The organism is Paludisphaera soli (assembly GCF_011064595.1).
Lineage (GTDB): Bacteria > Planctomycetota > Planctomycetia > Isosphaerales > Isosphaeraceae > Paludisphaera > Paludisphaera soli.
Map to the genome: position 1 here is coordinate 1 of NZ_JAALJI010000012.1, position 57,400 is coordinate 57,400.

Below are 57,400 nucleotides of genomic sequence, written 5' to 3' on the forward strand. Positions count from 1 at the left end.
GCGGGGGAAGCTGGCCGAAGGCCGGAAGAGGGGGGGACGAGCAGGGAGACCGTCGGAGCTTGCTCAAGTCGATCCGCCGGGGACTCGCCGGCCGTAAGCGAGGATCGCCTCGATCACTGCTCCAAGATCCTGGACGACGTCGTCGTTTGAGATCCGCACGACCTGTAAATGCTGAGATTCCAGCCAGGCCTGCCGAATCCGGTCGTCATTCGCCCGACCGACGTGGCTGTCGCCGTCGAGTTCGATCACGAGCCGACGCGCCGGCTCGGAAAAAATCGACCACCTATGATCCGAGCGGCACCTGGCGTCGGAACTTCAGGCCGAGCCGACGGAGTTCGCGGAGTTCGCGCCAGAGAATTCGCTCAGGCATGGTCATGTCGCGGCGCAAGCGTCGGGCGCGATCCAGGGGGGCGTTGGACTCGTCGCGATCTCCTTGCATCAGGCACCTCGGTTCGGATCAGACCTGGAACTCCGACGGTTTCCGTGCTCGTCCCCCCCTCATCCGGCCCTGCGGGCCACCTTCCCCCGCCAGGGGGGAAGGATTTCAGACATAAAGACAGCCTCATTCGTCCTCGACGGTCATCTTCAGGGTGAGGACGACCTTGCGGGGATCCTTGCCGTCCTGCCTGGGCTCCTCGGTCTCGTGGCGGAGCAGGACGACCTCCTCGCCGGGCCTGGGGGCGGCGGGCTTTTCGAGGCGGGTCGTGGAGCCGGAGAAGGACGGCCAGCCCCACCAGAGGGCGTCGGCGGGGAGGGCGACGCCCGCGCCGCCGCGCGACGCTCCGGAATTGATGCGGAGCTGCAGGTCGCCGCGACGCAGGAAGAAGAGGACCTTGCCGCGCCTCGCCTCGGGGCCCTTGTTCGACTCTTCGACCTGCATCACCCGCTTCTGGCTCACGGTCTTCTGGCCCGCTTCTTCGACCTCCAGCCAGCACCGGGGGCGGCCCCCCTCGTACTCGAAGACCCAGGAGCCCACGCCCAGGAAGTCGGCCAGCTCCTCGGCCGTCAGCTCGCCGTTGCGGATCGCGGAGCCGGGCTTGCCCTCCTCGGCGCGGCCGGGAGAGGTGGAGAAGCCGATCGCGCCGGCCAGCAGCAGGAACAAGGCTCGATCGAGGCGGTTCATGGGAGGCCCTCGGGGGAAAGATCGGAGGCCGGATCGTCGGGATTCTCGGCCACGGGGACGAGTTCGTTGCGGCCCCGCAGGAGGCCGACCAGGCCGTCGAACCGCCAGCGGCCGTCCTCCTCGACGAGCCGGTGGACCAGCCCGACTCGGTTCGCGGGGCAGATCCAGACGGCCCCGTCCTCGCGCCAGGCCTGGAAGTTCTTGCTGATCGAGCGCGGGAGGCCCACGATCCCCCCCTCGGCGGCCGGACGGATCGGGCGGGAGGCGAGGTATCGCGAGGAGAAGTAAGGCCGCGCGGCCTCGATCCGCGCCTCGTCCGAGAGGCCCGGCCGGTTGGCGACCGCGATCAGCTCGGCGTAGGCACGCACCGCCTGGCGCACGGGGCGGGTGGAGACGACCTCGAAGGCCAGGGCCCCGGCCAGCACCGCGACGCCCGCCGCGGCGATCAGGATGTTCCGGGTCTTCGGGCTCATGGCTTCATCTGCGACTTCAGCTCGTCGCGCAGGCGGTCGACGATCGAGTCGTCCTTGGCCTGGGCCAGGAGCTGCTGGACGACGGTCTTCACGCCGCGAGGGCCCCACTGCCCCCCTTGCCTTAGGTACGTCCCGGCGGCGTGGCCGATGACGTAGGAGGCCGAAGCCGAGGCCGCCGCCTGCGTCAGCCCGATCGCGCCGTAGCCCAGCGCCGTGAGCGGCGCGGCGAGGCCGCCGGACATGACGGTGAGGCCGGCCATCGACGCCTTCACGCCGCTGCCGATCAGCCGGGTGGCCACCTGGACCAGCCCGGTCGCCCCCAGGGCCAGGGTCATGTCGCGGACCAGCCGGACGGCGGCCGGCCGCGTGAGGGGGATGTCGTAGACCTTGCTGAGGGCCAGGATCATCGCCACGTCGACCGCCAGCCCCCCCGCCAGGTCGGCCACGGGGATCGGATTGAGCGCGACGGCCGCCCCCTTGGCGAGCGAGTAATTCCAGATCAGGCGGCCGGCGGCCTCCTCGCGGATCCGGACCTTGCGGTCGAGGATCTCGGCGTGGACGTCGCCGGCGGACAGGAGGGCGTTGAGCGCCACGAGGGCCTTGCCCTCGCGCTCCAGCACGTCGAGGATCCGGACCGTGAGCGGCTCGATCACGGGAGCGGGCCGCTCCCACTCGATCCGGGTCGTCCCGTCCGGGTCGCGGACCTTCACGGCGACGGGGTCGGGCCGCGCGGCGCAGAGGACGACGTCCTCGGGCCGGACGAAGCCCTTCACGCGCTCGTCCTCGATCATGGCGTGGATCGCGTCGCGGTCGGCCTCGGGGTAGCGGTCGACCTGGTTAAACACCAGGATCATCGGCTTCCTGTGGCGGCGAAGCTCCGCCAGGGCCTCGGTCTCGATCCGCTGCATGTCGCCCGAGACGACGAACAGGATCAGATCGGCGCGGCGGGCGGCCTCGCGGGCCTGGGCCTCGCGGACCTCGCCGCCGACCTCGTCGATCCCCGGCGTGTCGACCAGGATCAGCCGGGCCCCGGCGAACCCGGCCCGGCCCCCCTCGTCCGCCCACTCCTGCGACGAGCGCCGGACCGTGGTGCCGTGCGTCGCGCCGACCTCGAACAGCTCGCGCCCGAGCAGCGCGTTGAGGACCGACGACTTGCCCCGGCTGACCATCCCGAAGGCGACGATCTCGACGGTCGTCTCGTCGAGCTTGCGGGCCAGCTCGCGGAGCCGGGCCAGCTCCGGGGCCATCGCCCGCTCCTCCTCGGGCGTGAGCTTGAGGGCGTCGAGCGTGGCCTTGAGGCTGTCGCGGGCGCGCTCCATGGCGTCGGGGTCGGCGTTCGGGGCCGCCGCGTCGGCGGCGCGCTCCAGGTCGTCGAGCAGCGGGCCGAGGGCCGCCGCGGCGTCCCGCTCGGGCTTGTCGTCGTCAGGCGTGGGGTTCATCGCTTCTCGCCCTTCTCAGGTGGATCGGCTTTCCGGGGCGGCGGGCCGGGACCAGACGCGGGAGAGCACCCGGTCGAACGCCTGGCGGGCGAAGTCCTGGAGGAAGTCCGCGCGGGAGTTGGCCTCGAACCGGCGCAGCACCGCTCCCTCGACGCCGCCGGGGCCCCAGGATTCGCCCTCGCGGAAGTACTCCGCGAGGGCCTCGCCGGCGATCCGCGCGAGGTAGGCCATCGTCACGGCCTGCACCGCGCCCGCCGCGACGAACGTCATGGGCGTCCGCTTGAAGACCCCCGCGACGACCGACGACGCGGCCTCCGCCAATCCCGCCTTGAGCATCGCCTGCACCAGCTTCGCGGCCAGCGCCCGGAGCTGCACGGGGCTCGGGTTCAGGTCGTACACGCGCGCCAGGTCGGCGATCAGGTCGAGCTGCACGGCCGCTCCCTGGACGAGGTTGAGCGCCGGGACGGGGTTGGCGAAGACGGTCGTGGCGGTGACCCATTGGTAATGGTCGACCAGCTCCCGGCACTTCCGATCCCGCTCCCCGCCGAGCGCGGACTCGGCATCGCGACCCAGGTTCTTCGTCTTGAGGAGCAGATTGGCCAGTCGGAGCAGCGGGCCCTCGTCGGCGAGCACGGCGGCGATGCGGTCGCGGAGAGGCTGCACGTCGGGCTCCTGGATCTCGAACACCGTGCGCGAGGTGCCGTCGCCGAGCCGCTCGCGGACCTCCAGCGGCCGGGGCGCGGCGGCGACCGTCACGACGTCGTCGGCCGGGACCACGCCTTCCAGCCGTTCGCGGAGCTTGGCGCGGATCGCGGCGAGGTCGGCGTCGGGGAAGCGGTCCTTCTTGTTGAGGACCACGATCGATCGCTTGCCGAGACGGGCCAACTCCAGGAGCGCGGCGTACTCGCGGCGGATCAGGTCGTGGTCGACGACGAACAGGAGCAGGTCGGCCCGCTCGGCCAGCCTCCGGGCGTCTTGCTCGCGTTCCGCTCCGCCGGGACCGGCCTCGGCGAGCCCCGGGGTGTCGACGAGTCGGACGACCCCCTCGGCGGCTTCGAGGGTGTAGACGTGGTTCTCCCCCTCGCGGGTGGTCCCCATGACCGCGCCGGTGCGGCCGACCTCGCGACCGAGGAGGGCGTTGACCAGCGAGGTCTTGCCCGCCGAGACGGTGCCGAACACGACCACGTCCAGCTCGCCGGCGCCCGAGGTCGCCAGCCGGCCCTCGTCCAGCCGGGCGAGTTCGCCTTGAAGCTCCTGCCGGCGCGCGGCGTCGCGGATCTTCTCGATGTACTCCCGGGCCTTCGCGGATTGCTGCTCGGCGGCCTGGGCGAGCACGACGGGGTCGAGCCGCGGCGGCGCCTCGTCTTCCACCTCCGCCGGGCGACGGCCTCGGAGGAGCGCCCGGCCGAGCGCGGCGACGGCCAGGGAGAGAACGAGGCCGAGTCCGATCAGCAGCGCGGGCCGCCAGGCGCCGAGGCGGTCGCCGCTCGCCGCCACGGCCAGGAAGAAAAGCCCCGCGACTAGCGCGGCGGCGGATTCGGCGAGGGGTCGCGGTCGGTTTCGAGGGCTGGGCATTCCGGGTCGCTTCTCGGGAGAGAGGCCGACGCCCTCGCCGGACGACGGGCCGGTAAGGTTGGTCGAGACTCCTTCCGATTGTGACGACGGTCGGCCCCGGGTCGCCAGGGCCCAGGCCGGGAATCGACCCGTCGTCAACGCCGGCGAGGGCGGGATCTCGGGCGGTCGTCCCGGGATGGGACGTCGCTTCGAGGTCCCGCCCTCGCGTCGGCGATCCGGTCGCTCGGGAGGACTCAGCGTCGGCTGACGCCCCAGCCGAGGTTGTCCATCATCGCGGCCAACCGGTTGCGGCGCGGGGCCTGGCCGGCGGAGCCGTGGTTGTGGGCGTGGTCATGGCCGGTCTCCGGCGACGGCGAGGGTCCGCCGAGGCTCGGGGCCTCGTAGGCGTCGTCGACGCCCCCGTCCGGCATGGCGAGCAGCGGGCTGCCGGCCAGGGCGGCGTCGTCGTCGGTCAGCCGACGGCCGCGGCCGTTCCGGGACGCGGAGGGGACGGCCGGGGGCGCGAGTTCCGGGGGCTTGGGCCGGGGGGCGCTGGCCCTCGGGTTGATCTCGAACGGCGACCGATTGGGGTCTTCGGCCGGCGCCGCGGGCTCGTTGCGAGGGGCGGGTTCCGCGGCGGCCGGGGGGGTGGCCCCGGGCCGGGGCGCGTCCATCTCGAACGGGCTGCGCTCGTCCTCGTTGGGAGGGGTCGGCAGCTCCGGCCGGGCCCCCCCGGGGCGGGCGGGGGCGTCCGGTCCCGGGTCGGCGCCGGGCTCGTCGCCGTCGTTGTAGTCCTCGGGATACTGGAGCGGGATCTCCTTGAACGACGCCTTGGCGTCCGGGGCCTCGGGGCTGGGGGCGCCCCAGCCGCTGGGGAACCGCCGCCAGAGCGTCGGGTGATACCCGAAGTACTGGTCCTTATAGATCCGGTAGACCGGGTCTTCCTGGCTGCACGGGACCCGCTGCCGCTTGATCGGGTGCAGCGGGAAGAGGCCCGTCTGCTGCGCCTGGGCCGACTCCGTGAGCACCACGCTCGCCGCGACGGCGACGAGCAGCGGCCCGAGAAGCCCTCTCCACGATTTCGTGTGCATTCCTTGCCTCGTCCGATCGGGGTGCACGCTTCGCCTCCGGTACTCCTGGGGGAGGCCGACCCAGCTCGACTTCGCCTTCACGGCTCTTGGGCTCTTGGATCGGGTCCGCCCGGCCCCAGCCTCCAGATAAACTGGATAACAGGCGTAGAACCAGGGCTTTGCGCAAATAGCGAAGATCCGGAATCTACGAGAAGGAGGGGATGAGCGGAAGGTCGGGGTCAGTCGCGTGCGAATGATTGAAACGGCGGGCCGTGGAGGCCGATGAAGGGAGTGTCGGAGCTTGATCCCGGTCGCGTCTCTCGTCTTTCGAGGGTCCGGCGCGTCGGGCGTCCGTTCGGCCTCGGGCCGATCCTTCCAGACGAGGACGACTGATGAGCGAGGGAATCCGGCTGATGAGGCGACTCGCGGCGGCGATGGCCGTGGCGGCGGCGATCGGCGGCGGGGCGAGGGCGCAGACGGCGGCGTCTTCGGAGCCCATGGTGATGTTCGACCCGTCGATGCGGCCGATCCTGATCGACCCGCTGGCGGCGCAGATGATGACCGGCACGGGCATCCCGCTGACGCGAGGCGAGGCGGGGCTGGCGGCGGCGGCCTCGGCGCAGCGGCTGACGGGCATCGGCTCGGGCCGGGCCAGCGGCGTGCGGGGGGTCGCGCCGGGGCGCGGGGGTCCGGCGGCCCCGCGTCGGGCGACGCTGGGGGCCCCGGGCGGCCAGGCGTCGGTCTTCTTCAACCGCTACGGCGGCGGAACGGCGACGAACGTCTCGGCCCCGACGAGCCGGGCGACGACCCGGAATTTCTACAACCGCCCGGCCGGTTTCTTCCCCGAAGGTCGGCGATAACGCGGATTCGTCCCCTTTCCATTTGAGCGGGGGGCGGATCGTGCCGATTTTAAGTCGTGTCAAGGCCGAGCGCGGATTCCGCCGCTCGGCGTTCGGGGCGCAAGCCGCCGATATCAAGAGAAGTCGAGAGAGTTTGGGATCCGGCGAGCGGGATACGTCGCGAAGGATCGCGGCGGCCGCTCGATGCAGGAGAAGGGATCTCTGCCGAGCCGGTCTCGGAATGCCGGGAGGAGAAGGCATGGAACGCTCAGGGAGTATCCGCCGGGCCGGCTGGCTGGTCATGTTGCTGGCCGCCTGCGCCGCCTGCGGCTGTCAGACGGTCAAGACGCCGGAAGAAGCGATCGCCAACAGCAACATCCCGACCGAGTTCAAAAAGGTCTCGATGCCCGACTACGTGGTCGAGCCTCCCGACCTGATCCTCGTCGAGGTACTCGAAGCCCTGGAAGGCCGGCCGATCTCGGGCGAGCGACTGGTCCGCCCGGACGGCAAGATCACCCTGGGCTTCTACGGCGAGGTCTACGTCGCCGGGCTCACCATCCCCGAGGTGAAGGAGAAGATTGTCCTCCACCTGCGGAAGTACCTCAGCGACGAGCTGCTCGGGCTCTTCGAAGAGGACCCCAAGACGGGCAAGCCGATCCCGATCGACCCCAAGGATACCGACCGGGTCTTCGTGGACGTCACGGCCTACAACAGCAAGAACTACTACGTCCTGGGCGACGTCGGCGCCCCCGGCAAGCTCCCGATCACCGGGAACGAGACGGTGCTCGACGCCATCCAGTACGCGGGCGGCCTGCTGCCGACAGCCGCGCCGCAGAACATCCGCCTGGTCCGCCCCGCGCCGCCGGGTGCCTGCTGCGAGCAGCTCTTGCCCGTGAACATCGCGGCGATCACGAGCGGCGGCGACCCCGCCACCAACTACCAACTCATGCCCGGCGACCGCGTGGTGGTCTATCGCGACCCGATCGTCCGGACCACGATCTTCCTCGACCGCGTCGCGGCGCCGTTCCAGACCGTGCTCCAGTCGATCCTCCAGAGCGCCTTCACCATCCGGTCGGTGCAGTTCGCAGCCCAGGGAGCCGGAGGCCTCGGCGGCGTGGGCGGCGGGGCGGCCGCCACGCAGCCGTCCCTGCTGACCCAGCCGGGCGCCCGCTGACCGCCCGAACGGGCGAGACGGTCTCCAACTCGACTCACGGACCGATCCGGCCGCGGGCCCCCGCCCGACGCCGGATCGGTCCGCGTCGTTCGCGGCGGGCGAGAGCCATTGACCGGACCGCCCTGCCGACCCAAGATGGCGAACGACGGATTGGATTCCATCCACGAGGAGCCCGGGCTTGTTCCAACTTCGATCGGCGGCCTCGGCCCGCGAGGCGACGACCACGTCCTCGGACGCCCCCGCGACGGGACGAGCCCGCGGGCGACTGCGACGGGCGGCCCGAATCCTCGGACTGGGCGTCGCGACCGCCGTCGCGGCCTTCGCGCTCCGGCCCTATTACAGCCAGAATCTCGGCGTCGTCGCCCCCGGCCGCGCCTACCGCTCGGCCCAGCCGACCTCGGGGCTGGGGGAGCTTATCCGCGACCACGGCCTCGCGGCCATCCTCAACCTGCGGGGTGGAAATCCCGAAGACGCCTGGTACGTCCACGAGGTCCGCACCGCTCGGGAGGCCGGCGTCGACTTCTACGACCTCCCCCTTAGCGCCGTAAGGCGACCGACGCGCCGGGAGCTGCTGCTGCTCATCGACGTCATCACGAAGACGCCCGAGCCGCTCCTGATCCACTGCCGGGCCGGGGCCGACCGCACGGGACTGGCGACGGTGGTGTACAACCTGATGATCCTGGGCCAGCCCCCCGAGGCGGCGATCGAGGGCTTCACGCTCTACCACGGCCACGTCCCGCTGTTCGGCCCGCAGCGACTGCACGAGCCGATCAATGAGTACGCCGCCTGGCTGAAGTCCGCCGGGCTGGCGCACACGCCCGAGCGGTTCCGCTCCTGGGTCCGCGACGACTATCGCGCCGAAGATCCCCCGGCCGACCCACCGCCGTTCCCCGCCGGCCCCCGTTACGCGATCTGAACCCGCGAACGGCGGCGCGGCGAGCCTGGGAACCCGGTCATTCGGGATAGATGAGGTAGCGCTCGCGGACGGCTTCGAACTCGGCGAGCCCCTGGGTCCAGAGGGCCTCGATCTGATCGAGGCCCTTGAGGTCGAGGATCGCCTGGTAGGTGGCCTCGTTCGCGAGGAGCGTGGGCATGCGCTCGGGCTTCCACGCATCCTTGTAGTCCTTGCGGAGCGTCAGGGCCAGGGCCAGGCCCAGCTTGAGCGGGTCGAAGGCGGCGCGGTCGGTGATCTGGATCTGCACGCCGCCGCACTTCTCCCCCTTGTACTGACGCTCGGTCGGCGAGAACTCCAGGGGGGTGAAGCTGACCCCCGGCACGCCCTGGGCGTCGAGCGAGCGGGCCCAGTCGACCGGCCGGATCCAGGGCGCCCCCACGCGCTCGAAGGGGGTGTCGGTGCCGCGGCCGGTGGCCAGGTTGGTCCCTTCGAGCCAGCCCACGCCGGGGTACAGCAGGGCCTCGGTCAGGCTCCGCATGTTGGGCGAGGGGTTCACCCAGAGCAGGCCCGTGCGGTCGTAGGCGGCGGCTCGGTTCCAGCCCTCGCAGGGGACGACCTCCAGGTCGGCCTCGATCTTCCGCTCGGCGTTGTACATCTTCGCCAGCTCGCCCACGGTCATGCCGTGGCGGATGGGGATCCGGTGGTAGGCGACGAACGACTCGACCTTCTCATCCCGCAGCGGGCCGCCGACCGAGACGCCGTCGATCGCGTTGGGGCGGTCGAGGACGACCACCTTCTTGCCGTTGGCCTTGGCCGCCTCCAGCACCAGGCCCAGGGTAGCGATGTAGGTGTAGTAGCGGACGCCGATGTCCTGGATGTCGTAGACCAGGACGTCGAGGTCGGCGACGTCCTCGTCTTGCGGCTTGCGCTTCTTGCCCTCGTAGAGGCTGATCACGGGGAGCCTGGTCGCCTCGTCGACGGCGTCGGTGATCTTCTCCTGGTCGAGCGCGCCGCGGATCCCGTGCTCGGGGCTGAACAGCTTGACGAGCTGGACCTCGGGGGCGGCGAACAGGACGTCGATGGTGGATCGGCCGTCTGCCGAGCGGCCGGTGTGGTTCGTCACCAGGCCGACCTTCTTCCCCTTGAGCGAATCGAACCCCCGCGCCGCCAGCACGTCGATGCCGCAGACGACGGGCGAGGGCCGTTCTGGGCGAGATTCGGGCTCGGCGGCCGACTCGGATTCGGCCGGGGCCTGGTAGGCCGGCGGGTCGACCAGCGCCGCGGCGGCCAGGGTGGCGACCTCGCGACGGAGCGACGACGGCGAGGGGTTGGACTTCGGGTGCAGGCGGCTCGACAGGATGACGACGAACGTCTGGGTCTCCGGGTCGATCCAGATGCTGGTGCCGGTGAAGCCGGTGTGGCCGAAGCTCGAAGGGCCGAAGAGGTCCCCCTTGGGGCTGCTGAAGCCGGTCGCCACGTCCCATCCCAGGCCGCGACGCTGCCCCGCCGGGGTGGTCGCCGGGTCGCGCATCAGGCGGACCGTGAGCGGGGCGAGGACGCGCGATCCCGAGGGGGCTGCGCCGTCGTCCAGGAGCATCCGGGCGAAGGCGGCCACGTCGTCGGCGGTGGCGAAGAGGCCGGCATGGCCCGCCACGCCGCCGAGCGCCCGCGAGCGCGGGTCGTGGACGACGCCCCGGACGTAGGCGTCCCCTTCCTTCTCGGTCGGGGCCACGCGCTCCAGGGCCGGCCACTTCGAGGCGTCGCCGCCGACGGGCCGGAAGTGGGCGTCGACCATCCCGGCGGGGCCGAACACCCGCTCGCTCGCGAACTGGTCGAGCGGCAGGCCCGAGACCTTCTCCACGAGCTTGCCCAGGATAATGAAGCCGACGTCCGAATAGAGGAACTTCGTCCCCGGGCGGGCCACCGGCTGCAGCTCGGCGATCCGCTTCCAGGCCGCTTCGGGGCCGTCCTTGTAGTCGCCGATCGCGTTGTCCGGGATCAGCCCGGCGCGGTGACGCAGCAGGTGGTCGACGGTGATCCGCCCCTTGCCGTGGTTGTCCAGCTCGGGAAAGTACTTCACGATCGGGTCGGACGGCCGGACCTTCCCCTCCTCGATCAGGACCATGACCGAGCTGGCCGTGGCGATCGGCTTGGTGAGCGAGGCCATGTCGAAGATCGTGTCGCGGGTCATGGGCTCCGAGGTCGGTTCGACGGCCCGGCGGCCGAAGGTCTTCGCGTACGCCACCCCGCCGCCGCGACCGACCAGGACCACGGCCCCGGGGATCTGCTCCTCCGCGACCGCCTTCTCCACGACCGCGTCGATCCTCGCCAGGCGGTCGGCGTCGAAGCCGAGCTGCGCCGCGGTCTCGGCCGTCGGCGCAGTGACCTCCGAACCTCGCGCGATCGTCCCGCCCAGGCCGATCGTCGCGGCCGCGACCCACGCCGCGACCTGCTTGCCGTACCACTGTTTCACGATCTTTCCACCCGTGTTGTCGACTCAAGGATCAGGTGAGGCCCCGGCGGCACCGAAGCCCCCATTCTAACGGCGGATCGAAGGTCCCGCGCCTCCCTGGCATGAGGGGTCGCGAGAGGCTCGACTCGATCCAAATCGGGGTGCCGGACCCGACGTCGCCGGCGTTCGAAATGAAAAAAACCGGCCGCCGACCGGAACTTCCACGACGACCTCTCCCTTCGTCGTGGAAGTTCCGGTCAACGGACCGGTTGGCTCGGCATACTCTTCGGCATGAAGCCTTGAGGCGTTGGAAGAAACCGGATGCAGTCTGATCGCCAGCGACCGCCTCTCCCTCGGTCGCGGACAACCAGGCCGACAGCCGGTTGGCTCGCTGGCTCGACGCCCACTCAGGGAGGGCGGAACCTTTGTCCGAACCGGCCGAAGAATCGACTTCCCGCGACGACCTCTCCCTTCGCCGCGGGGAACCGTCTCCACCGACCGGTTGGCTCCATCGGGCTCGACGGGCCGCGTCACGGCCCGGAACCCACTCGTGTATCAACCGAACAGCAGATCCGCTCCGCCGCGACCGCCTCTCCCTCGGTCGCGACGAACCTCATCGAACTGCCGGTTGGCTCGCTGGCTCGACGCCCCCCGAGGGGGCGGAACCCGTTGTAAAAACCGGCCGGAGAACCGACTTCCCGCGACGACCTCTCCCTTCGCCGCGGGGAACCGTCTCCACCGACCGGTTGGCTCCATCAGGCTCGACGTCTCCCCCGCCTTTCGTGCCGGCGAGGGATCGGAACCTTTGTAAGAAAGGGCGAGCGGGGGGTCGTGCGAGGCATCCCGCTCGCCCTTTGGCGGGGCAATCGTTAAAAACGATCGTCGCCAGTGGGGTGGCTTCTTGTAAGTGTTTCGAGCCTCTCGGCCCGCGAGTGGTTCCTGACCTAACCTCTGAACTGGTTTGACTTTTCGTCTCACACTTTCGTGTCTCTCGTCTCGACGCCAGGAGTAAAAAGCAAAGGCAGTGCCAGAACCAGGAATCGCGGCGTCTCAAGTCGGCACGGGGCCCGATCGGCGGCCGGCGGATTCGCGGAATCCCAAGCCATTCCGAATCTTAAGACGTTCGAAGAATTTTCGATCGGGGCTGCGAATTTTCGCCCGGCCACGTTTCTTCAACACTTCTCCATCAGCGGAACACGGGCGGCCGCACAAGATCCAGGCACGGCCTGCCGAATAGATCAACAACGCCCCTCGGACGCACGCTCGATCAGCGGCTCGAGCCTTCGCAATTCGAAGTTCGGGGGGAGGCCATGGGGTCGCGGGGTCGTTCAAGGGGAGCGAGAGAGGGAATCTCTGGGCATTCCGGCCCAGGTTCCTCGCTTGCGAGAGAGACGTGGAGGCCGACTCCGAACATGATGGATGGACAGGAGCCGCGTCCGGCCCCGCGCGAGGAACTCGCCCGGGCCGTCGACGCCTGGAACGATCGGGGCGAAGCTTCCTCTCTGGAAGGCTGGCTGGGCCGGGAACTCGACGAGCCCGGAAACCCGGGGCGGCTCCCGCTCGCGGAGTGGGCCGAAGCTCTCGGGCTGCTCGCCCGCGCCCGGACCTCGCGGGCCGGCTGGCCGCGCGGGCTCGACCGCCGGCTGACCGACTTCCTGAGGATGCTCCTCCGGTTCTCCCGCCCCGACGGGCGGACGGCGGCGCTGGAATCCGATCGTCCCGCGCCACCTGCTCCCCGCGCTTTCTGGCGGGGCCTTGCCGCGGCCTTCCCCGAGCCCGACGTGGCCCGGGTCCTCGACTGGTGGTTCCCCGGCCGCGACGTCGAGCCCGTGCCGCCACCCCTCCCCGCCTGGTCGAGCCCGCACTCGGCGCTGGGCGTCTTGCGGGCGGACTGGACGCCGAGGGGGGATCTCGTCGCGTTCGATCAACGCGAGGAGTCGTCGGCCGCCCGCTTCGAGGTCTTCGGCTCGGGCGTCTCCTGGCTGGGGCCGCGATGGCGGACGACCGATGCGGCCGGGGACGAGCCGACGACCGCTTCGAAAGCCGTCCCTTCGGCCTGGTCGACCAGTTCCGGCGCCGACGTGGCCGAGTGGACGTTCCAGGCCGGCGACCTGCGCGTCACCAGACTGGCCCTGATGCTCCGAGGCCGACGCGCGGCGATCCTCGCCGACCTGATCGAAGGCGGATCGAGCGCCGTTGCGAGGGAGATGCGGCTGACGATCCCCGAGGGGAGGACCGTGGAAGCCCTGCCCGGCACGAAGGCCCTGCGCCTGCGTCCCGCCGCCCCGGCCCGTTCCGCGCAGATCATCCCGATCGGCCAGCCGGCCGAGACTCTCGGCGGGACCGGCCGGCTCACTTACGACGATTCGACGCGCGAGATCCGCCTGATCCAGGCGACGTCGGGGGGTCGGGCGTGGCTCCCCTTGCTGGTCTCCTGGGACCACGCGCGGAACAAGAAGGCCTTGGTGTGGAAGTCCCTGACGGTCGCCGAACAGGGCAAGGCCTGCTCCCCGGAGACGGCCTGGGCCGCTCGGGTGAGCTGGGCGAAGGCCGAGACCTTCGTGATCTACCGCAGCCTCGGCCCGGCCGCGCGGAGGTCGTTCCTGGGCTTTACGACCACCGCCCGATTCATGATCGGCCGGTTCACGCCCGAGGGGGACGTGGACGTGATCGCGTCCCTGGACTGATCCGCCCGGCCGCCGCCGCCTTACAAGGTCGGGTTGCGAGGCTTCGCCAGGATCGCAGTCAGGGAGAGCGCGACGTAGACCAGGGTCACCACGGCCGTCAGCATCCCGGTGTGGAAATGGGTGGCGGCGAGGCTGGCGTCGGCCCCGCGACGGATCAGGAGTCCGAGGACGGCCTGGGTCGTGATCAGGACCGCGGCCAGCATTCCGGTTATGATGAGGAGCGGCTTCATCGGGAGTTCGCCTCGGCCTGAGTCTGGTTTGCGGACCGTCCGCGTTGAGGGCCCGTCGGAAGCCTGAAGATACCCGATGCCGCCCCCCCGAGTCACCCCGGCCCCCGACCCTCGATCGACCCCGATATGAACACCGACCGAATCCGCGACAACCTCCTGGCCGTGCGGGGCCGGATCGCCGAGGCCGCCCGCCGGGCCGGCCGCGACCCGGCCGCGACGACCCTCGTCGCCGTGACCAAGAAGCGGAGCGTCGAGATGATCCGGCCCCTGCTGGAGGCCGGTTCGCTCGACCTGGGCGAGAACTACCCGCAAGAACTTTGGGAGAAGGTCGACGCCCTGGTCGACGCCCCCGGGCCGATCCGCTGGCACCTCATCGGCCACCTCCAGGGCAACAAGGCCCGGCGGACCTTCCCCCTCGTGCGGACGATCCACGCCGTCGACTCGCTGAAGCTGCTGACGACGCTCGACGAGCTGGCGGCCGAGGTCGCCGACCCGCCCTCGGTCTGCCTCCAGGTCAACACGTCGGCCGAGGAGGCCAAGCACGGCTGGCGCGACGCCGCGGTCCTCGACGACGCCGAGGCGATCGCCGCCTGCTCGCGGATCCACGTGGTCGGCCTCATGACGATGGCCGGCTACGGCACCGACGGCGAGACCGCCCGGCCGTCGTTCGTCCGCCTCCGCGCCCTCCGCGACGACCTCGTCCGACGGATCGGCCGGCCCCTGCCGCACCTCTCGATGGGCATGTCGAACGACTACGAGGCGGCCGTCGAGGAAGGCGCGACCCTCGTGCGGGTCGGCTCGGCCCTGTTCGAAGGGGTCGAGCCGTGATCGAGCTGACCTCGAGCAAGGAAGGCCTGCTGCTCGACGTCCACGCCCAGCCGGGCGCGCGCCGCAACGGCCTGATCGGCGAACGCGCGGGCGCGCTCCGCGTCGCCGTGACCGCCCCGCCCGACAAGGGGAAGGCCAACGCCGCGATCCTCGAAGTCCTCGCCGAAGCCCTGGGCCTGCGGCTGTCGGCGATCGCCCTGGTCTCCGGCGAGACCTCGCGTCACAAGCGCGTCCTCCTCGCCGGGATCGATCCCGAGGAAGCAGCCCGGCGGATCGCCGCGGCCCTCCCCGAACCCAAGACCACCGACAAGAATTCCTGACCCGCCTCTCCAACGGACGAACGATGCCCGACTATCCCGCCGAACTCGCCATCGAACCCTGGACCGGCCCCGCGCCGAGTGCGACCGTGCGCGTGCCCGGATCGAAGAGCCTGACCAACCGCGCCCTGATCGTCGCCGCCCTGGCCCGGGGCAAAAGCGTCCTCACGGGGGCCCTGGACAGCGAGGACACCCGCGTCATGGTCGACGCCCTGAACAAGTTGGGCGTCGACGTCGAGCACGACAAGGAAACGGCGACGATCCGGGTCGAGGGCTGCAGCGGCCGGTTCCCGGCGTCCGAGGCCGACCTGTACGTCGCCAACTCGGGGACGACCCTGCGGTTCCTCACGGCGGCCCTGGCGGTCGGCAAGGGGAAGTACCGGATCGACGGCACCCCCCGGATGCGCCAGCGGCCGGTGGCCGACCTGCTGCAGGCGCTCAACGGCCTGGGGGCGTTCACCCGGAGCGAGCTGGGGACGGGCTGCCCGCCGGTCGTGATCGACGCCGACGGCCTGGACGGCGGCTTCGCGTTCGTCCGGGGCGACGTCTCCAGCCAGTTCCTCAGCGGGCTCTTGATGGCCCTGCCCTACGCGCGGGGCGAGTCGGTCGTCGAGGTCGAGGGGACGCTGGTCTCGCTGCCGTACGTCGCGATGACGCTCGACGTGATGCGGGAGTTCGGCTTCGAGCCCAGCAACCGCAAGAACAAGCGGTTCGTCGTCCACCCGGGCCGCTACAACGGCCGCGACTACGCGATCGAGCCCGATGCGTCGGCCGCCAGCTACTTCTTCGCCCTCGCGGCGATCACGGGGGGCACGGTCACCGTCGAGGGCCTGGGCTCGACGAGCGTCCAGGGGGACGTGCAGTTCGTCGACATTCTGGAACACATGGGCTGCACGGTCGTCCGCGGCCGCGACAAGATCACGGTGACGGGCGGCCCGCTGCGATCGGTCGACGTGGACATGAACGCCATCAGCGACACCGTGATGACCCTGGCCGTCGTCGCCCTCTTCGCCGACGGCGTCAGCCGGATCCGCAACGTGGCCCACATCCGCCACAAGGAGACCGACCGCGTCGCCGCCGTCGCCGCCGAGCTTCGCAAGCTGGGCGCGCACGTCGACGAGCAGCCTGACGGCCTGCTCATCATCCCCCCCGATCCCTCCGCCCTGACCCCGGCCGCCATCCACACCTACGACGATCACCGCATGGCGATGGCCTTCGCCCTGGCCGGGCTGAAGATCCCAGGCGTAACGATCCTCGACCCCGGCTGCGTCGCCAAGACCTACCCGCGCTTCTGGGACGACCTGGCCGCGACGCGAACCGGCTCTGCATAGCCTTCGTTCCGGAGATTTTTCGAGGACCGTTGGACGAACGGGAAGGTGGTCCGGGCGGCCCGCCCGGACGTCGAGAGTCCCGAGCCTTCAACGCCCGGGCGGACCGCCCGGGCCACCCTTCGGTCGGGTCCGGGGGCCTCGAACGGATCTCCGGGATCGTGCGTCACCCCCGAACCGGCCCGACCGCTTGACGCTCCGAAACGACGCGGGGTATCGTGAACGACTTGACGACGGCCCGTCCGGGACACCATCGGGGCGACCCAAACCCGGACGGCGTTGGATTTTACGGCATCGACAGGCCGCCGAGCGAACCATGCTGCTGAAACGGACGCACACCTGCGGGGAATTGACCAAGGAGCACGTCGGCCAGGCCGTCGCGCTCAACGGCTGGGTCGACGCCTGGCGCGACTTCGGGGGCCTGGTCTTCATCGACCTCCGCGACCGCTACGGCGTCACCCAGGTCGTCTTCGAGCCCGAGGCCGGCGCCGACCTCCAGGCGCAGGCCCGCGAGCTGCGCAACGAGTACGTCGTGGGGATCCGCGGCACGGTCGCCGCCCGGCTCGCCGGCAAGGAGAACCCCAAGCTCAAGACCGGGGCCGTCGAGGTCCGCGCCGTCGAGTTGGTCGTCTACAACGCCTCGCCCACGCCCCCTTTCGAGATCAACGGCCCCGAGCCGAACGAGGAGCTGCGGCTCAAGTACCGCTTCCTCGACCTCCGCCGGCCGGACCTCCAACGCGTGTTCATCCTGCGGCACGAGGTCGGCCAGACGATGCGCCGGGTCCTCTCGGAGCAGGGCTTCCTCGAAGTCGAGACCCCCATCCTGGGCCGGAGCACGCCGGAAGGCGCGCGCGACTTCCTGGTGCCGAGCCGGGTGCACGCGTCGCACTTCTACGCGCTGCCGCAGTCGCCGCAGCTCTACAAGCAGCTGTTGATGGTGTCGGGCTTCGACCGCTACTTCCAGATCGCCCGCTGCTTCCGGGACGAGGACCTCCGCGCCACGCGGCAGCCCGAGTTCACGCAGCTCGACGTCGAGATGTCGTTCGTCGAGGACGAGGACGTCATGACGGCGATGGAGCCGCTGATCGCGGCGATGGCGAAGCAGTTCGGCGGCGAGGAGCTGAGGCTCCCCCTCCCCCGGCTCGACTACCACGACGCGATGGAGCGGTTCGGCAGCGACCGGCCCGACCTCCGCTACGCCCTGGAGTTGAAGGACCTCGCCGACATCGCCGAGCAGACCGAGTTCCGCGTCTTCCAGATGGCGAAGGAGGCGGGCCACCGCATCCGAGGCCTCTGCGCCCCCGGCGGCGCCGAGAAGTACAGCCGCAAGGACCTGGACGGCCTGACCGAGTTCGCCGCGACCTTCGGCGCCAAGGGGCTCGTCTGGCTGAAGGTCGAGGCCGAGACCTTCGCCGGCCCGACCGCCAAGTTCTTCAAGCCCGAGGTCCAGGCCCAGCTCCGCGAGCGGTTCGACGCCAAGGTCGGCGACCTGATCCTGATCGTCGCCGACTCCCAGGCCGTCACCAGCCAGGCCCTCTCGAACCTCCGAGCCCGCCTCGCCGCCGAGCTGAAGATGTACGAGCCCAAGACGTTCCATTACTCCTGGGTCGTCCGCTTCCCGCTCCTCCACTGGGACGCCGAGGAAAACCGGTACGCCGCCGAGCACCACCCGTTCACCATGCCGCTCGCCGAGGACTTGCACCTGCTCGACACCGATCCGTCGAAGGTCCGGGCCCAGGCGTACGACCTCGTCATCAACGGCGAGGAAGGCGCGGGCGGCACGATCCGCTGCCACGACCCGGCGATCCAGTCCAAGATCTTCGCCCTCCTGGGCCTCTCGCCCGAGCAGGCCGAGGAGAAGTTCGGCTTCCTGCTGAGCGCCCTGCGCAACGGCGCCCCGCCGCACGGCGGCGTCGCCTTCGGCTACGACCGGATGGTGATGCTCTACGCCGGGCTGACCAACATCCGCGACTGCATCGCCTTCCCCAAGACCGCCAAGGGGACCGATCTGATGACCGGCGCCCCGGGCCTCGTCGAGCCCCGGCAGCTCAAGGAACTACACATCAGGTCGAGTTGACCCGAGCCTCTCGCGTCAGCCCGCACCGAACCTCGCGAGCGCCGCGCGGACCTCGTCCCCGCGGCGTTCGTCGTTTCCCGGCCTCATCGCCCGGAAAATGGTTGACAGGTCGCCGGCCTGATATACATTCATTCTCACGCAAATCACGCTTCCGTCCCGGCTCTCGGGCCTCGTGCCACCTGTTGCCCTCATGACGACGCGAACGACCAAGCTGGTCCTCCGCACCGCGCCCTGGCTGGCGTGGCTGATCGTCTGCGCGGCGTCCTCGTCCCGATCGCTGGCCGACTGCGCCCATCCGGCCGGCGCGACCGCGATGCATCGGGCGTCGGCCTCGCTCCAGATCCTCGAACTCGGCGAAGCGGACGACGCGACGACCTGGGCCGTCCCCGGCCGACCCTGCACGGGCCCGCGTTGCAAGTCCAAGGCCCCCTCGGCCGACGCCCCTGCGCCGCCGGCCCTGCCCGACCGCGACGACGGCTGCCTCGCCCTCGTCGCCATCCCCCGGCCCGCCGCCGACCCGACGGCCACCGCCTGGGTCGACCCCCTCCTCACCCCCACGCTCGCCTCACTCGCCCTCGAACGACCCCCGCGCTCGATCTGAGGCGAGACCGCCGGCATTCTCGAAGTCGTCGACGGCTTGCGCGCATCGACTTGCGTCCGCCTCCGCGGGGCACTTCCACCATTCCGGCACCGATCGGCCTTCCCCCCTGGCGGGGGAAGGTGGCCCGAAGGGCCGGATGAGGGGGGGACGAGCACGAGGGCCGTCGAAGATCCGACAAGTCTTTCCGGGGCCGATGGTCGTGCCGGCCGGGTTTCGAAATCCGAGGCTCCCCGCGCGCGTCACCCCCTCATCTGACCGCTGCGCGGTCTGTCTTCCCCCGCCTGGGGGGAAGACCGTTCATCCGCGACGGTACCCCGACCGGCCCGCTCGCGACGCATCGACGCCGATCGTTCCGATTTTTGACATCATTTCACGGATCCCTCCATCATGACCACACGAGACCCCTCCCGCCGCGCGGCCTTCACGCTCATCGAGCTGCTGGTCGTCATCGCCATCATCGCCGTCCTGATCGCGCTGTTGCTGCCGGCCGTGCAGTCGGCCCGCGAGGCCGCCCGGCGGATCCAGTGCACGAACAACCTGAAGCAGATCGGCCTGGCCTGCCACAACTATCACGAGTCGCGCGGGGCGCTCCCCGGCGCGAACATGGTGTTCGGGACCACCGGGCTCTCGGCCCTCAGCATGCTACTGCCGCAGATGGAGCAGACGGCCGTCTACAACGCGATCAACTTCAACTTCAGCTTCAGCCACGCGGTCAATTCGACCTCAAAATTCACCGTGGTCTCCGGGTTCGTCTGCCCGTCCGACCAGAGCAACCCGCTGCCCGCGCTGGGAGGCCAGACGAATTACATGGCCGACATGGGGAGCGGCATCGTCTGGCAGGAGGCCGTCGCCGGCAACGCGGCCCTGCCGAAGCCCAACGGGCTGTTCCACGGCAACAGCTCCAAGCGATTCGCCGAGGTGACCGACGGCCTCTCGAACACCGGCATGTTCTCGGAGCGGATCCTCGCCGACGGCAACAACGCGGTCGTCAGCAAGGTGGCCGACGTCTTCTTCTCGCCGCTGGCGCCGACGACCGTCGACGAGGCGTACTCCATGTGCCGCGCGGTCGACGTGTCCAACCTCTCGAACCAGTTCCCGCTCTTCATGGGCGCCCCCTGGTTGACGGGCCAGCACATCTTCCAGCACATCAACCCGCCCAACGGCCGCTCCTGCGGGTTCTTCGTCACGAACCGCGCGATCATGCCCCCCAGCAGCTTCCACTCCGGCGGGGTCAACCTGCTGCTGGCCGACGGCTCGGTGCGATTCGTCAAGGACTCGATCGACCTGGCGACCTGGCGAGCCCTGGGGACGATCTCCGGCGGCGAGGTCATCAGCAGCGACGCCTATTGAACGGCCCATCGGGAGGATCTCGCATGTCGACTCGATTTCCGATCCCAGCGCGGCGGTTAGCCGCGACCCTGGCCGTCGCCCTGGCCGCGATCGCCACGGGATGCTCGTCGGGCGTCGCCCATCCGGTCGATCCCGGCCCCGCGATGGACGCCCTCAAGACCACGCTCGACGCCTGGAAAGCGGGGAAGGCCCCGGACTCCCTCCAGGAGGCCTCGCCCCCGATCGTCGTCCAGGACCTGGAATGGCTCTCGGGCGCGAAGCTGGAAAGCTACGAGGTGCAGGGCGAGGGCGTCCCGGCCGACGCCAATCTGCAGGTCCGCGTGAAGCTGAACCTCGCGGCCAAGGGCAAGAAGGCCCAGCGCGACGCCCACTACCTCGTCACGACGAGCCCCGCCCTCACCGTCTTCCGAGATATGATGCGATGATCCGTCGGACCGTCGTCAGGAATCCCGACCAGCCCCCGAGGACCAGGAAGATGCTCCTTCGAACCGCCCTGTCCGCCGCGACCCTCGCCGCCGGCCTCTCGGCCGCCGCCGAGGAGCCGACGAAGCCCCAGGCGTCCGCCCCGACCCAGGCCGCCGCCCCCGACGAAACCGCCCGCGCCCTCCGCGAGGCCTGGCCCGACCGCCCCGAGTGGCTCGACATGTACACGGCCATCCTCAACGAAGAGCCGATGGGCCCGACGAACGGCTGGTTCCGCACGTCGACCACCCAGACCCGTTATACCTGGGACGCCGTCCGCGCCCGATTCGATCGCGACGGCGACGGCAAGATCGCCCGCGCCGAGTACCCCGACGGCGACGAGGCGTTCGCCCGGCTCGACCGCGACCGCGACGGCGGGCTGACCGAGGCCGATTTCGACTTCTCCCGCGCCTACATGCCGACTCCCGGCTCCATGCTCTTCTCCCGCCTCGACCGCGACGGCGACGGCAAGGTCGTCAAGGAAGAGATCGCCAAGTTCTTCAAGGCCGCCGACGCCGACGAAGCGGGGTTCCTCTCGCGGATGGACCTCGAACGGGCCTTGCCCGCCCCGTCGGGATCGATGGGACCCGGCGACCGTCCCACCAAGGAGCAGCTCATCAAGGGGCTGTTCCGCCAGGAGATCGGCTCGCTCCAGAGCGGCCCGAACCTGGACGAGACCGCGCCCGACTTCACCCTGAAGACGGCCGACGGGAAAGAGGAGCTGACGCTCTCGAAGCTCGTCGGCCCCAAGCCGGTCGTGCTGATCTTCGGCAACTTCACCTGCGGCCCGTTCCGCAGCATGGCCGGCAACTTCGAGAAGCTCCAACGCCGCTACGGCGACCGCGCCACGTTCGTCATGGTCTACGTCCGCGAGGCCCATCCCAGCGACGGCTGGCGGATGCAGTCGAACGACGCCGTGGGAGTCTCGACCGCCCAGCCCACCTCCTATGAGGAACGCGCGGGGGTCGCCCAGCAGTGCGGCAAGCTGCTCGGGCTGGGCTTCCCGATGCTGGTCGACACCATCGACGACGCCGTCGGGGCCCGCTACAGCGGCATGCCGGGCCGCTTCTACCTGATCGACAAGGCCGGCAAGATCGCCTTCAAGAACGCCCGAGGTCCCTTCGGCTTCAAGCCCGCCGAGCTGGAACAGTCGCTCATCCTGCTCCTCCACGACGAAGGGCCCGGCGGCGAGAGCCAGGTCCGCACCGAAGTCCGCTGAGCCACTTTTGTCGTCAACCTCCCCTTCCGACGGCCCCGACTCCCATCGGGGCCGTCGGCGTTCCTCAGGCGCGCCGCATCGCGCGCGATCATGTCGCCGCCAGTCACCCCGCCCGAGATCCGGGTAGCCCGACGACCTCTCCCCCCGATACAATCATCCCTCCCCCGTCGACCCCTGGCCTAGCGTCGCACGACCGAACGGCGACGGAACAGGCTTTGCGACGAGTGCGGGGTTACCTTCGCGACTTCGCCCCCACGCGAGGCGGCCGTGGCCCAGACGGGGCCCTCGGATCGGCCCGACGCAATTTCGCTCAAGGCCTCGATGGCCCCCGAGTCGCGTGGTAAATTAGTCAACACAGGAAAGATGGACCGAAGCCGTCATCCGGAGCTCCGGCACCATCTGTCGCTCCTTTCTGGTTCCACGACCGGCGAGGCGGGCGAATGCGTCAGGCGAAGTCGGGGCCCTGGAGAGTGACACCGTGAGCATCCTCGTGAAGGCGACGCCCCGAGTCTGGCTGCGCGGGGCGGTGGTCCTGCTGATCGCCGTCCCCTTGCTGGCCGGCGGCTTCGGGCCCTCGCGAGAGTCGCCGCCGGAGCCCGCGTCGCCCTCGGAGGCGGAATCGACCGCTGCGACGGACACGGCCGGTTTCGCCGCTCCCGCGATCCGCCCCCGCCTGATCCGACTCGCCTCGGGCACGCGATTCACCGACGTCCGGCCGCCCGCGGGCTGGAGCCATCTCGTCCTCAAGTCGACGCCCATGCTGAGCTCGGGCGCGCTGGACACGCTGTCGAAAGAGGCTTTCGAGACGGCCCGACGGATCCGGCTCGTGATCCTGGCGGACGTGGAGCGGACCTCGAACGAGGGGCCGTTCGCCCTGGCACGGGTCGGGGTCGGATTGGCCGCGCCGACCGTGGGCGAGCCCGGCGACGTGGTGGTCACCGCGACCAACGTGGGGGACGCCTCGGGCGAGTGGTCGACGAAGGAACGGATCATCCTCGCCGCAGGCTCTCGAGAACTTGGGCAGTCGACGCTCGCGGCGGCGACCCCCGGCTTCGCCCTGCTGCGGACGCCGACGACCTGCGTCTCGGGGAAGGAGCACGCGACCCTCGACGTGCTCTACGCGATGCTCCTCGACCCCGCGACGGGACGGCTCCGCCTCTTCGCCTGCAAGCCGTCGCCGGACGGCTCCGCGCCGGTGATCCGCGAACTGGACCCGCCGGCGATCGTGGACGGGCCGCTGCACGTCAAGGCGCGGACGTTCGCGGGCATCCCCGTCTCGTGGTCGTTCGCGATGATCGACGTCCCCGGGGGGGACGAGCGATCCGTCCCCCCCGAGCTGGCCCGGCTGATCGCCCCCGAACGCCTGGAGACGGCCGACGCCGTCGCGATCGAGTGGGCCTTCCGCGCGTTCGCCGAGCGGCCGGCCGTATCGCCGACCGCCCGGGCGGGATCGGCGGCCGGTCAGGGCGACTGAGCGGCCTTCTTATCGAGGAAGCCCTGGCCCTTGAGCCAGGTCTCGCAGAGCTTCGGCCAGGCCTGGAACGCGGGGTCGGGGCCGATGTTGAACTGCTTCGCGCCGGAACCCAGGCCCAGGCCGTGCTGGCCCTTCTCGAAGACGTGCAGCTCAAACGGGACGCCCGCCTTGCGCAGGGCCAGGGCGAACAGCAGGCTGTTCTCGGGCGGCACGGCCTTATCTTCGTTGGTGTGGGCGAGGAACGTCGGCGGGGTCTCGGGCGTCACCTGCTGCTCGTTCGAGTAGAACTTCAACAGGTCCTCGGGCGGGTTCTCCCCCAGCAGGTTCCGATTCGAGCCCTGGTGGGTGTACGGGGTCGCCATCGCGATCACCGGATAGATCAGCATCAGGCGGTCGGGTCGCGAGCTGATCCGCTCGATCGGGTCGTCGGAGTCGGGCTTGCCGGCGTCGAAGTGGGTCCCGCCCGTCGAGGCCAGGTGCCCCCCCGCCGAGAATCCCATCAGGCCGATCCGACCCGCGTCGACGCCCCATTTCGACGCTCCCTGGCGGACCACCCGGATCGCTCGGTTGACGTCGTGCATCATGGCCGGATGGTGATACTGGGGCGCGAGCCGGTACTTCAGCACGAACGCCGTGACCCCGATCGAGTTGAACCAATCGGCGACCTCCTTGCCCTCGTGGTCGATCGCCAGGCCGCCGTACCCGCCGCCGGGACAGACCACGACCGCCGAGCCCGTGGCGACGTCGGGCCGGGGGAGGAACACGGAAAGCGTCGGGACGTCCTTGGCAGGGTCGTCCCCCTTCGCGCCGGGAGCCCCCTCGGGCCAGAGTTTCACCACCTCGGACGCCCCGTCGAGCGGGTCGGCGGCCCTCGCGTCGACCAGGGCCATCGCCCCGAGGGCGGTCATCGCCAGCATTCCTCGTGCAAAGAAGTCTCGGCCGCGCACGATGTCACCTCCGCCTCTTGTCTGAGAACCTCTCCAAAGCTCGCAACGGCCCCGATCGTAGAAGATCGCCGGGGGCCCGGCAACCTCCCGCCGGCCCCCGCGCCAATTGCGTCCACCCCTGTCAAAACGGCAGTCCCCCTTGAGGACTCAACGACTGACTCAGGTCGTAATCAATTACCAAAACTAAACTTACGGCGATCACAAACCATCGGTACGCCACTTGCATTAATCGAGGGTCGAGTAAGCTCGGGAGTCGTTTTTGGCACGGCCCCCGCGTCGCGCCGGGACAGCGCCCTCGGCCGACACGTTCGAGTCGTCGATTGGAGAATCCACGTGGCGAAGATACTGGCATACGATGAAGAGGCCCGCCAGAAGCTGGCCAGCGGCGTCGGCAAGCTGGCCAAGGCGGTCCGCAGCACGCTGGGCCCGCGGGGGCGGAACGCCGTCATCGACAAGGGGTGGGGAGCCCCCACGGTGACCAAGGACGGGGTCTCCGTCGCCGAGGAGATCGAGCTGACCGATCCTTACGAGAACATGGGCGCGCAGCTCGTGAAGGAAGCGGCCTCGAAGACGTCGGACGCCGCGGGCGACGGCACGACCACGGCCACCGTGCTGGCCGAGGCCATCTTCAAGGAGGGCCTCAAGGCCCTGGCCGCCGGCGCCGACCCGATGGCGATCAAGCGCGGGATCGACAAGGCCGTCGCGGCCATCGTCGAGAACGTGAAGTCGCAGGCGAAGAAGATCAACGGCAAGAAGGAGATCGCCGAGGTCGCCGCCATCGCCGCCAACAACGACATGTCGATCGGCGAGAAGCTGGCCGACGCGTTCGAGAAGGTCGGCACCGACGGCGTGATCACCGTCGAGGAGGCCAAGGGCTTCGAGACGACGGTCGACGTGGTCGAGGGCATGCAGTTCGACCGCGGCTACCTGAGCCCGCACTTCGTCACCGACCAGGACCGGATGGAGGTCGTCCTCGAGGACGTCTACCTGCTGATCCACGAGGAGAAGGTCGGCTCGCCCACCAAGCTGATCCCCCTGCTCGAGAAGATCGCCAAGGCCAACAAGCCGCTGGTGATCATCGCCGAGGACGTCGAGGGCGAGGCGCTGGCGACCCTGGTCGTCAACAAGCTCCGCGGGATCCTCAAGGTCGCGGCCGTCAAGGCCCCCGGCTACGGCGACCGCCGCAAGGCCATGCTGGAGGACATCGCGATCCTCACCGGCGGCAAGGCCATCTTCAAGGACCTGGGTATCGACCTCGACGCCGTCCAGCTCACCGACCTCGGCCGCGCCCGCAAGGTGACCATCACCAGCGAGGCCACGACCATCGTCGAAGGGGCCGGGACCACCGAGGCCATCAAGGGCCGGGCCGACTCCATCCGCCGCGAGATCGGCACCACCGACAGCGAGTATGACAAGGAGAAGCTCCAGGAGCGGCTCGCCAAGCTCGCCGGCGGCATCGCCCAGATCAACGTCGGCGCCGCGACCGAGACCGAGATGAAGGAGCGCAAGGCGCTCGTCGAGGACGCCCTGCACGCCACCCGCGCCGCGATCGAGGAAGGCGTCGTCCCCGGCGGCGGCACCGCCCTGATCCGCGCCTCCAAGGCGATCGAGGGGCTCAAGGCGGACGGCGACGAGCAGTTCGGCATCGACATGATCCGTCGCGCCGCCGAGCAGCCCGCCCGCTACATCGCCGAGAACGCCGGCGTCGACGGCGCGGTCGTCGTCAACCGGGTCAAGAAGTCGACCGAGCCCAACTTCGGCTACAACGCCGACAACGGCGCCTGGGGCGACCTGCTGGAAGCCGGCGTCGTCGACCCGGCCAAGGTCACCCGCACCGCCCTGCAGAACGCCGCGTCGGTCGCCGGCCTGCTGCTCACCACCGAGTGCATGATCGCCGAGCCCCCGAAGAAGCCGGAAGCCGGCGGCGGCCACGACCATCACCACGGCGGCGGCATGGACCCGATGGGCGGCATGGGTGGCATGGGCGGCATGGGTGGCATGGGGATGATGTGAGCGACGCCCCGGCGTCGCCCCCCCGGGCCCCCCGCCGAAACCGGCGCGGGGCCCCGCCCGCAGCCCCGACGAACGATCCACGAACAATCATTCGATCCATTCGAGAAGACGAGAAGGAACACGGACAATGGCCACGCTGACGATTCGTCCCCTGGAAGACCGCGTCGTGATCCAGCAGATCGAGGCCGAGGAGAAGACGGCCGGCGGCATCGTCCTGCCGGACACCGCCAAGGAGAAGCCCCAGCGCGGCAAGGTCCTGGCGGTGGGCCCCGGCAAGCTCCTGGACTCCGGCGAACGGAGCCCGATCGGCGTCGAGGTGGGCGACGAGATCCTCTTCGGCAAGTACTCGGGGACCGAGATCAAGGTCGACGGCGAGGAGATCAAGATCCTCCGCGAGTCCGACATCCTGGCCAAGGTCGTCAAGTGAGCCGGGTCGCTTCGACCGGCCTGAACTCATCCCTGGTTCGAGGAGCTCCCTTCCGTGGCTAAGCAACTGCTCTTTTCCGACGCCGCCCGCCGCAAGCTGATGGAAGGCGTCGACGTCCTGGCCCAGGCCGTGGGCTCGACCCTCGGCCCCACGGGCCGGAACGTGATCCTCAGCAAGTCGTTCGGGGGGCCGCTGGTCACCAAGGACGGCGTCACGGTCTCCAAGGAGATCGAGCTGAAGGACCCGTTCGAGAACATGGGCGCCAAGCTCGTGAACGTCGTCGCGTCGAAGACGTCCGACGTCGCCGGCGACGGCACCACGACGGCGACCATCCTGGCCCGCGCCCTCTACCGCGAGGGGCTCAAGAACGTCACCGCCGGCGCCAACCCGACGGCGCTGCGGCGGGGCATCGAGAAGGCCGTCGAGGCGGCCGTCGCCGAGCTGCACGACAAGGTCTCGCGGCCGGTGTCGAAGAAGGAGGAGATCGCCCAGGTCGGCGCCATCTCCGCCAACAACGACCCCGAGGTCGGCCGGATGCTGGCCGACGCGGTCGAGAAGGTCGGCCGCGACGGCGTGATCACCGTCGAGGAGGGCAAGACCGCCTCGACGGCCCTCGAGTTCGTCGAGGGCATGCAGTTCGACAAGGGCTACCTGAGCCCCTACTTCGTCACCTCGCCCACCACGATGGAGGTCGTCTTCGAGGACGCCCTCATCCTGCTCCACGAGAAGAAGATCAGCAGCCTCCGCGAGCTGATCCCGCTCCTGGAGAAGGTGGCGCAGTCCGGCAAGCCGCTGCTGATCGTGGCCGAGGACGTCGAGGGCGAGGCGCTGGCGACCCTGGTCGTCAACAAGCTCCGCGGCATCCTGAACATCGCGGCCGTCAAGGCCCCCGGCTTCGGCGACCGCCGCAAGGCGATGCTCGGCGACATGGCCGTCCTCACCGGCGGCACGGTCATCAGCGAGGACCTCGGCCTCAAGCTGGAGAACCTCACGCTGGCCCAGCTCGGCCAGGCCCGCCAGATCAAGGTCGACAAGGACAGCACCACGATCATCCAGGGCGCCGGCAAGCGCGAGGAGATCCAGCGCCGGATCGACCAGCTCCGCCGCCAGATCGAGGAGACCGACAGCGAGTACGACAAGGAGAAGTTCCAGGAGCGGCTCGCCAAGCTCTCCGGGGGCGTCGCCCTGATCCGCGTCGGCGCCCCGACCGAGGCCGACATGAAGCAGACCAAGGCCCGCATCGAGGACGCCCTCCACGCCACCCGCGCGGCGGCCGAGGAAGGGATCGTCCCCGGCGGCGGCACCGCCCTGCTCCGCGTCGCCCCGGCCGTCGAGAAGCTGATCGAGACGCTCGAAGGCGACGAGAAGCTCGGCGCCCGGATCGTCCTCCGCGGCCTCGAGGAGCCCGTCCGCTACATCGCGTCGAACTCGGGCTACGACGGCGGCGTGATCGCCGACGAGGTCAAGGCCGGCTCGGCGTCGATGGGCTACGACGCCAACAAGGGCGAGTTCGTCGACATGTTCGAGGCCGGCATCATCGACCCCACCAAGGTCACCCGCACGGCCCTGCAGAACGCCTCCTCGATCGCCGGCCTGCTGCTGACGACCGAGGCCCTGATCACCAACCTGAAGGACGACGACAAGGAGAACGGCCCCCGCGTCGAGGGGTCCGTCCGCTGAGCCGAAGTCCCACCTGACCGCCCGAGGCCGGGGCGCGGGCTCGATCGATCGAGCGCCGCCCCGGCCCGTTTCGTTCCGACGCCCGCCCGTGCTCCGCCCCCGCCCCCGCCCGACCGGCACGGTCCGGCTGGGAGGACGCGGCCGCGCATGTTAAGATCTTGATTCTGGACTGGACAGGGGATCGCGCGCGGCTCAGAGAGGGCCGTCGCGACGCGTCCCGGGACCCCGACCGTCGAGACGCCGCGCCGATGGCATCCACCAAACGCGACCTGTACGAAGTCCTCGAGATCACGCGCGAGTCCTCGAACGAGGAGATCAAGCGCGCCTATCGGCAGATGGCGCTGAAGTTCCACCCCGACCGCAACCCGGGCGACAAGGAGGCGGAGCGGAAGTTCCGCGAGGCGGCCGAGGCCTACGACGTCCTCTCCGACGCCCAGAAGCGCCAGCGGTACGACCGCTACGGCCACGCCGGCCTCGACGGCGCGGCCTTCCACGACTTCCGCTCGGCCGACGACATCATGTCGACCTTCGGCGACATCTTCGGCGGCGGCCTGCTCGGCGACCTGTTCGGCGGCGGCGACCGGCGGCGGGGCCCCCGCCAGGGCCCCGACCTCCTGATGCGGCTGGAGATCAGCCTGAGCGAGGCCGCCCGGGGGACCACCCGGACCGTCGAGGTCAACCGCCAGGACTTCTGCGGCGAGTGCGGCGGCTCGGGCGCACGAAAGGGGACCGTCGCCTCCACCTGCAACTACTGCGGCGGCCGGGGCCAGGTCGTCCAGACCCGGGGCTTCTTCCAGGTCGCGACCACCTGCCCCTCCTGCGGCGGCGAGGGGGTCAAGATCACCGACCCCTGCCACTCCTGCCACGGCTCGGGGCGGCTCCCCCAGACGGCCAAACTCCAGGTCGACGTGCCGCCGGGCGTCGAGACCGGCATGCGGCTGCAGCTCCGCCAGCAGGGCGAGCTGGGCGACATGGGCGCCCCCCGCGGCAACCTCCAGATCCAGATCATGGTGCGCAAGCACGAGTTCTTCGAACGCCGCCGCAACGACCTGCTCTGCCAAGTCCCCATCAGCTTCGCCCAGGCCGCGCTCGGCGCCGAGGTCGAGGTCCCGACGCTCGAAGGGCCGGGCCGAGTCCAGGTCCCTCGCGGCACCCAGAGCGGCGACGCGATCCGGCTCAAGGGTCGCGGGATGCCCGACATCGGCGGCCGGGGCCGGGGCGACGAAATCGTCGAGGTGGTCGTCGAGACCCCGCGACACCTCACCCCACGCCAGGAGGAGCTGCTCCGCGAGTTCGCCGAGATCGAGCACTTGCAGGTCAGCCCCCGACGCAAGAGCTTCTTCGAGAAGCTCCGCGACTACTTCACCGAAGAGGACGAGCCCGAGGTCACCGCGCAGGCCTGAGGCGTCCGGGCCCCGCCCCCGCCCGCCCCTCGCCCGCCGCCCCCGTCGGGCCGTCGTACCGAATAAGTCCGCCCAGGCCAGGAGACCCGCACGATGTCCGACGCCTCCAACCGCCCCGAAGCCCCCCCCAGCGACGACCCGGCCGTCGAGCCGGGCGCCGAGCCCGGTGACGCGAGCCCGACCTCCGCCCTGGAGAAGGAGCGCGACGACGCCCGCGACCAGCTCCTGCGCACCCGCGCCGAGTTCGCGAACTACCAGAAGCGCAGCAAGCAGCAGGCCGAGACCGACCGCCTGTACGCCGTCGGCAACCTCGGCCGGGACCTGCTGGACGTCCTCGACAACCTGGAGCGCGCCACCGAAGCCATGCGGGGGACGGCCGCCGAGGGTGTCGCCTCCGGGCTCGACATGGTCCACAAGCAGTTTCTCGCCACGCTCGCCAAGTACGGCGTGGCGCCGATCGAGGCCCTGGGCCAGCCCTTCGACCCCAACTTCCACGAGGCCCTGATGCAGCAGCCCTCCGCCGACGTCCCCGAGGGGACCGTCGTCGCCGAGCTGGGCAAGGGCTACCGGATCCACGAACGCGTGCTCAGGCCCAGCAAGGTCGCCGTCTCGGTCAAGCCCTGACGCGGAGGAACGCCATGCCCACCTACGACTACATCTGCGACGCCTGCGGCCACGAATTCGAGGCCTACGAGTCGATCAAGGCCGACCCCCAGACCCTCTGCCCGGGCTGCGAGAAGCACACCCTCCGTCGCAAGATCGGCCCCGGCGCGGCCATCCTGTTCAAGGGCTCGGGCTTCTACCAGACCGACTACCGCAGCGACTCGTACAAGAAGGCCGCCAAGGCCGACTCCTCCGGCGGCGGATCGTCGTCCGGCTCCGGTTCCGGCGGCGACGCGGCGAAGCCGGCGCCCCCGGCGTTCCCGAGCGCCCCGACCCCCTCCGGCGGCGGGTCGGCCGGATGATCAAAGGCCGCTGCCCGACCTGCTCGAAGGCCTTCGAGATCGACCGGATCGACGACCTGCCGTCGTTCCCGTTCTGCTCCGACCGCTGCCGCCTCGTCGATCTCGGTCGCTGGATCGACGAGGCGCACGTCATCCCCGGCCCTCCGGTCGAACTGGACGAGGAGGACGCCGAGGGACCGGCGCGACGATCCGAGATGAACGGCCGTCACCAGGACGATTGACGGTCGCTCGCGTCGCTCGCTCGATTCAGTACTGGTCGGCCGAGACGATCTCGCGGCCGGACGACGTGCTCAGGGACCGCCAGACCTGGATGGCGATCTCGTTCCGGATGAACCGCACGCCGCCGTCCGCGGTCGCCGCGTTGACGCCTCCCGGATGGCGGCTTCGCGCGGCGTAGTTGTCCGGCAGGGCGGTGGTCGTCCCCACGCACGGCGGGTTGGGCTTCCGGCTGGAACAGTAGAAGGGGCTGAACAGGACGTCGGGGAAGGAGCTGTTGGGGGCGAGGAACGCCTCGAACCCCGCGGCGTCCCCCCACCACGAGAAACCGCGCAGGTCACGCCCCTGGCCGACCACGACCTCGGACGCCAGCAGCGTCGAGCTGAGGCCGTCGGTCAGCGCGGCGAAGCCGACGGTCCGCTTCCCGGGCTGCAGTTGGTCGGTCAATGGCGCGCCCACGTCCACGAACGGCGCGCCCCCGAACTTCACGTCCTGGAAATCGACCTGCGTCTGGATCGAGTTGCCGAAGTTGACCGCGTAATTCTGCGACGTGCACGCGAAGGTCGCGCCGTGCATCGTCTCGGAGATCGGCGCGTTGCGGCCGTCGCTCGGGCAGAGGTAGACGCCCACCCATTGCGAGGTCACGGTGCGATTGGCCGTCCCGAAGTAGCGAAGGTCCTCGTCGAGCTGCGCGGGCCAGCCGGGGGCGTTGGTCCCGCCCTGGTTCCAGGCGTTGTACAGGGGCTGCTGTTCGAGATGGGGCAAAACGAAGATCAGCCAGGTCCCCCAGCAGCATCCCTTTTTCCCCGGCGGGAGGACGCCGTGCACGTCGTGATAGTTGTGCATCCCCAGGCCGATCTGCTTGAGGTTGTTCACGCACTGGGCGCGTCGGGCCGCCTCGCGGGCCGCCTGGACGGCGGGCAGGAGCAGGGCGATGAGCACCGCGATGATCGCGATGACCACCAGCAGCTCGATCAGCGTGAAGCCCCTTCGGCCGTCGCTCGTCGCATTCATCGGCGTCTCCCCGCGTGGCGATGTCCGTCCCCGGCCCCCGCCCGATCAGCGGGGGACGGCTCCAGTGGCGATGTCGAATCGCAGATGGTTCGGCTCGTCCGCCCGGATCTCGATCATGCGCGTCGATTTCGCATTGTAGTCCTCCGGGATCTTCTCGATCATCGACCTGGGCTTCTTGTCCGAGGCCCCTCGCGGGGGCGGCGCCTGCTCGCGACTGCTCGCGTAGATGCGGACGCGGTAGCTCCCCGGGGCCGGCCCTTCTGGCCTGGCGATCGTAAAGGCCCCCGCCCTGATCGTCGAGCCGACCGCGGTGGGCGGCCCGGAAGGTCCCGGCTCCAGCATGATCGCACCCGCGTCAAGGGGCCGGCCGTCCACGATCACCTCGCCCGTCACCTCGACTCGTCCCAGGGGGTCCGGCTCGGAACAGCCCGCGATCAACGCGAGGAGCGCCGGGAACAGGAAGCGAGACGCGCCTCGGTCGAGCGATTCTCTCGGGGATCTCCCGGATATTGAAGGCATCCGGCCTCATCCTTGCGAGAAGGTCGGCGTGCATGCGACGTCACGTGACGATGCGATGCCCGTTCGATCATGGTCGGGCTCGCCTCGGATTTCCAGGCAATTTGAAAAGATGAACCCGCGAGGCCCTCGGCGTGCAGAACAATGATACAAGAATGGAGATCAGCTTCGACCGGAAAGATCCGAGCGAGCCCCGATATATGTTGCTAGACGATCCCCAACTCCTGGCCCGATTCAAGGATGGATCCGACCCCGAGGCGTTCGCCGCCCTGGTAGCCCGGCACGGGCCCACGGTGTTGCGGGTCTGTCGGACGATCCTCCCGGACGTCCACCACGCCGAGGATGCGTTCCAGGCCACGTTCCTGACGCTCTTCCAGAAGGCCGCGGCGATCCAGGATCCCGACGCCTTGCGGGGCTGGCTCTGCGGCACGGCCTACAAGACGGCCTCCCGGATCCGCAAGCGGTCGATCCGGCAAGCCCAGCGGGAGCGGGCCACGGAAGTGGACCCCAGCGACGGCGGCCAGGCCCCCGGGACGGACTACGAACTTTTCCTGCTCGTCCGCGAGGAGCTGGATCGGCTGCCCGAGAAGTACCGGGCGCCGCTGATCCTCTGCTACCTGGAAGGGCTCACGCACGAGGAGGCCGCGGCCCAGCTCGAATGGGCCTCGGGCACGGTCAAGGTCCGGCTCGTCCGAGGCCGCAAGCTGCTCCGAGAGCGACTCGACCGCCGAAAGGTGGCCCTCGCCTCGGGACTGATCCTCCTGTGGAGGCGCGAGGCGGGAGCCACCGCGCCGGACCTTCTGGAATCCACGCTCCAGGCGACGTCCGTCGTGCGAAACACGGAACCGATCCGGCACGCCGCCGAGGCCCCGCGGCCTTACGGCCGGCTCGGCTCCTCGTCCTCCGGCTGGGCGGCGATCTGCCGCGCGGTCTTCATCCTGGCCGTCGCCGCCGCGGTCGCGGCGACCGCCGCCGCCGCCGTCATCCTCCCCACATCTCCGACGCCGGCGGCCGAGGATTTAGAGGATCTGCCGGCGAACCTGACCGACGTTCTCGGCGTGCACTGCACCTGACCCGAAGCCGCTCCTTTCGGGGCGGCGACCGTCCAAACGTCGCCCGCCGCCCCGTCGAATCGCCCCGGCCCCCTCGCCGGGCTAGCCCCAGCACACGCCTCGACGGCCGCGCCGCGGCCATGCGGACTGTTTCATCCAGATCGTATCATAATTTCATTTTTTCATCGATTCTCCGCCTCGCCTCGCACGCCTCGACTCGACGCCAAGGACGAAAACCACCAGGAGTTTCCGAGATGAAGATGGACAGCCAGGAAGACGCCGGATCGGAATCCCGCCCCCGCGACGGACGCCGGTCCTTCATGAAGTCGGCGATGGCCGCGGCCACGATCCCGGCCGCGGCGGCGGCCCTCTCGCGATCGGCCGAGGGCGCCACGAACCCCAACTACCTGCCGACCCTGTACCGGGGCTGGAACGCCAAGAACTTCTACACCATCAAGGACGACGAGAACGAACACGTCGAGGCGATCGTCGCCACGCTGGGCGCCCTGGCGCGACCCAAGCCGACCTTCCGTAACCTGATCCAGCCCAACGCGCAGGCGTTCGCGAACGTCTCGCGGGTGCTGGAGAACGTCGGCGTCGGCGCCTACCTCGGCGCCCTGCCGCTGATCCAATCGCAGGCGTACGTGGCGGCCGCCGGCTCGATCGCGCTGATCGAGGCCCGGCACGCCGGCTACCTCAATACGCTCCTGAATCAGAATATCAACCTGAACGCCGAGGGCGAGACGTCGAGCTTCGACCAGCCCCTGACCCCGGAGCGGGTCGTCGAGCTGGCCGGGCCGTTCATCGCCGACCTGAACGGCGGTCCGCCGCTCCTCCCCTTGATGAACGACGTGGACATCTTCAACTTCGCGCTGGCGCTCGAGTACCTCGAGGCCGAGTTCTACAACCTCAACGTCCCGCGCTTCTTCTGAGCCCGGGACGCGCGGAGCTTTCATCTCGCCCCGGCGTCGTCGGCGGACCGAGCCAACCCGATCCGTCGGCCCGCCGGGGCGAGCCGTTCCCCTTCATCCCCCCACGTCGTCATCATCGGGAGCCTTCCAAACCATGCCCGCTTCATACGTGTTCCCGCGTCGTCCGCTCCTCGCGGCGGCCGTCCTCGCCGTCGCGTTCGCCCTGATCGCGGCCCCGGCCCGCGCGGGCGACGCCGTGTCAGCCCCGGAGATCGAGTCGTTCCTGGGCCTCTCCACGGACGCCCTCCAGGGCATCGGCGGCCCGGCCTTCAACGGATCGGCCCTGCGGACGAGCTTCACGGCCGCCGCGGGCGACGTGCTCTCGTTCCGGTTCAACTTCCTGACGAACGAGGACCCGGACCTCCTGGGCGACCTGATCAACGATTTCGCCTTCATCACCCTGAATGGCGCCGACCCGACCGTGATCGCCGAGGTGGCGACGACCCCGTTCGCCGCCGCTTCGTCCACGCTCTTCTCGGTGGAGTCCGGGCTCCTGTCGTTCTCGACGACGCTGGCCGCGTCGGGTGTCTACACGTTGGGCCTGGGCGTCGTCAACGTGGTCGACGAGTTGTTGTCCTCCGCCCTCCTCCTGGACGATTTCCGGATCAACGGCGTCGGATTGTCGGGCGGCGGCTTCGAGTCCGGCTCCCTGACCGACTTCGAAGGCCTCGGCGCGTTCGCGATCGTCGGCGGAGCGATCGGCTCGCCGGCCCCCGAGGGGAGTTCCCAGCTTTTCCTGAGCAACGGATCAACGGCCGTGCCCGAGCCGGCCGGCGTGGTCTCGCTCCTCGTCGGGGCTTCCGGCCTGGCGGCCGGCGCGACGTATCGCGCCCGGAAGGCGACGCCTCGAGACTGACCCTTTCGACTCGCCTTCGAAACGAGGACGCCCCGCTCCCCGAGACATCGGAGGGCGGGGCGTCGCGTCGGTTCGAAACCAGCGGCCCGGCCGGCGGTCAAATGTGGACGGATTCACCCAGGCCCTGGCCGGCCGCCTCCATGATCGACTCGGAGAACGTCGGGTGCGGGTGCATCGCGTGGACGATCTCCTCCTCGGTGGCCTCCAGCCGCATGGCCATGACCATCTCGGAGATCATCTCGGTGGCGACCGCCCCGATGATGTGGGCGCCCAGCAGCTCGCCGTATTTCTTGCCGAAGATCAGCTTGACGAAGCCCTCGCTCTCGCCGGCGGCCAGGGCGCGGCCGCTGAACGCGAACGGGAACTTGCCGATGCGGATCTCGTGGCCCGCCTCGCGCGCCGCCTTCTCGGTCAGGCCCACGCTGGCGACGCCCGGCTCGGTATAGGTGCAGCCGGGAATGATCGAGTAATCCACCGTGTGCTTCGAGTGGCCGGCGATCCGCTCGACGCAGTAGACCGCCTCGTGGTGGGCGACGTGCGCCAGCCAGGGGGGGCCGATGACGTCGCCGACGGCGTAGATTCCCGGCACGTTGGTGGCGAAGCCGTTCTCGCGGTCGACCTTGATGTGGCCCCGGTCGATCTCGACCTTCACCTCGGGCGCGAACAGGCCCTCGACGTTCCCGGTCACGCCGATGGCGACCAGCGCCACGTCGGCCTCGATCGTCTTCTTGCCCTGCGGCGTCTCGATCTCGGCCTTCACGCCCTTGGCGGACTTCTCCAGCTTCGTGGTCTTGGAGCTGGTGTGGATCTCCAGGCCCTTGGCAACGAGGCTCTTCTTCAGGGTGTCGGAGACCTCCTCGTCCTCGATCGGCAGGACGCGGTCGAGCATCTCGACGACCGTGACCTTGGTGCCGATGGCGTTGTAGAAGTAGCCGAACTCCAGGCCGATGGCCCCCGCGCCGATGATGAGCATCGACTTGGGCTGGGCCTCCAGCGACATCGCCTCCTTCGACGTGATGACGGTCTTGCCGTCGAACTCGACGCCGGGGAACGGCCGGGGCCGGGCGCCGGTGGCGATCACGATCGCGTCGGCCGTGACCACCTCGTCGCCGACCTTGACCTTGCCCGGCGCGATCACCTGGGCGACGCCGAACTTCGACTTGACCTTGTACTTGCGGAAGAGCCCCTCGATGCCCTTGTTGAGCTGACCGGCGACGCCTCGGCTGCGGCCGATCATCTCGCCGAAGTTCCACTCGCCCTTGCCGTGATAGCCGAACCGTTCGCCGTGGCGCTTGACCATCTCGACGAGGTGGGCGTTGGAGAGGAGGGCCTTGGTGGGGATGCATCCCCAGTTGAGGCAGACGCCGCCGAGCTTGTCGCGCTCGATGCAGAGCACGTTCTTGCCGAGCTGCGCCGCCCGGATCGCCCCGGCGTATCCGGCGGGGCCGCCGCCGATCACCACGATGTCGTAGTCGTTGGCCATGTTCGTGTTCGCCGCATTTCCAGAAAGGGGGTGTATCGAAAGCCGCCCTCGCGCCGGCCCGGCTTGGCTCGTCTCGGCCGACCTCCGGCCTCCTGCGCGACATTATACGGGAGGACGGGCCCGGCGGGGCCCGAAGCGCGACGGCCCCGCCTCCGGGCTCGCGAGGTCGGCGAGGGCCGGGGCGGGGCCTACGTGCGCGATCGGCGGGATCAGAGCAGCATCCGCGCCGGCTCTTCGAGCAGGTTCTTGAGCGTCCGCATGAAGTCGGCGGCCGTCGCGCCGTCGACCGCGCGGTGGTCGGCGCTGAGGGTCAGCGACATCACCGTTCCGACGACGATGGCGTCGCCCTCGACGACCGGCCGCTTTTCGGCGGCGGAGACGGCCAGGATGGCGACCTCGGGCAGGTTGATGATGGCGTCGAACTGCTTGACGCCGTACATGCCCAGGTTGCTGATCGTGAAGGTCCCGCCCGAGAGCTGATCGCCCGATAGGTTGCCCCCGCGCGCCGCGGCGGCCAGGGCCTCGCTACCCTTGCGGACCTCGATCAGGCCCATCTGGTCGGCGTGGTGGAGGACCGGGACGATGAGCCCTTCCTCCAGGGCCACGGCGATCCCGATGTTCACCTCGCCGCGGCGGGTGATGGCGTCGGGCTCGAACGTGGCGTTCAGGGCCGGGTGGCGGCGGAGCGAGACGGCGACCGCCTTGGTCACGAAGTCGCCGACCGAGAGCTTCACCTTCTCGGCGGCCAGCTCCTTGTTCAGCGTCTCGCGGAGGGCGACGAGCTTGTCGACCCGGACGTCCACGGTGACGTGGATCTCCGGCGCGGTCTGCTTGGACTGCGACATCCGCTGGGCGATCGTCTTGCGCATCCGCGAGTTGGGGATGCGCTGCTCCTGCAGCGGCGCGGTGGAGATCCGCGCGGCGGGGCGGGGCGGCACGGCCGCCGGTTGGGGCGAGGCGGCCGGGGCCTTCGCGGCGGCCGGGGACGCCCCCCTGTCCTTGCCCTTGCCGGCGAGGAACTCCTCGACGTCGCGGCGGACGACCCGGCCGCCGGGGCCGGTCCCCTTCACGCGGGCGATGTCGATCCGGGCCTCGGCGGCGATCTTGCGGGCGAGCGGGCTGGACCGCACGCGGCCGCCGGTGCCGACGGCCGCCAGCTCATCCTCGTCGTCCTCGACCTCGGGCTCGGCCTCGGGGGCCGGCGCCTCGGCGGGCTTGCGCTTGCCGTTCTCGCCGGAGGCCGCGGCGGGCGCCTGGCCCTCGGCCTTCGGGTCGGCCTTTTTGGCGCCGCCGCCCAGGCCGGCGGCGACTTGCTTCGGGTCCTCGCCCTTCTTGGCGAGGACCATCACGCGATCGCCCAACGCGACCTCGTCGCCGGCCTCGTGGTCGATGTGGGCGATGACGCCGTCCTCATACGACTTCATCTGCATCGTGGCCTTGTCGGTCTCGATGTCGGCCAGGACGTCGCCTTCCTTGATCGCGTCCCCCACCTTGACCAGCCACTGCGCGATGACCCCGCTCTCCATCGTGGGGCTGAGCTTGGGCATTGTCACTTCGATCGGCACGAGTCGGCTCCTCGGGGCCGTTGCGAAGGCCCCCTCGCTCTGTCGAAGAGCGGAAAAATCGTGTTGGTTGCGGGTCAGGTCAGCGGTAGACCACGTCGTTGACGGCGGCCAGGATCCGCGGCACGGACGGCAGCATCGAGGCTTCGAGCTGCTTGTTGTACGGGGCCGGCGCGTCGGCCGAGGCCACGCGGAGGATCGGGGCGTCCAGCTCGTCGAACACCTCGCGAGTGATCCGGTCGGAGACGCCGGCGCCGAGCCCGCAGTACGGCCAGTCTTCCTCGACGATCACGGCGCGGTGGGTCTTCGAGACCGACTGCACCAGGGTCTCGATGTCGAGCGGGCGGATGCTGCGGAGGTCGATCACCTCGGCCTCCACCCCCTTGGCGGCCAGCTCCTCGGCCGCGGCCAGGGTCGTCTTGAGCGAGCGCGAGTAGGTGATCAGGGTCACGTCCGCGCCCGGACGACGGATCTCGGCCTTGCCGAACGGGACGACGTGGTCGCCGTCGGGGATCTCGCCGCGCTCGTGGTAGAGCACCTCGTGCTCGATGAAGACGACCGGGTCGTCGGAGCGGACGGCCGTCTTGAGCAGGCCCTTGGCGTCGGCCGGGGTGGCCGGCATGACGACGGTCAAGCCGGGGATCTGGGCGTACCAGGCCTCCAGCCGGTGCGAGTGGGTGGCCCCCAGGCTGCCGGCCATCCCCGAGCTGCCGCGGAAGACGATCGGCACCGAAAACTGGCCGCCGCTCATGTAGCGCATGTTGGCGGCGTTGTTGACGATCTGGTCGATCGCCACCAGGCTGAAGCTGAACGTCATGAACTCGATGATCGGCCGCAGCCCGACCATCGCCGCGCCGATGCCGATGCCGGCGAAGCCTTCCTCGGAGATCGGGGTGTCGATCACGCGGCGGGGCCCGAACTTCTTGAGCATCCCCTGGCTGACCTTGTAGGCGCCGTCGTACTCGGCGACCTCCTCGCCCATCAGGAACACGCGATCGTCGCGCTCCATCTCCTCGGTCATCGCCTGGTTGAGCGCCTCTCGATACGAAAAAACCGCCATGATCACTCCTGCGGGATGAAGGGGGCCACCGTGATGTCTTCGTAGAGGGCCTCGAGGGGCGGGTTCTCGCTCTTCTCGGCGAACTCGATCGCCTCCTCGATCTCGGCCTTGACCTCCTCGCGCATCGCTTCGAAGGCCTCGTCGTCGATCCAGCCGCGCTCCTTGAGGACGGCCTCGTAGCGGATGATCGGGTCTTTCTTCATGTAGCTGTCCAGCTCGTCGCGGAGCCGGTACTTGCCCGGGTCGCTGATCGAGTGGCCCTTGTGGCGGTAGGTCAGGGCCTCGATGAAGCTCGGCCCCTCGCCGGCGCGGGCGTGCTCGACGGCCTCCAGCGTGGTGCGGGCCATCAGCTCGATGTCGTTGCCGTCGATCTTGTGGCCGGGGATGCCGTACGGCGTGGCGCAGCGGATGGTCAGGTCCTGGTGCGAGCTGGAGCGGACCAGCGACGTGCCCATCGCGTAGAGGTTGTTCTCGACGATGTAGATGACCGGCAGCTTCCACAGGGCGGCCATGTTCAGGGCCTCGTGGACGCTCCCCTGGTTGATGGCGCCGTCGCCCAGGTAGCAGAGGGCCACCCGGTCCTCGCCGCGGTACTTGCTGGCGAAGGCGAAGCCCGCCGCCAGCGGGATGTGGCTGCCGACGATCGCGTGGCCCCCCATCATCCCCTTCGGGGCGTCGAAGAAGTGCATCGAGCCCCCCTTGCCCTTGGAGCAGCCCGTCACCTTGCCCAGCAGCTCGGCCATGCCGGCCCTCGCCGTCATGCCCAGGGCCAGGGCGTGGCCGTGGTCGCGGTAGGCGGTGATCACCCAGTCGTCCTCGCGGAGGACGCCGATCGACCCCACCGCCACCGGCTCCTGGCCGCTGTACTGGTGGAAGAATCCGCCGATCTTGTTGCCCTTCTGGTAGAGCATCTCCGCCCGTTCCTCGAACCGGCGGATCAGCAGCATCTGTCGGAGCCAGTCCAAGGCGCGGGACTTGTCGACGATCGGCTGCGCTTCCGTTTGCACTGAGGCCATAACAACCAGACTCCTGAGTGAACGGCGGACCAAGCGGATGCCGGTGGGGCCGGCGACGGCGAGTTCGGAAGGCCGATCCGTCGGCGATCGCGGGGCGGCGGGGAGGAGCTTCGCGCGCGAATCGCCCGCCCGAGGGGGCGATGATTCTTCTTTCCCGGGCCCGGGACCTCTGCGGCTCAAACAGGGCAAGCCGCGACCGGGCCGGATTCCAGGTCCACCGTCCGCCGATTATGTTTGATCAGCTCATCTTATCCGAAAGATCCAGACCTCCGCCAGGCAGGAAGGCGCGAACCCGTCGGCCCCGCCGCCTGTCCCAAACCTTCCCCCTCCTCGGAGAATCCCCCGCAAATCCGGCCGCCGCACGGGTCTCCTCCCCTGACCGCCCCATACCGGGGCCGGCCGTAGTCAGGGCCACCACGCAGGGCGAGCATGGATGAATTGAGCGAGCGGCTGGCGAGCGGCGATCCCGAGGCGTTCGGCGAATTGTACGCGGCGCTCGCCGATCGTCTGCACCATTATCTGGTGTCTCGTCTAGGTGCATCGGCCGACGCCGACGACGTCCTCCAGGAGACCTTCCTCCGACTGGCGCGGAATCGCGGCCGGATGCGCGAGGTCGACGACCTCACGGCGTTCGCGTTCACCGTCGCCCGCAACGAGGCCAACCGCTGGCTCGACGCCCGACGACGGCGCGGCGAGGCCCTGGCCGCCACCGCCCGCGACCTCTTCGCCGAGGCCTCGTCCGACGAACTTGGGGCCCGCGAGACGGCCGAATCGGTGGCCCTGGGCCTCGCCGGTCTGGAGGCCGACGACCGCGAGGTCGTCGTGCTGAAGATATTTACAGGCCTGACGTTTCGCGAGATTGGCGCGATCCTGGGCCGCCCCCTGGGGACGGTCGCCACGCGCTATCGTTCGGCCCTGGATCGCCTGCGGACCCTGATGGCGGGAGAGAGACGATGAATGACGACCTGGAGGCCCGCTTCCGCCGACTCAAGCCCCGGGGTGCCCCCCCCGAACTCCGCGGCAGGATCCTGGAGTCGGTCGCCCGCGAACTGGCGGCCCCGGACGCCGCCCGCCCTTTCCGACGAAGGTTCCCGGCCTGGACCGCCACGGCCGCCGCCCTGCTTCTCGGCGTTTTTTTGAATCATCTGGCGAATCGGGCGGTCGACGAACGGCTGGCCAGAGTTTTCGGCCCCCGCCCGCTCCCGCCAGCGGCGCTGGAGTTGGCCCGCGACGTCGCCGAGGCCGCCGGGCCCGAGGCGGGACGGTTGGTCCTCGACCGACTCGCCACACCCGGGAGGCCCGCCACCGAGGCGGACTTCCGCCGCCACGCGGCCGACCTGGGCCGCCTTTCCCGCGAACCGACCTCCGACTCCCTGGAGAGTGACGATGAGAAAGCGCCTGGCGAGGTTCCTCAAGTGGGCCGCGATCGCCTGCGGCCTGCTGCTGGCCGCCTGCTTGCTGGCGAGCGCCGGCCTCACCTGGATCACCGGCAGAAGGCTTGAAGCCCGGCTCGCCGCCCTCCGGGCCGCGGGCGACCCGCTCACGATCGCCGATCTCGCCCCGACCCCCGTCCCGCCGGCGGAAGACGCCGCCGTCCCGTTGGCGCGGGTCGCAGCGGCCCAGGGCGCGTTCCAGAAGGAGCTGACCGCACTGTTCCCGGGAAGGGGCGTTGCGGACCTCCCCCTGGGCCCCGGCGAGCAAGCGAAGCTCAGGGCCTTGTTCGAGGCCCAACCCGAGATCGTCCCGCTCCTGCGCGACGCGGCCTCGCGACCCGGCTACGCGCCGCCGTTCGACGCGGCGGCCACCACGACCGAGATGCTGAAGCGGTCTTTCGAGCTGATGTCTCGACATCGCGAAGCCTCGCGAATCCTCCAGAGCCGGTCGGCGCTCCTGGTCGCCGAGGGCCTCCCCGACGAGGCCCTCGAGCTCCAGATCGTGGCGCTTCGGCTCGCACGACTCCCGTTCCGCGAGCCGACGATGTCCAACTACCTCGTCGGGATCGCCTGCACCCGCGTCGCGGCCGCCGGCGTGAACGACGTGCTCCAGTCGGCCCCGGTCTCCGAGGCGGGCCGCCGGGCGCTCGACGCCGAGTTGGCCCTTCTGGACGACCCGGCCCTGGTCCGGCGGGCGTTCAAGAACGAGAGGGCTTACTCGCTGACGAGCGTCAACGAGATGTCCGCGAACCTCTTCTGGCTCACGGGATGGATGCGCAACGACCTGACGGCCCTGATGCTCGACCTCTTCGACGACCAGATCCGTAAGCTGGACCTCCCCTATGCCCAGGCGGCGGCCACAGCCTCCGCGACCGGCCGACGGTGGTCCCCCTTCGGGACGCTGGTCGACCTTCTCAAACCGGCCCTGGCCTCGACTCGCGAGGCGACCGAACGACTCCGCGCCGCAACCCGCTCGCTCCGCGTGCTCAACGCGATCCAGTCAAGGGTCCCGACCGAAGCCGAGGCCCCGCCGCCCCTCGACTCCCTGGGCCTCCCCCGCGAGGCGACCGTCGACCCGTTCACGGGCAGGCCGCTCCTCGTCAAGAAGCTCCCGAGCGGCTGGCTGGTCTACTCCGTCGGCAAGGATCTGGTCGACGACGGCGGCGACCTGGAGAAGGACAAGGACGTCGGCTTCGGCGCCCCCCGCGAGGACCTTCCAGGCCGCCCCTGAATCCGTCACATCCGCCCCGTCGACCGAGGGGGCCGACCGCCGACCTCTTCCGCCGCGGACGCCGCCGTCGCCCGATCGGGTGGGAGCGTCGGGCCCGGGACGGCGACCGGCCCCCGGGTCGTCCGAAGACGCGGCTTCTTTATTAAGATTTTGTTGGCTTCAACACTTTCTTGTCTTAGGATATATTTGCCTGCTCAGTTATTCCGGGTCGCGGGGCGAAAGGACCCCCGCGATCGGCTGGACAGCGACGCGACCCTTCTACTTTGCCTTTTCGTCGAGCCCGTCGAGGCTCTCACGATGGGCTTCCGCGTCGACCGGTGCTCCCCAGTGAGCCGACACCTCCTCCCCAGTCCGTCCGTCCCGGGTCGGAAGGCGACTTCCCCCGCGATCGGGCCGACGGATCTCGACCGCTTCGAGCGGATGCGCGGGGCGGCCTTCCCTGGAGCCGAGGCCCGCCCGCCGCCGCGACGGCACTCCCAACCTGAGGAACTCCATGATTTTCCAAGATCAGAGCGCAGCGTGGAAATCTCGATCGACGGCGGCCTCGGCGGGGCAGGCCGGGTCCCGGACGCGGCGATCGCCCGTCAGGCCGAGCCTGGAGCCTTGCGAGGAGCGCGTCCTGATGGCGTCCATCCTGGGCGCGGCGCAGACCTTCGCGGTGCTCGGCGGCTCGACGGTGACCAACACCGGCCCCACCGCGATCGTCGGCGACCTGGGGGTGAGCCCCGGCTCCGCCGTCACCGGCTTCCCGCCGGGGGTCGTGACGAGCGGGACGATCCACGCGAACGACGCCAGGGCGGTCGCGGCCCACTCCGCCGCCGCCGCGGCGTACGCGATCATCGCGGGCGAGACATCGCCCCCCGCCAACGACCTGACCGGCCAGGACCTCCGCGGTCTGACGCTCTTGCCTGGAGTCTACTCCTTCGACACCTCGGCCGCGCTGACGGGGATCCTCACCCTGGACGCCGGCGGCGACCCGAACGCCCGCTTCGACTTCCAGATCGGGTCCACGCTGATCACCGGGAGTGGATCCTCGGTCGTCCTCATCAACTCCGGCCAGAATGAGAACGTCTACTTCCAGGTCGGCACGTCGGCGACCCTCGGGACGAACACCGCCTTCCAGGGGAACATCCTGGCGGACCAGAGCATCACGATCACCACCGGCGCGAGCCTCCAGGGTCGCGCCCTGGCGATCAACGGCGCGGTGACGCTGGATACGAACCAGATCACCGCCGCCCAGGCCGACCTCTCGGCGACCAAGGTCGTCGCGTCCGCCCAGGCAGTCGCCGGGGCCCCGCTCGCCTACACCGTCACCGTGGCCAACGCCGGCCCGAGCGCCGCCCTCGAAGTCGCCCTGGCCGACCTCGTCCCGGCGGGGACGACGTTCCTGTCCGCGGTCCAGACCGCCGGGCCGACCTTCACCCTCGCGACGCCCGCCGTCGGCGGCACCGGGGCGATCGGCGGCACGCTCGCGTCGCTGGCATCGGGCGCATCGGCCACCTTCACCATCACCGTGATGATCGCGCCGTCGCTCGCCGACGCCACGGTGATCTCGAACACGGCCTCGGTCTCCTCTACCACCATCGACCCGGATCCCGAGAACAACTCCCAGACGGCGACCATCTCCTCGGCGACGTCAGCCGACCTGGCCGTCACCAAGACCATCACGTCCGGACCGCCCGTCGCCGGTCAGGCGTTGAGCTACCTGATCACCGTGACGAACGACGGCCCCAGCGACGCGCAGGGCGTCGCCCTGGCCGACCTCGTGCCCGTAGGTGCCACGTTCCTGGCGATCGCGCAGACTACCGGCCCGGCGTTCGCGTTGACGACCCCGGCCGTCGGCGGCACGGGAGCGATCTCAGGCACGCTCGGCACGCTCCTCTCGGGGGCCTCGGCCAGCTTCGTCCTCACCGTGCTGCTGCCACCGTCGCTTCCCGAAGGCACTTTGGTGGTGAACACGGCCAGCTTCTCCGCGGCCACCACCGACCCCGACCCGACGAACAACTCGCAGACCGCGAGCGCGGCCGCCTCAGCCCTCGCCGACCTGGCCGTCACGAAGTCGATCGCGTCCGGCCCCCTCGTCGCCGGACAGTCGTTGACCTACCTGATCACGGTGGCGAACGTCGGCCCCAGCGACGCGCTGGGCGTCGCGCTGTCCGACCTCATCCCCTCCGGCGCCACGTTCATCTCGATCGCGCAGCCGACCGGCCCGGCGTTCGCGCTGACGACGCCGGCCGCGGGGAGCGGGGGCGCGATCTCCGGCACGCTGGCCACGCTCTCCTCGGGCGCCTCGGCCAGCTTCCTCGTCACCGTGATGCTCTCCCCATCGATCCCCGCCGGGACGCAGGTGGCGAACACGGCCAGCTTCTCCGCGGCCACCACGGACCTCGACCCCGCCAACAACTCGCAGACCGCCGCCGCAGCCGTCTCCGCCTTGGCCGACCTGGCCGTCACGAAGACGATCGCGTCCGCCCAGGCCGTCGCCGGCGAGGCGCTGGTCTACACGATCACCGTGACGAACGTCGGCCCCAGCGACGCCGTGGGCGTCTCCTTGGCCGACCTCGCTCCCGTCGGCCTCACGTTCCTCTCGGTCGTCCAGACGGGCGGACCGGCCTTCACGTTGACGACGCCGCCCGTGGGCGGAGCCGGATCGATCTCCGGGACGCTGGCCTCGCTCGCGGCCGGCGTTTCGGCGAGCTTCACGGTCACCATGTTGCTGTCGGCCGCAGCCCCCGATGGGGCCGTCGTGGTCAACACGGCCTCGGTCTCGGCGGCCACGACGGACCTCGACCCCGCCAACAACTCGCAGTCGGCCGCCGCCCTCGTGGCCACCCGGGCCGACGTCGCGGTCGTCAAGACGATCGCATCGGGCCAGGCCGCCGCCGGGGCGCCGCTGGTCTACACGATCACCGTGACGAACGTCGGCCCCAGCGACGCCGCGACGGTCTCGCTGGCCGACCTCGTCCCCGCCGGGACGTCGTTCCTCTCGGTGGTCCAGACCTCGGGGCCGGCCTTCGGCCTTTCCAGCCCGGCGGTCGGCGGCACGGGCTCGATCGCCGGCATCATCGGGACGCTGGCCTCGGGGGCCTCGGCGAGCTTCACCATCACGGTGCTGGTGTCGGCCGCGACGCCCGAGGGGACCCAGGTGGTCAACACGGCCACCGTCTCGGCCGCCACGTTCGACCCGAATCTCGCGAACAACACCCAGTCGGTCACCGCCTCCGTGAGCGCGGTCGTGCCGCCGATCACGCCGACGTCGCCCGTCGTCGTGGCCGTCGAGCGGTTCGGCATCCACGCCCAGCCGACGATCCTGGTGATCGGGTTCAGCACCCCGCTCGATGCAGCTCGGGCTCAGGACGTGGCGAACTATGGGATTACGTCCCTGGGAGGCCCCGGGCAGGGAGGGAACCGCAGGGGCGTCGTCATCAACGTGACCGGGGCGACGTATGATCCGATCGCTCGGACCGTCACGCTGCGATTGGCCCAGCGGCTCAACCTCTATAGCTTCTATCAGCTGACCGTCCGCGGCACCCCGCCGGGGGGCGTGACGAGCGCCGACGGCGGCCTCCTCGACGGCCAGGGCTCCGGCGTCCCGGGGTCGAACTACGTCACGACGATCTCCAAGAGCTCGCTCGCGGGGCGCTCCAGTTCGCCCCACGGGCGATTGGGTTCGCAAGCCGTCCCGACTCGCGTCGCCAACACGCCGTCCTTCGCCGGCAGGTTCTCGACCCGCGCCGCTTCGGCGATGAACCTGGCCGGCGCCGGCCAGGTCGGGAGCCCGCGTATGCCGGCCTACCTGGGCCGCGCGCGGGCGCTCCGAACGGTCTCCGTGTGAGCCCTCCGCAAGGCGACGCCTCGCCGACACCGGGGCGTCGCCTTGAAGGATTTCTTCGACCCCCTCGCCGTCAACCGGCCTTACCGGTCTTGGAGGCTCGATCGGCCGGGGGGCCCTCGTGGTTGACCTCCGCGAGGAGTCGCCCGACGAACGTTTCGAACGCGTTTGACGTGAGGAAATGGCCCCGCCGTCGAATCGTCCCCTCCTCGTCCACGATGCAGTAGGTGGGATGGCCCTGGGCATGGTATCGCTTCGCGACGGCCGACCCGCCGGTGAGAATGCTCGGCCAGTTCGCATTCTCACCTTCAAGGATCTTGCGGGCGTCGCCCGAGTCTTGCAGGGCTACGCCGAGGAAGGTGAACGGCCTCCTCTGCCATCTCTGCATCAAGGCACGTTGCCATGACAACGTCTTCCGGCAGTCCTCGCAGCCGGGCATCCAGAAGCAGACGGCCACGACCCTCCCGCGAAGGGCCGAAAGCTTGATGGGGGTCCCGTCGACGCCCGCCCCTTCGATCTCACGCGCTGGCTTGCCCTCGCTCAGGTGGCGGGACTCGTCCAGGAGCTCGGCCGACAGATCTCCCAGCAAGGTCGGTGGCCTCGACACGAAACTCTCGGCCCTCTCTCGACTCTTGCGTTCCGCGGGATCCGCGATCGCCGCCGAGGGCCCCTTGGCCGTCTCTCGTTCCAGGTTCCTGCGGAGGATCGAGATATAGGGGGCGTCCGCGTAGTCGGCGACGACTTCATCGAAGAGGCGTTCGCTCTCGGCCTGCAGGGAGGCGGAATCCAGCGATCGCAGGTGTCCTTGATACGATCGCGCGAGCACGGGCAAGGCTCGCTGGACGAACTGCTCCCGCCCCTGCTCGTCGCGGCCGTAGGTCGTGAAAGTCGATGGTGGCAGCGCTGCCTTCCTCAGGTCCGCCGCAAGCTTCGCCTTCCTGTAAAGATACGTGGCCAGGCCGTACCGGATCAGGCCCCGGGCCTCGCGGTTTTCGGCGACGGCGTGGATCCCGCGCAGGAAGGCGTCCCGGCTCCAGGACGGGGAAGCCTCCATTTCCAGGCCGGCGCGAGCCGTTTCGGGGTCGTCGCCGTGATGTTCGAGGAGCAGCCGCGCGGCGCGGAAGGCTTCGTCGTCCGCCTCCGCAGCCTCGAAGCCTCGCGCGGCCGTCGCGACCCAGATCAAGCCGTCGCGCGCGGCGGTCTCCTTCGGCGACTTCGCGGCCAGGTCGTTGATCCGACCGGCGTACTCGGCGAGCTTCGGGAACGCGTCGTCGACGACCTTCCTCTGCTCCTCGGGGGAGTCCGCTTTGGCCTTCCCGAGATCCGCGGCGTGAGCCTTAGCCTCCTGGTATTCCCGGATGATCCGCTGCATCTCCTGCTCCAGAGAGGGTGCCTGGGGTTCGGGACGCGCCGCGGCCGGCGGGGGTTGCTGGGGCGAGTCCGGGTCACGCGCCATCGTGAAGGCCCCGGCCGTCAATCCGCAGAGGCCAAGCAGCAGTATCGAGGTCCGCGTCGCGACGCCCATGGTCAGGCTCCGGAGGGTTTCATGCAGCAGGGCGAGCACCGCCGGGGAGGCGACGGCCGCCCCTCTCCCGACGGCGAGCCGGGTGGTCGACCGGGCGAGGACCGCGGGGATCGTCGCCGCGGTCGCACGCGAGGCTACCAACGCGGTCGCCGACGCCGGGGCGAGGCCGCGGCGGATCAGCCGAGGGCGGAGAAGATCGCGGGCCCGCGAGAGACGGCTGCGGACCGTCCCCACCGGCAGGCCGAGGGCTTCGGCCGCCTGCAGGTGCGAGAGACCGTCGAGGTGGCACATCGACGCGACCTCTCGATACTTGCGGGGCAGCCGGGCGACCTCGCGGGCGACGAGGTCGCGGATCTCGGCGCGGGCGGCGTCGACGGCCGGATCCTGGGGAACCCGGCCCGGATCGGCCTCGGCCGGGACCTGGCGGGCGGCGCGGCGACGGGCCCTCGCGGCGACCTTGCGGGCGACGCCGTGGAGCCAGCGGCCGAGCGAGTCGTCCACCTGGACCGAGCGGGCCTTGCGGGCCAGGACCAGGAAGACGGCCTGGAACGCATCCTCGGCGGCGTGTTCGTCGCGGAGCACGCGCCGGCAGAGCCCGAGGACCATCGGCCCGTGACGCTCGACCAGGGCCGAGAACGCCGCTTCGGCGGACTCGCCCTCCCGGTGCAGAAACAGCCGGAGCAGGTCGGCGTCGGCCTTCGGCCCGATCGAACCTTCGGCGAGCAGCACGCCGAGGTCTTGCCGGTCCGATCGCTTCCTTCGGGGATCGCGCATGGGGGCTCCGAATCGGCCTCGACCTGGATCGGGCCCTCCATCCGGCCCGTCTTCTCCTTTGACCATGCACGAAGCGGGTTCCGCAATCCACAACTTAGGTTCGGTTCGCTCCGGGCGATCGGTTCTCAAGCGATCCGCCAGCGCCTTATGGTTTCTGGGGGCCGCAGTCGCGGACGGCCCGTGCATCGAGGCGGATGCCACGAATTCAAGGAAACGAACCAGATGAACAGGCGATTGAGTTTCCGCCCGGCGTTGTCCGACCGCCTGGAAGACCGGATCGTCATGAGCGTCGCCGGCCTCCACCGGCCGGCGCTGGTCGGGGAGTTGCTCCGCGGCGCGAACGGCCTCGCGTCGCAGGCCGCCGGCGCATCGACGAGCACGACGCCGACCTCGGCGACGGTCCTCTTCAACGGCCGGCTGCCGACCCGAGGCTCGGGCAACGCCCGGCTCGTCTTCACGGTCTACGACAGGGCAAGCGGCGGGACGGCGCTTTATCAGGAAGTCCAGACGGTCCCCGTCGCCCAGGGCGGCTATCAGGCGTATCTCGGTCGGGGCACGGCCGAGGGCCTCCCGCCCTCGCTCGGCGTAGGCCGCGACTCGCTCTACGTCTCCGTCGCCCGTGCCGGACGTCCCCAGCATCCACTCGGTCAGCGGATCGCCCTGGCGGCGTCCGCCTTCACGCTGACGCCCGACCCCGTCCCGGGGCCTCCCGGCCCGCAGGGCGAACCAGGCCCCCAGGGCGAACCCGGGACTCAAGGCCCGCAGGGGCCGCAGGGAACCCCTGGCGTCCAGGGACCCCAAGGCGTTCCGGGTATGCGAGGCCCGCAAGGCGACCCCGGCGTCCAGGGCCCGGAAGGCGACCCCGGCGTCCAGGGCCCGCAGGGCGATCCCGGGGTCCAGGGGCCGCAGGGCGACCCCGGGCCGACGGGGCCGGTCGGCCCGCAAGGTCCCACCGGGGTCGTGCAGACGGCCTTCGCGACGGGGACCATGGCGAATCCCGACGCGGGGAACACCTTCATCGGCCCGACGGTCGACGTCACGATCCAGGACGGCGACCAGATCTACATCCAGGCGACCGCCACGATGGGGAGTTTCATCTCCCTCGGCGCGGGGGGGCTCACCCTGAGCCTGAACTACTCCTCCGGAGGCGGTGCGTTGACGCCCGTCGTGTCGTATGCCGGACTGAGCGTCGGCCCGGGCGAGAAGACCATCTTCCCGCTCAACGCCCTGATCACCGGGCTCGCGGCCGGCACCTACACGGTCGGCGTCTCGGGGGCGTCCATCGACCCGATGTGGACGAACCAGGGCACCGGGACGATCACGGCGATGGTCCTCCGGACCTGAGCCCCGGGCTCGAACGGCATCGAAACGCGAACGCCCCCGGGGAGACCGGGGGCGTCGCGGCGTTCGTGGGGCGGGGCCGACCTCAGAGGTCAGTCTTGACCGCCAACAGCTGACGCAGGACGTACGGCAGGATGCCGCCGTTCTCGTAGTAGTGGACTTCCTGGGGGGTGTCGATCCGGACGCGGGCGGGGAACCGGATCGTGGTCCCGTCGGCCTTCTCGGCGGCGACGACCACGGACTTGGCCGTGGCGACGCGCTCGGCGAGCGTGCCGTCGGGGTTCTCGATCCGGAAGACTTCCTCGCCGGTCAGCCCGAGGCCCTCGGCGCTCTGGCCGGGCTCGAACTGGAGCGGGACGATGCCCATGCCGACGAGGTTCGAGCGGTGGATGCGCTCATAGGTCTCGGCGATTACGGCGGAGATCCCCAGCAGCTTCGGCCCCTTCGCGGCCCAGTCGCGCGAGGAGCCCGAGCCGTACTCCTTGCCGGCGAGGATGATCAGCGGCGTCCCCTCGGCCTGATACTTCATCGAGGCGTCGAAGATGCTCATGACCTCGCCGTCGGGGAGGTGGCGCGTCCAGCCGCCTTCCGTGCCCGGCGCTAGCTTGTTCCGCAGGCGGATGTTGGCGAACGTGCCGCGGACCATGACCTCGTGGTTCCCCCGGCGCGAGCCGTAGGAGTTGAAGTCGGCCGGCTTCACGCCGTGGGCGATCAGGTATCGGCCGGCCGGGCCGTCGGCCTTGATGGAGCCGGCGGGCGAGATGTGGTCGGTCGTGATGCTGTCGCCCAGGAACGCCAGCGCCCGCGCGCCCTGGATCGGCTTCGGCGGCGTGGGCTTCAGCTCCATGCCCTCGAAGTACGGCGGGTTCTTGACGTAGGTCGAGTCGCCCTGCCAATCGAAGAGGTCGCCCTCGGGCGTGGGGAGGCCGCGCCACTGCGGGTCGCCCTCGTAGACGGCGCTGTATTCCTTGTGGAACTGGTCGGACTTCACCGCCGCCATGACGGTGTCGTGCACTTCCTGCTGGGTCGGCCAGACGTCCTTGAGGAAGACCGGGTTCCCCTGCTTGTCGTGCCCGAGGGGCTCGGCGGCCAGGTCCAGGTCCATCGTGCCGGCGAGGGCGTAGGCGACGACCAGGGGGGGCGAGGCCAGGTAGTTGGCCCGGACGTCGGCGTTGATGCGGCCCTCGAAGTTGCGGTTGCCGCTGAGGACGGCGACGGCGACGAGGTCCTTCTTCTGGATCGTCTCGGAGATCTCGGTCGCGAGCGGGCCGGAGTTGCCGATGCAGGTGGTGCAGCCGTAGCCGACGGTGTTGAACCGGAGCCGGTCCAGGTACGTGTCGAGCCCGGCGTCCTCGAGGTACTGGGTGACGACCTTCGACCCGGGGGCGAGGCTCGCCTTGACCCAGGGCTTGGTCTCCAGCCCGCGCTCGACGGCCTTCTTGGCCACGAGGCCGGCGGCCAGCATGACCGAGGGGTTCGAGGTGTTCGTGCAGCTGGTGATGGCGGCGATCACGACCGAGCCGTGCTTGAGGTCGGCGGCGACGTCGTCGGAGTCGGCCGCGGCCTGGTCGGCCGGCTTGACCTTGGCGGGCCGGGCCTCGACCATCTCCTTGAGCGCGGCGGTGAAGGCCGGCTTGGAGTCCTTGAGGGCCACCCGATCCTGGGGACGGCGGGGGCCGGCGATGCTGGGCTCGACCGTCGCCAGGTCGAGCGCCAGGGTGTCCGAGTAGGCGGGCTCGGGCGTGTCCGCCTCGTGGAACATCCCCTGGGCCTTGTAGTACTCCTCGACCAGGCGGATCGTCGCCTCGGGGCGGTTCGAAAGCCGGAGGTAGCGGATCGTCTCGGCGTCGACGGGGAAGATGCCGCAGGTCGCGCCGTATTCGGGGGCCATGTTGGCGATCGTCGCGCGGTCGGCGAGCGGCAGGTGGGCCAGGCCGGGGCCGTAGAACTCGACGAACTTGCCGACGACGCCCTTCTTGCGGAGCATCTGGGTGACGGTGAGCACCAGGTCGGTCGCGGTGGCGCCCTCGGGGAGCTTGCCGCTGAGCTTGAAGCCGACGACCTGGGGGACGAGCATGGAGACCGGCTGGCCGAGCATGGCGGCCTCGGCCTCGATGCCGCCGACGCCCCAGCCCAGCACGCCCAGGCCGTTGATCATCGTGGTGTGCGAGTCGGTGCCGACGAGCGTGTCCGGGAAGGCCAGGCCCGCCTCCGCCGCGTCGTCGACCATCACCACGCGGGCGAGGTACTCCAGGTTCACCTGGTGGACGATCCCGGTGTCGGGGGGGACGACCTTGAAGTTGTCGAACGCGTTCTGGCCCCAGCGGAGGAACGCGTAGCGCTCGCGGTTGCGTGCGAACTCCAGCTCGGCGTTGACCAGCAGGGCGCGGGAGGTGCCGGCCTCGTCGACCTGCACGGAGTGGTCGATGACCAGCTCCACCGGCTGGAGCGGATTGATCTTGCGGGGATCGCCCCCCAGGGTCTTCACGGCGTCGCGCATGGCGGCCAGGTCGACGACGGCGGGGACGCCGGTGAAGTCCTGGAGCAGGACGCGGCTGGGGCGGAAGGCGATCTCGCGGTCGGGCGTCGCCTGGGGGTCCCACTTCGCCAGGCCGCGGACGTCGTCCGCCGTGACGGTCGATCCGTCTTCGAAGCGGAGCAGGTTCTCCAGCAGCACCTTGAGCGAGAACGGCAGGTGCGAGGCGTCCAGGCCGTGATCGGCCAGCGCGCCCAGGCGGTAGTAGTGATACGTCCGACCGTCCACGGAAAGCGGCGTGAGAGCGCCGTACGACTTGGGCATCGCCCGTCCCTTCGAAGCTTCGGGAGGCCCCGCTCCGATCCGGGAGCGAGCCTCGATTCAAGCGGTGCGGGGGCGAGGCGTCCGGGACCATCCGGACGCGCGGCGCGCGTCCGGTCGCGGCCTCGCCCTCGGGATCATCCCACGAATTGTAGGGCAAGCGGCCCCGGGACCAAACCCATTTCCGCCCCGCGGTCCAGGAACAGCTTGACCGCCTCTCGGCCCTCGGGGCCGTAGTCGACCGTCCGCTGATTGACGTACATCCCCACGAACTCGTCGGCCAGCGCGGGATCGAGGTCGCGGGCGTACTTCAGGGCGTAGTCGAGCGCCTCGCGGCGGTTGGCGAGCGCGAATTCGATGCTCTCCTTCAGGAGCCGGGCGATCTTGGCGATCATCTCCTCGCCCAGGTCCTTGCGGACGACGTTCCCGCCCAGCGGCAGCGGCAGGCCGGTCTCGTCGTTCCACCAGACGCCCAGGTCGAGCACCTGATGGAGCCCCTGGTCCTGGTAGTAGAGCTGGCCCTCGTGGATGATGACGCCGGCGGCGACCTCGCCGGACTTCACGGCCGGCAGGATGGCGTCGAAAGCCATCTGGACGACCGGCGTGTCCTTGCCCAGGCAGAGCTGCAACGCCAGGAAGGCCGAGGTCATCTTGCCCGGCACGGCGATCGTCTTCCCCTTGAGCTGCTCCAGCGTGGTCGGCTCGCGGGTGACGATCTTGGGGCCGTAGCGCTCGCCCATGCTCGCGCCCGAGGCCAGCAGGGCGTAGCGGTCGGCGATGTGGGAGAAGGCGTGGATGCTGACGGCCGAGACTTCCAGCTCGCCGGCGAGCGCCCGCTTGTTGAGGGTCTCGATGTCCTCGAGCTGGTGGACGAACTTGAGGCCGCCGGTGTCGATCCGGTCGTGGGTCAGGGCGTAGAACATGAAGGCGTCGTCGGAGTCGGGGCTGTGGCCGACCCGGATGATCGTCTCTCCGGTGCTCATCGAAGGGCCTTTCTCGGGGGCCGCCGGGCGTCCCCCGGCGGGAAAACGCTCCGGCCCCGGGCGCCCTCGGGAGGCGGCCGGAGCCGGAGTGGAAGTCGGAGGATGTCGCCGGGACGCGCCCGGCCCGGTCAGAGGCCGGCGGGGGGGGCGGCGGGGGCGGAAGCCGGCTGGCCGGTCGTCGGCGGGGGGCCCGAGGAGGGCTCGCCGAGCCCGGCGCCGACGCCGAGCATCTCGATCGCGTCGAACGGGTCGACGGTGTTGTCGGCCTCGGCCGCGGCCAGCAGGTCCTTGAACGGCAGGGTGTCGGGGACCGGCTCGCCGAGCTGCCGGAGGACGCGGACGTATCGCTTGACGACCAGCCCGGTGTCCTTCTTGTTCAGGTCGTCCTCGCGGTAGGTCGGGAAGCCCTTCAGGTTCTCGTTCCAGATGGTCAGACCGTCGCGGAACTTGGCGGCGGCCAGGCTGAAGTCGCCGGTCTTGTAGGCCTTGGTCCCTTCGTAGAAGAGCTGGCGGGCGGCCACCCCTTCCGAGGTCCGCTCGGCCTCGCAGCGTTCCTTCCAGTAGCGGTAGTTCATCTGGCTGGCCCAGCGGTCGGTCCAGTACTGGGCGTTCTCGGTGAGCGTCTTGTAGCGCTCGGGGTTTGTGGCGTCGTCGAGCCGCACCTCGTCGCGGACGAGCTTGCCGTCGCGGATGACCTCGTTATGCGACTGGAAGACGTGGGAGCCGAACTTGACCCACTCGGCGAGGGCCCGGGTCCACTCGTTCTTGGCGACCTCGCCGAACGTGGCCTCGATGCCGGCCATGCTCATCTTCTCGAGCGCCGCGGCGTAGTGGGTCTGGGCGTGCGAGGGCATCGACCGGAAGGCGATGTCGTCCGCCCGGCCCTTGCGCTGGGGGGTCGGGTCGATGTACTGAATGTTCTCGGACGTGCCGCCGCCGAGGCGGGTGCCGCCGTCGTCGACGAGCTTGACGGAGCGGCTGAACCAGCCGTAGCCGAGCTGGAAGTTGTCGTTGCGGACGACTTCCAGGCCGCTGTCCGGGTCGACGTACTTCTTGAAGTCCTCGTCCTCGTCGTCGCGGAAGAGGCGGCGGAGGATGATCGACTCGTCGGAGAAGCCGAGCTTGTGGTAGTAGAACCAGGCGGTGTCCCAGATCAGGTCGGGGGAGCGCTGGTTGTTCTCCACGCCCCGCTGGACAAACTTGATCCCCTGCTTGATCCACTCGTACTTGTCTTCGGGGGCGTCCCACTCGACCGAGACGTTGTAAGCCAGGTTCCAGCCCTGGAACGTCCAGATCGAGAGGAAGTGGGGCTGGAGCTTGGTGATCAGGTCGACGGTCGCCTTTAGGCGGTCCCAGTCGTGATTCTTCTTGTGGTCTTCGGCCTGGATCCAGAGGTAGTTCGCGACGATGCCGCGGAACCCGCCGAGGAGGAAGAGCTTCATCATGAAGCTGCCCGAGTCGACCTGGCCGATGGCGGCCTCGCCGAGGTCCTTCTCGTCCTTCACGCGGTCGAGCCACTGCGTGTAGGGGTACATCGCGCTGAAGAGCAGCACGATGACCAGGCCGTAGATGATCTTCTTCGTCTGGTTCGTGGGCCTCATGCGGCCACCTCGCGATTCTTGAGGATGAAGTATCCGGCGACGGAGAACGGCAAGGTGTAGGCCAGGGCGAGGAGCGTGTTGCTGACCATCAGCCCGCCGTCGACCGCGAAGCCGTCGGCCACGGTGTTGGTCACGTCCAGGACCTGGAAGTTGGGGACGACGTAGACCAGCATCGACATGATCGGCATGACCAGCGAGTCGAGCGTCTTGGCGACGACGACGCCCGCGGTGGGCGCCAGCTCGGACATCTGGTTGTCGTGCGTGACCAGGCGGATGAGGGACTCGAACGGCCCGCCCCCCAGGACGGCCTGGCGGGTGAAGTCGATCAGGAAGCCGAAGGCGAGCTGGCCGGCGATGAAGAAGGCGATCGTCGTCAGCAGGGCCACGGGCCAGCTCAGGAAGGTGCCGGCGAAGACGCCGATGGCGGTCAGCACCATGGCCTGCAGCCAGATGCCGAACAGCCCCTTCATGTAGTTGACGCCGAAGTTGCCGTTGTCCGCGAGCAGGTAGAGGTCGCTCTCGGCCATGCCCAGGTACTGGGTGGGGCTGATGCAGCGGACCTCGATCTTGAGGTTGCCGAGCGAGCCGACCAGGACGCCCGGGTCGATGTCGCGGCGGTTGGTGTAGTATTCCTTGATCGGGAAGACGTCGGCGACCGAGGCCCCGGTCGACGAGTTGGTGACCTCGATCTCGGCGTAGACCGGCTTGCCGGGCTCGCCCTTGGTCGTCCGGTAGATGTTGAACGTCATCTCGATGCGGGCGAGCGGGGCGTGCAGGGCGGCGGCCTCCTCCTCCTTGCCGGCGGCCTTCAGCTCGTCGGACTGGGCGGCGAGCTTTTCGAAGTCGGCCTTGGCCCGCTCCAGCTCGGCCTTGTTGCGGGCGATGGCCCCCTCGAGCCGGCTCACCTGCGCCGGGGTCGCGCTGGGCTGGGACTTCTCCTGCTCGGCCGCGGCGATCTGGGCCTGGATCTCGAACATCCGATTCTGCTCGCCCTCGACGGTCCCCCTGGGGAGGAACTGCGTGACGTCGATCCGGCGGTCCAGCAGCACGGGGCGGTTGGGGGGCGAGAACGGGTCGGGGACGACGCCGTAGCGCCAGATGGCGGTCGCC

General features: G+C 70.0%; 48 protein-coding genes (1 of these 48 cut by a window edge). 27 read left to right on the plus strand and 21 right to left on the minus strand.

What is annotated here, in order from left to right:
* Window positions 1–63 precede the first annotated feature (63 nt).
* The 7 genes from G6O68_RS33290 to G6O68_RS16125 form a co-directional block, all read right to left on the minus strand.
* Complete coding sequence (locus tag G6O68_RS33290; protein ID WP_165249615.1) at window positions 64–249, minus strand: DUF559 domain-containing protein; 186 nt, start codon at window positions 247–249, stop codon at window positions 64–66.
* A gap of 34 nt (window positions 250–283) precedes the next feature.
* Entirely contained in the window at window positions 284–439 is a 156-nt protein-coding gene (locus G6O68_RS33595; RefSeq protein WP_165249617.1) for a DUF559 domain-containing protein, read from the minus strand.
* 123 nt (window positions 440–562) lie between these two features.
* On the minus strand, window positions 563–1,123 hold the full coding sequence (locus G6O68_RS16105; protein ID WP_165249619.1) for a hypothetical protein: 561 nt from the start codon (window positions 1,121–1,123) through the stop codon (window positions 563–565).
* Window positions 1,120–1,596 carry a hypothetical protein gene (locus G6O68_RS16110; protein WP_165249621.1) on the minus strand — a complete coding sequence of 159 codons (477 nt, stop codon included), beginning with the start codon at window positions 1,594–1,596 and terminating at the stop codon, window positions 1,120–1,122. The genes G6O68_RS16105 and G6O68_RS16110 overlap by 4 nt, the downstream gene beginning before the upstream one ends.
* The gene (locus G6O68_RS16115) at window positions 1,593–3,035 is read right to left on the minus strand and encodes a GTP-binding protein (RefSeq protein ID WP_165249623.1); all 1,443 of its coding nucleotides are present in this window, start codon (window positions 3,033–3,035) and stop codon (window positions 1,593–1,595) included. The genes G6O68_RS16110 and G6O68_RS16115 overlap by 4 nt, the downstream gene beginning before the upstream one ends.
* A 15-nt stretch (window positions 3,036–3,050) precedes the next feature.
* Entirely contained in the window at window positions 3,051–4,610 is a 1,560-nt protein-coding gene (locus G6O68_RS16120; RefSeq protein ID WP_165249625.1) for a GTP-binding protein, read from the minus strand.
* Between the two features lie 233 nt (window positions 4,611–4,843).
* The gene (locus tag G6O68_RS16125) at window positions 4,844–5,680 is read right to left on the minus strand and encodes a hypothetical protein (RefSeq protein WP_165249627.1); all 837 of its coding nucleotides are present in this window, start codon (window positions 5,678–5,680) and stop codon (window positions 4,844–4,846) included.
* Window positions 5,681–6,051: 371 nt separating this feature from the next.
* On the opposite strand from G6O68_RS16125, the gene G6O68_RS16130 reads away from it, so the two are divergent.
* The 3 genes from G6O68_RS16130 (at window position 6,052) to G6O68_RS16140 (ending at window position 8,588) form a co-directional block, all read left to right on the plus strand.
* On the plus strand, window positions 6,052–6,519 hold the full coding sequence (locus G6O68_RS16130; protein WP_165249629.1) for a hypothetical protein: 468 nt from the start codon (window positions 6,052–6,054) through the stop codon (window positions 6,517–6,519).
* Between the two features lie 238 nt (window positions 6,520–6,757).
* Window positions 6,758–7,672 (plus strand): polysaccharide biosynthesis/export family protein, encoded by a 915-nt coding sequence (locus tag G6O68_RS16135; RefSeq protein WP_165249631.1) that lies wholly within the window; start codon window positions 6,758–6,760, stop codon window positions 7,670–7,672.
* Between the two features lie 178 nt (window positions 7,673–7,850).
* Window positions 7,851–8,588 carry a tyrosine-protein phosphatase gene (locus tag G6O68_RS16140; RefSeq protein WP_240911305.1) on the plus strand — a complete coding sequence of 246 codons (738 nt, stop codon included), beginning with the start codon at window positions 7,851–7,853 and terminating at the stop codon, window positions 8,586–8,588.
* Window positions 8,589–8,625: 37 nt separating this feature from the next.
* On the opposite strand, the gene G6O68_RS16145 is transcribed toward G6O68_RS16140, so the two are convergent.
* Complete coding sequence (locus G6O68_RS16145; RefSeq protein WP_240911320.1) at window positions 8,626–11,040, minus strand: exo-beta-N-acetylmuramidase NamZ domain-containing protein; 2,415 nt, start codon at window positions 11,038–11,040, stop codon at window positions 8,626–8,628.
* A gap of 1,391 nt (window positions 11,041–12,431) precedes the next feature.
* On the opposite strand from G6O68_RS16145, the gene G6O68_RS16150 reads away from it, so the two are divergent.
* A complete protein-coding gene (locus G6O68_RS16150; protein ID WP_165249633.1) occupies window positions 12,432–13,706 on the plus strand; it encodes a hypothetical protein in 1,275 nt (424 codons plus the stop codon).
* Between the two features lie 20 nt (window positions 13,707–13,726).
* Here G6O68_RS16150 and G6O68_RS16155 read toward each other — a convergent pair whose 3' ends face one another.
* Entirely contained in the window at window positions 13,727–13,936 is a 210-nt protein-coding gene (locus G6O68_RS16155) for a hypothetical protein (RefSeq protein WP_165249635.1), read from the minus strand.
* Between the two features lie 126 nt (window positions 13,937–14,062).
* Here G6O68_RS16155 and G6O68_RS16160 point away from each other — a divergent pair, with 126 nt between their 5' ends.
* The 9 genes from G6O68_RS16160 (at window position 14,063) to G6O68_RS16200 (ending at window position 23,592) form a co-directional block, all read left to right on the plus strand.
* Complete coding sequence (locus tag G6O68_RS16160) at window positions 14,063–14,764, plus strand: YggS family pyridoxal phosphate-dependent enzyme (RefSeq protein ID WP_165249637.1); 702 nt, start codon at window positions 14,063–14,065, stop codon at window positions 14,762–14,764.
* Window positions 14,761–15,084 (plus strand): DUF167 domain-containing protein, encoded by a 324-nt coding sequence (locus G6O68_RS16165; protein ID WP_165249639.1) that lies wholly within the window; start codon window positions 14,761–14,763, stop codon window positions 15,082–15,084. The genes G6O68_RS16160 and G6O68_RS16165 overlap by 4 nt, the downstream gene beginning before the upstream one ends.
* 23 nt (window positions 15,085–15,107) lie before the next feature.
* The gene (gene aroA, locus G6O68_RS16170) at window positions 15,108–16,412 is read left to right on the plus strand and encodes a 3-phosphoshikimate 1-carboxyvinyltransferase (RefSeq protein WP_165249641.1); all 1,305 of its coding nucleotides are present in this window, start codon (window positions 15,108–15,110) and stop codon (window positions 16,410–16,412) included.
* 313 nt (window positions 16,413–16,725) lie between these two features.
* Window positions 16,726–18,486 carry an aspartate--tRNA ligase gene (gene aspS, locus G6O68_RS16175; RefSeq protein ID WP_240911322.1) on the plus strand — a complete coding sequence of 587 codons (1,761 nt, stop codon included), beginning with the start codon at window positions 16,726–16,728 and terminating at the stop codon, window positions 18,484–18,486.
* Between the two features lie 190 nt (window positions 18,487–18,676).
* On the plus strand, window positions 18,677–19,087 hold the full coding sequence (locus G6O68_RS16180; protein WP_165249643.1) for a hypothetical protein: 411 nt from the start codon (window positions 18,677–18,679) through the stop codon (window positions 19,085–19,087).
* A 387-nt stretch (window positions 19,088–19,474) separates the two neighbouring features.
* Window positions 19,475–20,437, plus strand: a complete 963-nt coding sequence (locus G6O68_RS16185; RefSeq protein WP_165249645.1) for a DUF1559 domain-containing protein — start codon at window positions 19,475–19,477, stop codon at window positions 20,435–20,437.
* A gap of 23 nt (window positions 20,438–20,460) precedes the next feature.
* Complete coding sequence (locus G6O68_RS16190; protein WP_165249649.1) at window positions 20,461–20,862, plus strand: hypothetical protein; 402 nt, start codon at window positions 20,461–20,463, stop codon at window positions 20,860–20,862.
* A 50-nt stretch (window positions 20,863–20,912) separates the two neighbouring features.
* On the plus strand, window positions 20,913–22,118 hold the full coding sequence (locus tag G6O68_RS16195) for a deiodinase family protein (protein WP_165249652.1): 1,206 nt from the start codon (window positions 20,913–20,915) through the stop codon (window positions 22,116–22,118).
* A 478-nt stretch (window positions 22,119–22,596) separates the two neighbouring features.
* Window positions 22,597–23,592, plus strand: coding sequence for a hypothetical protein (locus G6O68_RS16200; RefSeq protein ID WP_165249654.1), 996 nt, complete (start codon window positions 22,597–22,599; stop codon window positions 23,590–23,592).
* On the opposite strand, the gene G6O68_RS16205 is transcribed toward G6O68_RS16200, so the two are convergent.
* Window positions 23,580–24,500 (minus strand): alpha/beta hydrolase, encoded by a 921-nt coding sequence (locus G6O68_RS16205; RefSeq protein WP_165249656.1) that lies wholly within the window; start codon window positions 24,498–24,500, stop codon window positions 23,580–23,582. The two genes, G6O68_RS16200 and G6O68_RS16205, sit on opposite strands and share 13 nt — an antisense overlap.
* Window positions 24,501–24,872: 372 nt before the next feature.
* Between G6O68_RS16205 and groL (G6O68_RS16210) the strand changes: the two genes are divergently transcribed.
* The 7 genes from groL (G6O68_RS16210) to G6O68_RS16240 all read left to right on the plus strand — a co-directional run bounded on the left by groL (G6O68_RS16210) (window position 24,873) and on the right by G6O68_RS16240 (window position 31,248).
* A complete protein-coding gene (gene groL, locus G6O68_RS16210) occupies window positions 24,873–26,552 on the plus strand; it encodes a chaperonin GroEL (protein WP_165249659.1) in 1,680 nt (559 codons plus the stop codon).
* Window positions 26,553–26,679: 127 nt separating this feature from the next.
* Entirely contained in the window at window positions 26,680–26,979 is a 300-nt protein-coding gene (gene groES, locus G6O68_RS16215) for a co-chaperone GroES (RefSeq protein ID WP_165249662.1), read from the plus strand.
* 54 nt (window positions 26,980–27,033) lie between these two features.
* Window positions 27,034–28,659 carry a chaperonin GroEL gene (gene groL, locus G6O68_RS16220; protein WP_165249664.1) on the plus strand — a complete coding sequence of 542 codons (1,626 nt, stop codon included), beginning with the start codon at window positions 27,034–27,036 and terminating at the stop codon, window positions 28,657–28,659.
* A 248-nt stretch (window positions 28,660–28,907) separates the two neighbouring features.
* Window positions 28,908–30,062 carry a molecular chaperone DnaJ gene (gene dnaJ / locus G6O68_RS16225; RefSeq protein WP_165249666.1) on the plus strand — a complete coding sequence of 385 codons (1,155 nt, stop codon included), beginning with the start codon at window positions 28,908–28,910 and terminating at the stop codon, window positions 30,060–30,062.
* 93 nt (window positions 30,063–30,155) lie between these two features.
* Window positions 30,156–30,686, plus strand: coding sequence for a nucleotide exchange factor GrpE (gene grpE, locus G6O68_RS16230; protein ID WP_165249668.1), 531 nt, complete (start codon window positions 30,156–30,158; stop codon window positions 30,684–30,686).
* 14 nt (window positions 30,687–30,700) lie between these two features.
* On the plus strand, window positions 30,701–31,027 hold the full coding sequence (locus G6O68_RS16235) for an FmdB family zinc ribbon protein (RefSeq protein WP_165249670.1): 327 nt from the start codon (window positions 30,701–30,703) through the stop codon (window positions 31,025–31,027).
* The gene (locus tag G6O68_RS16240) at window positions 31,024–31,248 is read left to right on the plus strand and encodes a DNA gyrase inhibitor YacG (RefSeq protein WP_165249672.1); all 225 of its coding nucleotides are present in this window, start codon (window positions 31,024–31,026) and stop codon (window positions 31,246–31,248) included. The genes G6O68_RS16235 and G6O68_RS16240 overlap by 4 nt, the downstream gene beginning before the upstream one ends.
* Before the next feature lie 25 nt (window positions 31,249–31,273).
* Here G6O68_RS16240 and G6O68_RS16245 read toward each other — a convergent pair whose 3' ends face one another.
* The gene (locus G6O68_RS16245; protein ID WP_165249674.1) at window positions 31,274–32,257 is read right to left on the minus strand and encodes a DUF1559 domain-containing protein; all 984 of its coding nucleotides are present in this window, start codon (window positions 32,255–32,257) and stop codon (window positions 31,274–31,276) included.
* 45 nt (window positions 32,258–32,302) lie between these two features.
* Complete coding sequence (locus G6O68_RS16250; RefSeq protein ID WP_165249676.1) at window positions 32,303–32,776, minus strand: hypothetical protein; 474 nt, start codon at window positions 32,774–32,776, stop codon at window positions 32,303–32,305.
* Window positions 32,777–32,973: 197 nt separating this feature from the next.
* Between G6O68_RS16250 and G6O68_RS16255 the strand changes: the two genes are divergently transcribed.
* From G6O68_RS16255 to G6O68_RS16265, 3 genes are all read left to right on the plus strand, one after another.
* Complete coding sequence (locus G6O68_RS16255) at window positions 32,974–33,846, plus strand: RNA polymerase sigma factor (RefSeq protein ID WP_165249678.1); 873 nt, start codon at window positions 32,974–32,976, stop codon at window positions 33,844–33,846.
* Window positions 33,847–34,079: 233 nt separating this feature from the next.
* On the plus strand, window positions 34,080–34,757 hold the full coding sequence (locus tag G6O68_RS16260; protein ID WP_165249680.1) for a ferritin-like domain-containing protein: 678 nt from the start codon (window positions 34,080–34,082) through the stop codon (window positions 34,755–34,757).
* Window positions 34,758–34,890: 133 nt separating this feature from the next.
* Complete coding sequence (locus tag G6O68_RS16265; RefSeq protein WP_165249682.1) at window positions 34,891–35,652, plus strand: hypothetical protein; 762 nt, start codon at window positions 34,891–34,893, stop codon at window positions 35,650–35,652.
* A gap of 97 nt (window positions 35,653–35,749) precedes the next feature.
* Here G6O68_RS16265 and lpdA read toward each other — a convergent pair whose 3' ends face one another.
* The 4 genes from lpdA to pdhA all read right to left on the minus strand — a co-directional run bounded on the left by lpdA (window position 35,750) and on the right by pdhA (window position 40,773).
* Window positions 35,750–37,135: a dihydrolipoyl dehydrogenase gene (lpdA, locus tag G6O68_RS16270; protein ID WP_165249684.1), complete on the minus strand. Its 1,386-nt coding sequence runs from the start codon at window positions 37,133–37,135 to the stop codon at window positions 35,750–35,752.
* A gap of 209 nt (window positions 37,136–37,344) precedes the next feature.
* On the minus strand, window positions 37,345–38,700 hold the full coding sequence (locus tag G6O68_RS16275) for a dihydrolipoamide acetyltransferase family protein (protein WP_165249685.1): 1,356 nt from the start codon (window positions 38,698–38,700) through the stop codon (window positions 37,345–37,347).
* A 79-nt stretch (window positions 38,701–38,779) separates the two neighbouring features.
* Window positions 38,780–39,760: a pyruvate dehydrogenase complex E1 component subunit beta gene (locus tag G6O68_RS16280; RefSeq protein WP_390625385.1), complete on the minus strand. Its 981-nt coding sequence runs from the start codon at window positions 39,758–39,760 to the stop codon at window positions 38,780–38,782.
* The gene (gene pdhA / locus G6O68_RS16285; RefSeq protein WP_165249687.1) at window positions 39,760–40,773 is read right to left on the minus strand and encodes a pyruvate dehydrogenase (acetyl-transferring) E1 component subunit alpha; all 1,014 of its coding nucleotides are present in this window, start codon (window positions 40,771–40,773) and stop codon (window positions 39,760–39,762) included. Before pdhA ends, G6O68_RS16280 begins: the two co-directional genes overlap by 1 nt.
* 429 nt (window positions 40,774–41,202) lie before the next feature.
* Between pdhA and G6O68_RS16290 the strand changes: the two genes are divergently transcribed.
* The 3 genes from G6O68_RS16290 (at window position 41,203) to G6O68_RS16300 (ending at window position 47,272) form a co-directional block, all read left to right on the plus strand.
* Entirely contained in the window at window positions 41,203–41,730 is a 528-nt protein-coding gene (locus G6O68_RS16290) for an RNA polymerase sigma factor (RefSeq protein ID WP_165249688.1), read from the plus strand.
* 429 nt (window positions 41,731–42,159) lie between these two features.
* Window positions 42,160–43,437 carry a hypothetical protein gene (locus G6O68_RS16295; RefSeq protein WP_165249689.1) on the plus strand — a complete coding sequence of 426 codons (1,278 nt, stop codon included), beginning with the start codon at window positions 42,160–42,162 and terminating at the stop codon, window positions 43,435–43,437.
* A 622-nt stretch (window positions 43,438–44,059) separates the two neighbouring features.
* A complete protein-coding gene (locus tag G6O68_RS16300) occupies window positions 44,060–47,272 on the plus strand; it encodes an ice-binding family protein (RefSeq protein WP_165249690.1) in 3,213 nt (1,070 codons plus the stop codon).
* A 70-nt stretch (window positions 47,273–47,342) separates the two neighbouring features.
* Here the strand turns inward: G6O68_RS16300 and G6O68_RS16305 are convergent, their stop codons facing one another.
* Window positions 47,343–49,568, minus strand: coding sequence for a sigma-70 family RNA polymerase sigma factor (locus G6O68_RS16305; RefSeq protein WP_165249691.1), 2,226 nt, complete (start codon window positions 49,566–49,568; stop codon window positions 47,343–47,345).
* 222 nt (window positions 49,569–49,790) lie between these two features.
* Between G6O68_RS16305 and G6O68_RS16310 the strand changes: the two genes are divergently transcribed.
* The gene (locus tag G6O68_RS16310) at window positions 49,791–50,912 is read left to right on the plus strand and encodes a collagen-like protein (RefSeq protein WP_206108114.1); all 1,122 of its coding nucleotides are present in this window, start codon (window positions 49,791–49,793) and stop codon (window positions 50,910–50,912) included.
* A gap of 82 nt (window positions 50,913–50,994) precedes the next feature.
* Here the strand turns inward: G6O68_RS16310 and acnA are convergent, their stop codons facing one another.
* The 4 genes from acnA to G6O68_RS16330 form a co-directional block, all read right to left on the minus strand.
* Window positions 50,995–53,709 (minus strand): aconitate hydratase AcnA, encoded by a 2,715-nt coding sequence (gene acnA / locus G6O68_RS16315; protein ID WP_165249692.1) that lies wholly within the window; start codon window positions 53,707–53,709, stop codon window positions 50,995–50,997.
* 134 nt (window positions 53,710–53,843) lie between these two features.
* On the minus strand, window positions 53,844–54,689 hold the full coding sequence (locus tag G6O68_RS16320; RefSeq protein WP_165249693.1) for a menaquinone biosynthesis family protein: 846 nt from the start codon (window positions 54,687–54,689) through the stop codon (window positions 53,844–53,846).
* A 128-nt stretch (window positions 54,690–54,817) separates the two neighbouring features.
* Window positions 54,818–56,290 carry a hypothetical protein gene (locus G6O68_RS16325; protein WP_165249694.1) on the minus strand — a complete coding sequence of 491 codons (1,473 nt, stop codon included), beginning with the start codon at window positions 56,288–56,290 and terminating at the stop codon, window positions 54,818–54,820.
* On the minus strand, window positions 56,287–57,400 hold the final stretch of the coding sequence (locus G6O68_RS16330) for an ATP:cob(I)alamin adenosyltransferase (protein ID WP_165249695.1). 1,313 nt of this gene lie beyond the right edge of the window; the window shows 1,114 of its 2,427 coding nt (coding positions 1,314–2,427); the start codon falls outside the window, past its right edge; its stop codon occupies window positions 56,287–56,289. The genes G6O68_RS16325 and G6O68_RS16330 overlap by 4 nt, the downstream gene beginning before the upstream one ends.

Coding starts and splice junctions, on each gene's coding strand:
- G6O68_RS16150 (WP_165249633.1), top strand. CDS start 12,432: ATGATGGATGGACAGGAGCCGCGTCCGGCCCCGCGCGAGGAACTCGCC.
- G6O68_RS16245 (WP_165249674.1), bottom strand. CDS start 32,257: ATGAATGCGACGAGCGACGGCCGAAGGGGCTTCACGCTGATCGAGCTG.
- pdhA (WP_165249687.1), bottom strand. CDS start 40,773: ATGGCCTCAGTGCAAACGGAAGCGCAGCCGATCGTCGACAAGTCCCGC.
- G6O68_RS16125 (WP_165249627.1), bottom strand. CDS start 5,680: ATGCACACGAAATCGTGGAGAGGGCTTCTCGGGCCGCTGCTCGTCGCC.
- G6O68_RS16105 (WP_165249619.1), bottom strand. CDS start 1,123: ATGAACCGCCTCGATCGAGCCTTGTTCCTGCTGCTGGCCGGCGCGATC.
- G6O68_RS16255 (WP_165249678.1), top strand. CDS start 32,974: ATGTTGCTAGACGATCCCCAACTCCTGGCCCGATTCAAGGATGGATCC.
- lpdA (WP_165249684.1), bottom strand. CDS start 37,135: ATGGCCAACGACTACGACATCGTGGTGATCGGCGGCGGCCCCGCCGGA.
- G6O68_RS16195 (WP_165249652.1), top strand. CDS start 20,913: ATGCTCCTTCGAACCGCCCTGTCCGCCGCGACCCTCGCCGCCGGCCTC.
- G6O68_RS16260 (WP_165249680.1), top strand. CDS start 34,080: ATGAAGATGGACAGCCAGGAAGACGCCGGATCGGAATCCCGCCCCCGC.
- G6O68_RS16295 (WP_165249689.1), top strand. CDS start 42,160: ATGAGAAAGCGCCTGGCGAGGTTCCTCAAGTGGGCCGCGATCGCCTGC.
- G6O68_RS16180 (WP_165249643.1), top strand. CDS start 18,677: ATGACGACGCGAACGACCAAGCTGGTCCTCCGCACCGCGCCCTGGCTG.
- G6O68_RS16235 (WP_165249670.1), top strand. CDS start 30,701: ATGCCCACCTACGACTACATCTGCGACGCCTGCGGCCACGAATTCGAG.
- G6O68_RS16130 (WP_165249629.1), top strand. CDS start 6,052: ATGAGCGAGGGAATCCGGCTGATGAGGCGACTCGCGGCGGCGATGGCC.
- dnaJ (WP_165249666.1), top strand. CDS start 28,908: ATGGCATCCACCAAACGCGACCTGTACGAAGTCCTCGAGATCACGCGC.
- G6O68_RS16290 (WP_165249688.1), top strand. CDS start 41,203: ATGGATGAATTGAGCGAGCGGCTGGCGAGCGGCGATCCCGAGGCGTTC.
- acnA (WP_165249692.1), bottom strand. CDS start 53,709: ATGCCCAAGTCGTACGGCGCTCTCACGCCGCTTTCCGTGGACGGTCGG.
- groES (WP_165249662.1), top strand. CDS start 26,680: ATGGCCACGCTGACGATTCGTCCCCTGGAAGACCGCGTCGTGATCCAG.
- G6O68_RS16120 (WP_165249625.1), bottom strand. CDS start 4,610: ATGCCCAGCCCTCGAAACCGACCGCGACCCCTCGCCGAATCCGCCGCC.
- G6O68_RS16115 (WP_165249623.1), bottom strand. CDS start 3,035: ATGAACCCCACGCCTGACGACGACAAGCCCGAGCGGGACGCCGCGGCG.
- G6O68_RS33595 (WP_165249617.1), bottom strand. CDS start 439: ATGCAAGGAGATCGCGACGAGTCCAACGCCCCCCTGGATCGCGCCCGA.
- G6O68_RS16320 (WP_165249693.1), bottom strand. CDS start 54,689: ATGAGCACCGGAGAGACGATCATCCGGGTCGGCCACAGCCCCGACTCC.
- G6O68_RS16205 (WP_165249656.1), bottom strand. CDS start 24,500: ATGACCGCCCTCGGGGCGATGGCCCTGGTCGACGCGAGGGCCGCCGAC.
- G6O68_RS16250 (WP_165249676.1), bottom strand. CDS start 32,776: ATGCCTTCAATATCCGGGAGATCCCCGAGAGAATCGCTCGACCGAGGC.
- G6O68_RS16300 (WP_165249690.1), top strand. CDS start 44,060: ATGGCGTCCATCCTGGGCGCGGCGCAGACCTTCGCGGTGCTCGGCGGC.
- aspS (WP_240911322.1), top strand. CDS start 16,726: ATGCTGCTGAAACGGACGCACACCTGCGGGGAATTGACCAAGGAGCAC.
- aroA (WP_165249641.1), top strand. CDS start 15,108: ATGCCCGACTATCCCGCCGAACTCGCCATCGAACCCTGGACCGGCCCC.
- G6O68_RS16135 (WP_165249631.1), top strand. CDS start 6,758: ATGGAACGCTCAGGGAGTATCCGCCGGGCCGGCTGGCTGGTCATGTTG.
- grpE (WP_165249668.1), top strand. CDS start 30,156: ATGTCCGACGCCTCCAACCGCCCCGAAGCCCCCCCCAGCGACGACCCG.
- G6O68_RS16310 (WP_206108114.1), top strand. CDS start 49,791: ATGAACAGGCGATTGAGTTTCCGCCCGGCGTTGTCCGACCGCCTGGAA.
- G6O68_RS16160 (WP_165249637.1), top strand. CDS start 14,063: ATGAACACCGACCGAATCCGCGACAACCTCCTGGCCGTGCGGGGCCGG.
- G6O68_RS16190 (WP_165249649.1), top strand. CDS start 20,461: ATGTCGACTCGATTTCCGATCCCAGCGCGGCGGTTAGCCGCGACCCTG.
- G6O68_RS16265 (WP_165249682.1), top strand. CDS start 34,891: ATGCCCGCTTCATACGTGTTCCCGCGTCGTCCGCTCCTCGCGGCGGCC.
- G6O68_RS16325 (WP_165249694.1), bottom strand. CDS start 56,290: ATGAGGCCCACGAACCAGACGAAGAAGATCATCTACGGCCTGGTCATC.
- G6O68_RS16240 (WP_165249672.1), top strand. CDS start 31,024: ATGATCAAAGGCCGCTGCCCGACCTGCTCGAAGGCCTTCGAGATCGAC.
- G6O68_RS16185 (WP_165249645.1), top strand. CDS start 19,475: ATGACCACACGAGACCCCTCCCGCCGCGCGGCCTTCACGCTCATCGAG.
- G6O68_RS16155 (WP_165249635.1), bottom strand. CDS start 13,936: ATGAAGCCGCTCCTCATCATAACCGGAATGCTGGCCGCGGTCCTGATC.
- G6O68_RS16110 (WP_165249621.1), bottom strand. CDS start 1,596: ATGAGCCCGAAGACCCGGAACATCCTGATCGCCGCGGCGGGCGTCGCG.
- G6O68_RS16305 (WP_165249691.1), bottom strand. CDS start 49,568: ATGCGCGATCCCCGAAGGAAGCGATCGGACCGGCAAGACCTCGGCGTG.